Source organism: Cellvibrio sp. GW822-FHT04B05, from assembly GCF_058800985.1.
The window spans coordinates 634,386-692,056 of record NZ_JBXAMU010000001.1 but is presented as its reverse complement, the minus strand read 5'-3'; the positions used below and the strand labels follow the sequence as shown (position 1 = coordinate 692,056).

The 57,671-nt window shown below is 46.7% G+C and carries 44 protein-coding genes and 1 other RNA gene (2 of these 45 cut by a window edge); 26 read left to right on the top strand and 19 right to left on the bottom strand.

What is annotated here, in order from left to right:
• The 3 genes from AC1RJL_RS02785 to AC1RJL_RS02775 form a co-directional block, all read right to left on the bottom strand.
• A protein-coding gene (locus AC1RJL_RS02785; protein ID WP_492911226.1) for a peptide MFS transporter crosses the window boundary here: on the bottom strand, window positions 1-1,106 show its 5' portion. Its footprint begins 670 nt before the window's first position; 1,106 of the gene's 1,776 nt are visible here — the first part of the coding sequence; the start codon lies at window positions 1,104-1,106; the stop codon falls past the left edge of the window.
• Between the two features lie 99 nt (window positions 1,107-1,205).
• Window positions 1,206-2,003 carry a TIGR01458 family HAD-type hydrolase gene (locus AC1RJL_RS02780; RefSeq protein WP_492911225.1) on the bottom strand — a complete coding sequence of 266 codons (798 nt, stop codon included), beginning with the start codon at window positions 2,001-2,003 and terminating at the stop codon, window positions 1,206-1,208.
• A 41-nt stretch (window positions 2,004-2,044) separates the two neighbouring features.
• On the bottom strand, window positions 2,045-2,941 hold the full coding sequence (locus AC1RJL_RS02775) for a LysR family transcriptional regulator (protein WP_492911224.1): 897 nt from the start codon (window positions 2,939-2,941) through the stop codon (window positions 2,045-2,047).
• Window positions 2,942-3,064: 123 nt separating this feature from the next.
• Here AC1RJL_RS02775 and AC1RJL_RS02770 point away from each other — a divergent pair, with 123 nt between their 5' ends.
• Window positions 3,065-3,676 (top strand): NAD(P)-dependent oxidoreductase, encoded by a 612-nt coding sequence (locus AC1RJL_RS02770; RefSeq protein ID WP_492911223.1) that lies wholly within the window; start codon window positions 3,065-3,067, stop codon window positions 3,674-3,676.
• Between the two features lie 84 nt (window positions 3,677-3,760).
• On the opposite strand, the gene AC1RJL_RS02765 is transcribed toward AC1RJL_RS02770, so the two are convergent.
• Window positions 3,761-4,330 carry a TetR/AcrR family transcriptional regulator gene (locus AC1RJL_RS02765; protein ID WP_492911222.1) on the bottom strand — a complete coding sequence of 190 codons (570 nt, stop codon included), beginning with the start codon at window positions 4,328-4,330 and terminating at the stop codon, window positions 3,761-3,763.
• A 126-nt stretch (window positions 4,331-4,456) separates the two neighbouring features.
• Between AC1RJL_RS02765 and fabF the strand changes: the two genes are divergently transcribed.
• Together fabF and hisC are read left to right on the top strand one after the other, a co-directional pair.
• The gene (gene fabF, locus AC1RJL_RS02760; protein ID WP_492911221.1) at window positions 4,457-5,731 is read left to right on the top strand and encodes a beta-ketoacyl-ACP synthase II; all 1,275 of its coding nucleotides are present in this window, start codon (window positions 4,457-4,459) and stop codon (window positions 5,729-5,731) included.
• Between the two features lie 61 nt (window positions 5,732-5,792).
• Window positions 5,793-6,845, top strand: a complete 1,053-nt coding sequence (gene hisC / locus AC1RJL_RS02755; protein ID WP_492911220.1) for a histidinol-phosphate transaminase — start codon at window positions 5,793-5,795, stop codon at window positions 6,843-6,845.
• A gap of 81 nt (window positions 6,846-6,926) precedes the next feature.
• On the opposite strand, the gene AC1RJL_RS02750 is transcribed toward hisC, so the two are convergent.
• Entirely contained in the window at window positions 6,927-7,580 is a 654-nt protein-coding gene (locus tag AC1RJL_RS02750; protein WP_492911219.1) for an STAS domain-containing protein, read from the bottom strand.
• Between the two features lie 455 nt (window positions 7,581-8,035).
• Between AC1RJL_RS02750 and AC1RJL_RS02745 the strand changes: the two genes are divergently transcribed.
• The gene (locus tag AC1RJL_RS02745) at window positions 8,036-10,354 is read left to right on the top strand and encodes a putative bifunctional diguanylate cyclase/phosphodiesterase (protein WP_492911218.1); all 2,319 of its coding nucleotides are present in this window, start codon (window positions 8,036-8,038) and stop codon (window positions 10,352-10,354) included.
• Window positions 10,355-10,382: 28 nt separating this feature from the next.
• On the opposite strand, the gene rimK is transcribed toward AC1RJL_RS02745, so the two are convergent.
• Both rimK and AC1RJL_RS02735 read right to left on the bottom strand, forming a co-directional pair.
• Window positions 10,383-11,288 carry a 30S ribosomal protein S6--L-glutamate ligase gene (rimK, locus tag AC1RJL_RS02740; RefSeq protein WP_492911217.1) on the bottom strand — a complete coding sequence of 302 codons (906 nt, stop codon included), beginning with the start codon at window positions 11,286-11,288 and terminating at the stop codon, window positions 10,383-10,385.
• Window positions 11,289-11,322: 34 nt separating this feature from the next.
• Window positions 11,323-11,787: an ATP-dependent zinc protease family protein gene (locus AC1RJL_RS02735; RefSeq protein ID WP_492911216.1), complete on the bottom strand. Its 465-nt coding sequence runs from the start codon at window positions 11,785-11,787 to the stop codon at window positions 11,323-11,325.
• A 17-nt stretch (window positions 11,788-11,804) separates the two neighbouring features.
• Between AC1RJL_RS02735 and AC1RJL_RS02730 the strand changes: the two genes are divergently transcribed.
• Both AC1RJL_RS02730 and AC1RJL_RS02725 read left to right on the top strand, forming a co-directional pair.
• Window positions 11,805-12,251 (top strand): PA3496 family putative envelope integrity protein, encoded by a 447-nt coding sequence (locus AC1RJL_RS02730; RefSeq protein ID WP_492911215.1) that lies wholly within the window; start codon window positions 11,805-11,807, stop codon window positions 12,249-12,251.
• A gap of 371 nt (window positions 12,252-12,622) precedes the next feature.
• Window positions 12,623-13,927: a GGDEF domain-containing protein gene (locus tag AC1RJL_RS02725; protein WP_492911214.1), complete on the top strand. Its 1,305-nt coding sequence runs from the start codon at window positions 12,623-12,625 to the stop codon at window positions 13,925-13,927.
• Here AC1RJL_RS02725 and AC1RJL_RS02720 read toward each other — a convergent pair.
• Window positions 13,914-14,831, bottom strand: coding sequence for a VanZ family protein (locus tag AC1RJL_RS02720; RefSeq protein ID WP_492911213.1), 918 nt, complete (start codon window positions 14,829-14,831; stop codon window positions 13,914-13,916). The genes AC1RJL_RS02725 and AC1RJL_RS02720 overlap by 14 nt on opposite strands.
• A gap of 191 nt (window positions 14,832-15,022) precedes the next feature.
• Here AC1RJL_RS02720 and AC1RJL_RS02715 point away from each other — a divergent pair, with 191 nt between their 5' ends.
• The gene (locus tag AC1RJL_RS02715; RefSeq protein WP_492911212.1) at window positions 15,023-15,793 is read left to right on the top strand and encodes a DUF6748 domain-containing protein; all 771 of its coding nucleotides are present in this window, start codon (window positions 15,023-15,025) and stop codon (window positions 15,791-15,793) included.
• A gap of 109 nt (window positions 15,794-15,902) precedes the next feature.
• Here the strand turns inward: AC1RJL_RS02715 and AC1RJL_RS02710 are convergent, their stop codons facing one another.
• Both AC1RJL_RS02710 and AC1RJL_RS02705 read right to left on the bottom strand, forming a co-directional pair.
• Entirely contained in the window at window positions 15,903-17,270 is a 1,368-nt protein-coding gene (locus AC1RJL_RS02710; RefSeq protein ID WP_492911211.1) for a deoxyguanosinetriphosphate triphosphohydrolase, read from the bottom strand.
• A 21-nt stretch (window positions 17,271-17,291) separates the two neighbouring features.
• Window positions 17,292-18,581 carry a Fic family protein gene (locus tag AC1RJL_RS02705; RefSeq protein ID WP_492911210.1) on the bottom strand — a complete coding sequence of 430 codons (1,290 nt, stop codon included), beginning with the start codon at window positions 18,579-18,581 and terminating at the stop codon, window positions 17,292-17,294.
• A 435-nt stretch (window positions 18,582-19,016) separates the two neighbouring features.
• Between AC1RJL_RS02705 and atzF the strand changes: the two genes are divergently transcribed.
• From atzF to ssrA, 11 genes are all read left to right on the top strand, one after another.
• On the top strand, window positions 19,017-20,819 hold the full coding sequence (gene atzF / locus AC1RJL_RS02700; RefSeq protein WP_492911209.1) for an allophanate hydrolase: 1,803 nt from the start codon (window positions 19,017-19,019) through the stop codon (window positions 20,817-20,819).
• A gap of 107 nt (window positions 20,820-20,926) precedes the next feature.
• Window positions 20,927-24,547, top strand: coding sequence for an urea carboxylase (gene uca, locus AC1RJL_RS02695; protein ID WP_492911208.1), 3,621 nt, complete (start codon window positions 20,927-20,929; stop codon window positions 24,545-24,547).
• A 112-nt stretch (window positions 24,548-24,659) separates the two neighbouring features.
• Window positions 24,660-25,373 (top strand): GntR family transcriptional regulator, encoded by a 714-nt coding sequence (locus AC1RJL_RS02690; RefSeq protein WP_492911207.1) that lies wholly within the window; start codon window positions 24,660-24,662, stop codon window positions 25,371-25,373.
• A 200-nt stretch (window positions 25,374-25,573) separates the two neighbouring features.
• The gene (gene urtA / locus AC1RJL_RS02685; protein WP_492911206.1) at window positions 25,574-26,869 is read left to right on the top strand and encodes an urea ABC transporter substrate-binding protein; all 1,296 of its coding nucleotides are present in this window, start codon (window positions 25,574-25,576) and stop codon (window positions 26,867-26,869) included.
• A gap of 177 nt (window positions 26,870-27,046) precedes the next feature.
• Window positions 27,047-28,729, top strand: a complete 1,683-nt coding sequence (gene urtB / locus AC1RJL_RS02680; RefSeq protein ID WP_492911205.1) for an urea ABC transporter permease subunit UrtB — start codon at window positions 27,047-27,049, stop codon at window positions 28,727-28,729.
• A 156-nt stretch (window positions 28,730-28,885) separates the two neighbouring features.
• Complete coding sequence (urtC, locus tag AC1RJL_RS02675) at window positions 28,886-30,031, top strand: urea ABC transporter permease subunit UrtC (RefSeq protein WP_492911204.1); 1,146 nt, start codon at window positions 28,886-28,888, stop codon at window positions 30,029-30,031.
• Entirely contained in the window at window positions 30,031-30,843 is an 813-nt protein-coding gene (gene urtD / locus AC1RJL_RS02670; protein ID WP_492911203.1) for an urea ABC transporter ATP-binding protein UrtD, read from the top strand. The genes urtC and urtD overlap by 1 nt, the downstream gene beginning before the upstream one ends.
• A 75-nt stretch (window positions 30,844-30,918) precedes the next feature.
• Window positions 30,919-31,614: an urea ABC transporter ATP-binding subunit UrtE gene (urtE, locus tag AC1RJL_RS02665; protein ID WP_492911202.1), complete on the top strand. Its 696-nt coding sequence runs from the start codon at window positions 30,919-30,921 to the stop codon at window positions 31,612-31,614.
• A 260-nt stretch (window positions 31,615-31,874) separates the two neighbouring features.
• Complete coding sequence (locus AC1RJL_RS02660; RefSeq protein ID WP_492911201.1) at window positions 31,875-33,335, top strand: MFS transporter; 1,461 nt, start codon at window positions 31,875-31,877, stop codon at window positions 33,333-33,335.
• Window positions 33,336-33,394: 59 nt separating this feature from the next.
• Window positions 33,395-34,414: a glycoside hydrolase family 43 protein gene (locus AC1RJL_RS02655; protein ID WP_492911200.1), complete on the top strand. Its 1,020-nt coding sequence runs from the start codon at window positions 33,395-33,397 to the stop codon at window positions 34,412-34,414.
• An 82-nt stretch (window positions 34,415-34,496) separates the two neighbouring features.
• Window positions 34,497-34,885, top strand: a transfer-messenger RNA (tmRNA) gene (gene ssrA / locus AC1RJL_RS02650).
• 590 nt (window positions 34,886-35,475) lie between these two features.
• On the opposite strand, the gene AC1RJL_RS02645 is transcribed toward ssrA, so the two are convergent.
• Complete coding sequence (locus tag AC1RJL_RS02645) at window positions 35,476-36,894, bottom strand: homospermidine synthase (RefSeq protein ID WP_492911199.1); 1,419 nt, start codon at window positions 36,892-36,894, stop codon at window positions 35,476-35,478.
• Window positions 36,895-37,145: 251 nt separating this feature from the next.
• On the opposite strand from AC1RJL_RS02645, the gene AC1RJL_RS02640 reads away from it, so the two are divergent.
• The gene (locus AC1RJL_RS02640) at window positions 37,146-38,447 is read left to right on the top strand and encodes an NAD(P)/FAD-dependent oxidoreductase (protein WP_492911198.1); all 1,302 of its coding nucleotides are present in this window, start codon (window positions 37,146-37,148) and stop codon (window positions 38,445-38,447) included.
• Between the two features lie 116 nt (window positions 38,448-38,563).
• Here the strand turns inward: AC1RJL_RS02640 and AC1RJL_RS02635 are convergent, their stop codons facing one another.
• Window positions 38,564-40,750: a putative bifunctional diguanylate cyclase/phosphodiesterase gene (locus tag AC1RJL_RS02635; protein WP_492911197.1), complete on the bottom strand. Its 2,187-nt coding sequence runs from the start codon at window positions 40,748-40,750 to the stop codon at window positions 38,564-38,566.
• Window positions 40,751-41,049: 299 nt separating this feature from the next.
• On the opposite strand from AC1RJL_RS02635, the gene AC1RJL_RS02630 reads away from it, so the two are divergent.
• Window positions 41,050-41,955, top strand: coding sequence for a DUF72 domain-containing protein (locus AC1RJL_RS02630; protein ID WP_492911196.1), 906 nt, complete (start codon window positions 41,050-41,052; stop codon window positions 41,953-41,955).
• 18 nt (window positions 41,956-41,973) lie between these two features.
• Here AC1RJL_RS02630 and malQ read toward each other — a convergent pair whose 3' ends face one another.
• The 5 genes from malQ to AC1RJL_RS02605 form a co-directional block, all read right to left on the bottom strand.
• Window positions 41,974-43,491, bottom strand: a complete 1,518-nt coding sequence (gene malQ / locus AC1RJL_RS02625; protein ID WP_492911195.1) for a 4-alpha-glucanotransferase — start codon at window positions 43,489-43,491, stop codon at window positions 41,974-41,976.
• Between the two features lie 228 nt (window positions 43,492-43,719).
• The gene (gene cysW / locus AC1RJL_RS02620) at window positions 43,720-44,559 is read right to left on the bottom strand and encodes a sulfate ABC transporter permease subunit CysW (protein WP_492911194.1); all 840 of its coding nucleotides are present in this window, start codon (window positions 44,557-44,559) and stop codon (window positions 43,720-43,722) included.
• A 2-nt stretch (window positions 44,560-44,561) separates the two neighbouring features.
• Window positions 44,562-45,392 carry a sulfate ABC transporter permease subunit CysT gene (cysT, locus tag AC1RJL_RS02615; RefSeq protein WP_492911193.1) on the bottom strand — a complete coding sequence of 277 codons (831 nt, stop codon included), beginning with the start codon at window positions 45,390-45,392 and terminating at the stop codon, window positions 44,562-44,564.
• 79 nt (window positions 45,393-45,471) lie between these two features.
• On the bottom strand, window positions 45,472-46,485 hold the full coding sequence (cysP, locus tag AC1RJL_RS02610) for a thiosulfate ABC transporter substrate-binding protein CysP (RefSeq protein WP_492911192.1): 1,014 nt from the start codon (window positions 46,483-46,485) through the stop codon (window positions 45,472-45,474).
• Window positions 46,486-46,593: 108 nt separating this feature from the next.
• Entirely contained in the window at window positions 46,594-48,939 is a 2,346-nt protein-coding gene (locus AC1RJL_RS02605; RefSeq protein ID WP_492911191.1) for a hybrid sensor histidine kinase/response regulator, read from the bottom strand.
• A gap of 334 nt (window positions 48,940-49,273) precedes the next feature.
• Here AC1RJL_RS02605 and AC1RJL_RS02600 point away from each other — a divergent pair, with 334 nt between their 5' ends.
• From AC1RJL_RS02600 to AC1RJL_RS02575, 6 genes are all read left to right on the top strand, one after another.
• Window positions 49,274-49,894 (top strand): YigZ family protein, encoded by a 621-nt coding sequence (locus tag AC1RJL_RS02600; RefSeq protein WP_492911190.1) that lies wholly within the window; start codon window positions 49,274-49,276, stop codon window positions 49,892-49,894.
• 101 nt (window positions 49,895-49,995) lie between these two features.
• Window positions 49,996-50,847, top strand: a complete 852-nt coding sequence (locus AC1RJL_RS02595; RefSeq protein WP_492911189.1) for a YciI family protein — start codon at window positions 49,996-49,998, stop codon at window positions 50,845-50,847.
• Between the two features lie 283 nt (window positions 50,848-51,130).
• Window positions 51,131-51,682, top strand: a complete 552-nt coding sequence (locus tag AC1RJL_RS02590) for a TetR/AcrR family transcriptional regulator (RefSeq protein ID WP_492911188.1) — start codon at window positions 51,131-51,133, stop codon at window positions 51,680-51,682.
• Window positions 51,683-51,701: 19 nt separating this feature from the next.
• Window positions 51,702-52,841 carry an efflux RND transporter periplasmic adaptor subunit gene (locus AC1RJL_RS02585; RefSeq protein WP_492911187.1) on the top strand — a complete coding sequence of 380 codons (1,140 nt, stop codon included), beginning with the start codon at window positions 51,702-51,704 and terminating at the stop codon, window positions 52,839-52,841.
• A complete protein-coding gene (locus tag AC1RJL_RS02580) occupies window positions 52,838-55,909 on the top strand; it encodes an efflux RND transporter permease subunit (protein WP_492911186.1) in 3,072 nt (1,023 codons plus the stop codon). Before AC1RJL_RS02585 ends, AC1RJL_RS02580 begins: the two co-directional genes overlap by 4 nt.
• 62 nt (window positions 55,910-55,971) lie before the next feature.
• On the top strand, window positions 55,972-57,258 hold the full coding sequence (locus AC1RJL_RS02575) for a DUF445 domain-containing protein (RefSeq protein ID WP_492911185.1): 1,287 nt from the start codon (window positions 55,972-55,974) through the stop codon (window positions 57,256-57,258).
• A gap of 35 nt (window positions 57,259-57,293) precedes the next feature.
• On the opposite strand, the gene AC1RJL_RS02570 is transcribed toward AC1RJL_RS02575, so the two are convergent.
• Together AC1RJL_RS02570 and AC1RJL_RS02565 are read right to left on the bottom strand one after the other, a co-directional pair.
• Window positions 57,294-57,578 (bottom strand): hypothetical protein, encoded by a 285-nt coding sequence (locus tag AC1RJL_RS02570; protein WP_492911184.1) that lies wholly within the window; start codon window positions 57,576-57,578, stop codon window positions 57,294-57,296.
• A gap of 51 nt (window positions 57,579-57,629) precedes the next feature.
• Window positions 57,630-57,671 carry the 3' portion of an ATP-binding protein gene (locus AC1RJL_RS02565; RefSeq protein WP_492911183.1) on the bottom strand. Its footprint extends 3,033 nt past the window's final position, so 42 of the gene's 3,075 nt are visible here — the last part of the coding sequence; its start codon lies off the right edge, out of view — the gene reads right to left on this strand; it ends in the stop codon at window positions 57,630-57,632.

Below are 57,671 nucleotides of genomic sequence, written 5' to 3'. Positions count from 1 at the left end.
AATTCCACACTGCGGTGACGGGCAAATCCGTAAACAATAAATACCAGCAATGAGAGTAATGCGGCGTAGAGCCAGTATTCCGTTGCAGTATCTGAGATCTGGAACACGCGATTTTGAGTAAGCACACTGCCGATGCCGACAAAAATAACTATCGCGGTCAAAGCAAATAGTGATTTTTTAGATTGCCAAGGGTTGGGGTGAATCATCGCGTAGGCGAGTATGCCGACAATTCCCAACAGCAAGAAAATATTTTGCGTGATATGCACAACCGGTTCACTTTGCACCAGCCACCAAATTAACGGCAGTGCAGCAATGCTGGCGATATAAATCCACCACTCCTGTTTAATGCCCGCGAGTTTTGTTGTCAGCCATTCCGGATTCGGTGAGTCTGCGTAACCTTTTAAATAGCGCTGGCCCAATAAAAAGGTAATCAAACCCAGGATCATACCAATACCGGCCAAACCGAATCCATATTTCCAACCGTAGGTTTCACCCAGCCAGCCGCAAACCAATGTCGCCACTAACGCGCCAACATTAATTCCCATATAGAAGAGGGTAAAACCGGAATCGCGACGCGGATCGTTTTCAGGATAAAGCTTGCCGACAATGACTGAAATATTCGGTTTTAAAAAACCAACGCCAATAACAATAAATGCAATCGCGGTATAAAACACATTGAGCGCGGCGGTATCCTGTTTGGTAACTTCTTTCGCCAGCACAGTTCCCGCTGCTAATACTTCACCCGTTGCCAGACTCAATGACTCAGTCAACACAGTACCTGCCGGGTAATACACTGCTTGCTGCCCTTCCACTGCCATTAAAAAATGGCCGATGACCAATAAAACACCGCCGAATAAAACGGCGCGGCGTGAGCCTAAATAACGATCCGCAATCAACCCGCCAATGACCGGCAAGGCATACACCAACCCGGCATAGGCACCGAGAATATCCAGGCCATGATTATCGGAAAATAAATGGTATTTGGTGAGGTATAACAGCAGGATAAATTTCATGCCGTAAAATGAAAATCGCTCCCACATTTCGGTGGCAAAACAAACATACAAGCCCTTGGGATGGCCGAGGAAGTCACTATTAGTATTATTCATAATTGATCTATTTTTTATTTATTGAGAAGGAAAAAGTGCCCAAAGAGTATCCTACTACTCCGGTTCGATAAATCCATTCATAACTCAAATTGGCATGCATTAGCGCAACACGCTTGACAGTGCTGCTGGTAAATCAGCAATCGATTCCAACACCGCATCGGGTGTCACCAGCGATTGTTCAAAATACGCCTGGCGAAATTTTCCGGTGCGCACCAAACATCCTTTAAGCCCGATCAATTGCGCACCGCCAACATCGCTGTCGATATCATCGCCAACCATAAGTGCATCCTGCACTTCCACTCCAGCCGAATCCAATACGCGCTGGTAAAAATCGCGATTGGGTTTTCCCATTATGCGCGCTGGTTTACTGCTCACGTATTCGAGGCCGGAAACAAAAAAACCAATATCTGCTTTTAATCCATCACTGGTCTGCCAAAAACGTCCTTTGTGCAATGCAATTAATTCCGCTCCATTGTGTATTACATTAAATAATTGATTGATCAACTGTAAATCCCAGCGCTCACCTATATCACCCAACACAATATAGTCGGGGCGCTCTTCATCCCAGGTATATTCTTTGAAATCCGGTTTTATCGACTCTGCAACCAACGGCCAAATGCGCAGGGGATGATCGGTATTTTTCTGCAGATTGTGCAATTCCAATTTTGCCGCGATGGGCGCGCTGATTAACTCATCGGAATCCAGTTGAAAACCCATCGTGCGTAATTGAGCGACTAATTCATGTTGTGATTTGGTTGTGGTGTTGGTGATAAAACGCAGCGCAATCCCGCGCTCACGTAATTGCGCGATGCTCGCAATTGCACCGGGCAATGCCTGATTGCCAACGTAAAGCGTTCCATCAAGATCGAGCAAGATTAACTGCGGAAAATGCAGCATTGGTGTTCTCCTTCGAGATGGCGGCGTTTAAATCCAACATGTCAACTATAGCGTTGTTTCAACGCTTCAATAAAAACACTCACTTTTTGCGATCGCTGTATCAATGCGGGAAACACCGCGTAAATTCCACCACCAGGTAACGACCATTCAGGCAATAAACGCACCAGCCTGCCTTCAGCGATATCTTTTCTTACTGAATAGTCCGGCAGTACTGCAATTCCAGCGCCGGCAAACACCGCAGCTTGAACCGCAAGCGATGTATTCATCATGATCGATGCATAAAATCGCAGCGTTACCGAAGCAAAATTATTTCGCGTAAATGTCCAATGCAATGGATTGGAAAGTACGCTTAAACCCACAAAGGGATGCACTTCCAATTGTTCCGGCGACTCCGGTAAATCACCTGCAAAAAAATCCGGCGACGCCACCAACCATTCATCAAATGGAGCGATCAAAGCGGCCTTGTGGCTTGAATCGGCGAGACGACCGATGCGGATTGACACATCAATCCCTTCGGCAACCATATCGACGCGCTGATCGCTGGCGATAATCTCGATACGCAAATCGGGATACTGCTTGCTGAGTTGTGCCGCCAACGGGGCAATAACCGAGGCGCCGTAATCAATCGATGTGGCAATTCGTAATTTGCCGCGCAACTGGCGGGTGCTGCTGTTGGCTTGGGCGATGGCAATTTCGGTGTCTTGCAGGATTTTTTGACAGGCCTCATAAAACCGGGTTCCCGCTTCGGTGAGGTGCAAACGGCGAGTGGTGCGCACCAGCAGATTGCTGCCAATCTCCGCTTCCAGCTTTTGCATATGTGCGCTGACCATGGTTTTAGCCAAACCAAGGCGCTTGGCGGCGGCGGTAATCGAGCCGGTTTCCACCACGGCTACAAACACCACCAGCCGGTTAAGGTTGATATCAAACAGGTTAGCCATAGCTTATTGTCCACTTTAGATGAACTCAGAATAAAAATAAGACCATCTTATCAGCACAATAAACCCGTCGCATACTGGCCTCACTGAAACCAAATCACATTTCACCAACGCGAGGAATAGATCATGAAAATTGCATTAATCGGGGCTAGCGGTTTTATCGGCCAACATATTTTGACGGAAGCAACCAATCGCAAACATCAGGTTACCGCCCTGGTACGCGATACCAGCAAAGTGGCTGCGCATCCGCAAGTCACCAGCAAAGCATTGGATGTTCACAATGCAGCACACGTCACAGCCGCGCTGGCGGGACATGAGGCCGCAATTATTTCCCTGCATCACGATGGACTCGACCTGCAAGCTTTGATCAATGCTGTAAAAGCCTCGGATGTACCGCGCTTGATCGTCGTCGGTGGCGCAGGTAGTTTGGAAGTTGCACCGGGCGTGCAGGTTGTTGATACCCCGGAATTCCCCGCTGAGTGGAAGCCAATTGCGTTGGCGGCACGTGAGTTTTTGAATTTATTGCGTGCAGAGAAAACCTTGGATTGGACCTATCTTTCACCTTCCGCCTTTATCGAACCCGGTGAACGCACCGGTAAATTCCGCTTGGGCAAAGACCAATTATTAGTGAACGAACAAGGCGAGAGCCGGATTTCGAATCAGGATTTTGCGATGGCATTGATCGATGAACTGGAAAGCCCGGCGCATTCGCAACAGCGGTTTACTGTTGGTTACTAAGGTTTAGTTAGCACAAAGATGTAAATGGTCCAGAGGCAGATTCGATAGTCTCTTTTTCATGATTCTCGAATCTGCCGATAAGTTTTAATGCAGCTTTTTATTCACCAACCGCAATATTTCTTCCGACAGTTTTGGATCATCCACTGCGCGGGCAATAACTTGTGCACCGACTAAAGTAGCCAGTGTTAGTAGCGCTTGCTCACGTTTGGCAGCGTCGGTTTTAGTGGCCGGTAATAAATTCATCATAGCGCTGAGCAGGCGATTAAAACTCTGGGTAAACGCCTGTTTAATTACCGGCGATTGACGCGCCGCATCTGCCCCAAGCGCGGCCATCAAGCAACCGCTGCCGGGATTATCGCGATGCTCGGTCGATAAATAGCGCGCAATAAACGCTTTGTATTTCGATCCCCTTGCTGTCGCTCGCGACGCCTGCCCTTGCTCCAGCAGTTCATCCACTGCATAAGCGCAGGTCTGCGCCATTAAATCTTCTTTTGATGTGAAATGGCCGTAAAAACCACCATGGGTTAGGCCTATCTTTTTCATTAGATCGGCGATACCTATACCGTCAAAACCTTTCTCGCGAAATAATTGCGCCGCGGTATGCAAAATTTTTCCGCGATTTTCTGCTGCTTGCTCTCTGCTTACTCTCATCATTCCACCTGCCAGTCGATCTGTACAAATGTCATCTGCCTATGACACAAATAGTGTTTGACAGTATACATGATACTCATCATATAATTTTATACATTATGATCATCATGTATAAAACCGGAGCAACCAATGAGCGCGCAGACACGTATTGTTATCACCGGCATGGGCATAGCCTCGCCGCTTGGTTGCGGCATCGAACCTGTATGGCAGCGACTGCTGGCGGGGAAATCCGGCCTGCGTCGCTTGCCGGATGAGATGGTCGGGGACTTGCCCGCTAAAGTCGGCGGCGTAATTCCTTCAATCGAAGAAGATGCCGAAGCGGGATTGAATCCGGACATAATCGTCAGCGCCAAAGACCAACGCAAAATGGATCGCTTTATTTTGCTCGCGCTCGCCGCCACCGATGAAGCCCTGCAGCAAGCGCAGTGGCAGCCGGCAACGAACGAACAGCAAGAGCGCACAGCGACGGTTATCGCCTCGGGTGTCGGTGGCTTTCCGGCGATTGCCGATGCCGTACGCACCGCTGATGAACGCGGCACGCGCAAATTATCGCCCTTCACCATTCCCTCGTTCCTGGTCAATCTCGCGGCAGGACATGCCTCGATTAAATACGGTTTTAAAGGCCCCTTGGGGGCTCCCGTGACTGCCTGCGCCGCGGGAGTACAGGCGATTGGCGATGCAGCGCGGATGATCCGCGCAGGCGAGGTCGATATTGCAATTTGTGGCGGTGCCGAAGCGTGTATCCACACTGTGAGCCTCGGCGGTTTTGCGGCGGCGCGAGCTTTATCATCCAGTTTTAATGATGAACCGATCCGAGCATCGCGCCCGTTTGATCGCGACCGCGATGGTTTTGTGATGGGTGAAGGTGCGGGGATTTTGGTGATTGAATCGCTCAACCATGCGCTCGCTCGCGGCGCACAACCGATTGCCGAAATTGTCGGCTACGGCACCAGTGCCGATGCTTATCATTTGACATCAGGACCAGAGGACGGTGACGGGGCAAAACGCGCGATGGAACTCGCCATCAAACAAGCCGGCATAAAACCCGAGCAAATTCAGCACCTGAATGCCCACGCAACCTCAACTCCGGTTGGCGACAAAGGTGAACTTGCGGCAATCAAGCGAGTGTTTGGCAATGAAGGGAAAGTCGCTGTCACTTCGACCAAATCCGCCACCGGCCATTTACTCGGTGCCGCCGGTGGTATTGAGACAATTTTTACCGCACTGGCATTGCGCGACCAAATCATCCCGCCAACATTAAATCTGGAAAATCCCGATGAAGCGGCAACAGGCGTGGATATCGTCAACGGCGAAGCACGTCCCACCGCTATTGAGTACGCCATTTCCAATGGCTTTGGATTTGGCGGAGTCAACGCAAGTATTTTGTTAAAACGCTGGGTGTGAGCCGCGCGCCTCAACGCGTATACTGCGCATTCTTTTTTGCTGCAACAGTTGAGGAGCAAGCATGTCGAAGTTTTGGAGTCAGGTGGTGCGTGAACTGGAGCCTTATGTGCCCGGTGAGCAGCCGCAAATAGAGGGTTTAATCAAGTTGAACACTAACGAGAGCCCCTACCCGCCCTCGCCGAAAGTGATCGACCTGATGACCCATGACGCCATCGACCGCTTGCGTCTCTATCCCGACCCCAACTCCAAAAAACTGAAAAACACTATCGCCGGATATTACGGAGTGACAGCGGAACAAGTGTTTGTCGGCAATGGCTCAGATGAAGTCCTGGGGCTATTATTTATGGCATTTTTCCAACAGGCAAAACCTTTGCTGTTCCCCGATATCAGCTACAGTTTTTATCCGGTTTACTGCAAATTATTCGGCATCAAGGCGCAAACTATTCCGCTGCGCGATGACTACACCATTAATTTCGCGGATTACGCGCGCGCCAATGGCGGCATTATTTTTCCCAACCCCAACGCACCTACGGCGATTGGAATACCGCTGGCGGAAATTGAAACCTTGTTGCAAAGCAACACTGAATCCGTTGTTGTGGTCGATGAAGCTTACGTGGATTTTGGTGCGCAAACGGCGATCAAGTTAGTCGATAAATATCCCAACCTTTTGGTGGTGCAAACACTGTCCAAATCCCGCTCACTTGCGGGCATGCGCGTTGGTTTTGCGGTCGGCCACAAAGACTTGATTGATGCGTTGGATCGGGTTAAAAACTCATTCAATTCTTACCCTCTGGATCGACTGGCTGAAGCGGCAACTGTTGTTGCATTTGAAGATGATGTCTATTTCAAAAGCTGTCGCGATAAAATTATCGCCACGCGCGAGTGGACTGTAAACGAATTGGAAAAACTCGGCTTTAATATATTGCCATCGCAAGCGAACTTTGTGTTCGCCGAACCCGTCGGTAAAAACGCAGCCGAGGTTGCGCAGTATCTGCGTGATCACAACATTCTGGTGCGCTATTTTAATAAACCGCGCATCAATCAATTCCTGCGTATTACCATCGGCACCGATGAGCAAATGCAAGCAATGATCAATGCACTAAAAGCCTTGTAATTTGCATTAAAGAACAGCCAATAAAAAAGCCCGGAAATTCGGGCTTTTCTATTGATGCTCCACTCGTATCCAACGCAGGCGTTATTTCACGTCGGAGATTTGGGTATTCTCGATCACAAAATATTTATCCATGCCGCTCCACTGCAACAGCTGGGCGACATCTTTATTGCAATTACACAATTTGATCGCGTCCCGCGCTGAGCCTTTGCGCTCTTTAAATAGCAATAACATTCCCAATCCGGTCAAACTTAACGCCGGTGTTTCATTAAGATTAAATTCAAATTCTTTGATGTTGGCCGCTTGGGGATCATTCAATAAACGTGTCCACTCTTTGCGTAAATCGTTATCAATATTGCCATGCACACTCACGCGCAAGCCGCGACCATTATTAATCGATACCCAATCCATACTGGCAGAATCAGAAAAGGTAATCGCATTGGAAGCAGTAGCTTTTTTCGGTTGGGCGTTTTTTGCCGAATGATGGTTTTTGCTGCCTGGCTTAATGGGCACCTGCCCTTTGGGCATAGAAACGGAAGCTCTGGCGACAACTTCGGCAGGCCTGGGTGGGGATTTATCGTCCCAGCCCTTGGGGACTACATCATCCCAACTGCTTTCCACTTTGCCATCACCAACGACGTCATCAATCACACGACCACTCATCCGCTTGCTACGCGCCAGCTCGTCATCGGCGCGAACAACTTTGCGTTCACCCACGAAAGGAACATAATGGCGCATTTAAGGCTCCTGACTATTATGATTGATAGTTAATGTGATTTTAGTTCAGCGCCCGACAAAAGCGAGTGCTAGCCCCTTTAAACTCAAGCCCCTGAGCAGTGCGCGCGTTTTTTTTACTCATGCTTATGAAAACATATTATTGGCACACATTTCATCTTTTGACCACAATGCCGCCCCATTTGGGAATTTTGGAAACATAAAGGTATCGGCCATGGTTAACGTCCCCGCCAGTTTTTGAGATCTACGCAGTTTCCCTGTTTAATTATCATAAAAAGAATCGCCAATAAGCTTTTTTGTTGTAAAGTGCTGATTCGATGTAGAAATTTGGGAAATGCAGGCCCCGGAAGAGTGGCCAGAGAGTAGGTTTTTAGTGATAGTGGTCCACCGCCGTTAATGGGGAAGACTCCGAGGTAAGGTGCACTAAATGGCGAGACGATTACCCAAATTGAGCGATTATGCAAAACAGTGAAGCGGGGCAGTCCAAGAATACTGCCATAGAATTAATCAAAAGGTTCCAGCAACTTTTTACCGATTTAAATCATAAACAAATTGCCGAGCGGCTGGTGAAATTGGTTATTGCCAAGAAGACCATCAGCCGCGCGGTGTTAATTGTTGAACGCGACAGCCATCTTTATGTAGAGGCCATTGCTTCCTCCGGTTCCGACGAACCTATCGTCAACGGCGTTGCCACCTCGCTCAGCCGACTGAATTATTTACCACACCACTATATCCATCAGGTTTTCGATTCAGGCCGCGCCTGTACGCTTGACCAGCAGACAATTAGCAAACTCGGTGCACTCTTTATCCAGAAAGGCACCCACTCCTGTTTTTTACATCCCATTCAGGAGAAAAACAAAACTATCGCCGTGTTTTACATGGAGTCTGCCCAGGAATTGCCGCTGCTACAAAAAGCCGTGAGCGAGCTGGATACCGTCTGGACGTTTAGTTCACTGTTGGTGCGACAAGTTATCGATATGTGGCACCACGAGGAGCAGGCCGAACGCTTCCGCCTTGCCGAACAAGCACTTTGGGCCAGCGAAACTTACCTCAATGCAATCTTGCGTTATTCCCCGGCGTTAATCTCGGTTAAAGATTTGGATGGCAATGTCGTTCTTGCCAGTGAACACTTCAAGCAAATGGCGAATATCGACGAGTCGGGATTTGTCGGTAAAAACGTGTTTGATGTCTACCCCAAAGACGTTGCCCAATCAATGTGGGAAATTGATGCCGCTGCCAAAACCAAACAGCAGACCTATGAGGTTGAGCTGGATTTAATGCACAAAGATGGCAGCCAACACACCTATTTGATGGTGAAGTTTCCGCTGCGCAGTAAAGAAAATAATGTGTTTGGTGTGTGTACCATCGGTACCGATATTTCCGAGCGCAAACTCGCGGAAAACGCCTTGCGTGAACAACAATCGCGCCTTAATTACATGGCCTTCCACGATTCGCTTACTTCACTGCCCAACCGCTCGCTTTTTTACGACCGCATCTATCACGGCCTTGCACGCGCGCGTCGTGCCAATTCCAAAGTAGCGTTGATGCTGCTCGATATCGACCGCTTTAAAAATATCAATGACAGCCTCGGTCACGACGCCGGTGATATTTTATTGAAAGCCATCGCCATGCGCCTCAACGAAGGTGTGCGCGATATGGATACAGTGGCGCGGTTGGGCGGCGATGAATTTGTGGTGGTGCTTGAAGGCATTCACGATCTCGATGACGTCGTGTTCGTAGCCAATAAATTGCTCACTACGCTTTCGCGCCCGATGGAAATTAGCGGCCATAATATCACCACCACTGTCAGTATCGGCGTCAGCCTTTTCCCGGAGGATGGCGCAGACACCGATGAACTGCTGAAAAATGCCGATATTGCCATGTACAAGGCGAAAGAAGCCGGCAAAAACAATTGCCAGTTTTACACCAAAGGCATGAATGCGACTGCGGTAAATTATTTGCTGCTGGAAAACGATTTGCGCCGCGCGGTAGAGCAACAACAACTGGTGCTGTACTACCAGCCGCAAGTAGATTTAAAAACCGGCGAGATGATGGGTGTGGAAGCCCTGGTGCGCTGGCAGCATCCTGACCGCGGCCTGGTATCACCCGCGCACTTTATTCCCCTGGCAGAAGAGACAGGTTTGATTGTGCCGATTGGCGAGTGGGTGCTGCGCGAAGCTTGTCGCCAACAGAAGTTGTGGCTGGATGCCGGCAAGTTTGTGGGCAAGATTGCGGTGAACTTGTCACCGCGCCAATTCCGCCAGAAAAACTTCCCCGGCAAAGTAGAAGCAATCCTCAACGAGACGGGTCTGGAAGCAAAATACCTGGAACTGGAAATCACCGAGAGCTGCGCCATGGAGCACGCCGGTGAAACTATCAACCAGCTTAACCAATTGAACCAGATGGGTATGTTCCTCGCCATCGACGACTTTGGTACCGGCTATTCATCGCTCGCGTATTTGCAGCGCTTCCCGATCCAGAAACTCAAGATCGACCGCAGCTTTATCAACGATATCCATGATGATGACAACGATGCAGCTATCGCCAAATCGATCATTGGCCTCGCGCACAATATGCAGATGCGGGTAGTCGCAGAAGGAGTCGAAACCGAAGGGCAAGCTGAATGGCTGCGGGATAAGGGTTGCGATCAGGCGCAGGGGTTCCTCTACGCCAAACCTATGACTGCCAAGCAGTTGGAGAACCACTTCCGCAATGGCCGGTTCTATTTTGACGGCACCGTCATTAATCTGGAGCCGCATTTGAAATTGGGGGCCTAAGCGCCCCCCTTGTTAATCCGCCCTGCAATCAACCTTTGCCGCGAGTCTTATTGGCGTTGGGGCGCGCATTCTCTTCCACAAACTCTACAATCGCATCGGCGATATCCTTATGGGTCGCACCTTCGATTCCTTCCAATCCGGGAGATGAATTCACCTCCATCACCAAGGGTCCACGGCTGGAGCGCAACAGATCTACACCAGCAACTTGCAGCCCCATGGTCTGCGCCGCTTTGATTGCTGTGCGCCGTTCATTGGGCGTCAGCTTGGTCACCTTGGCGGTGCCACCGCGATGCAGGTTGGAGCGGAATTCGCCCTCCTGCGCGGTGCGCTGCATAGCTGCAACCACTTTCTCGCCGATCACAAAACAACGTACGTCGCTGCCATTGGCTTCTTTAATAAATTCCTGCACCAAAAATTCGGCACGCAATACCCGGAACGCCTCGATCACACTCTCCGCCGCCTTCTGGGTTTCCGCGAGAATAATGCCGCGCCCCTGGGTGCCCTCACACAACTTCAACACGACTGGCGGGCCACCAACCAGTTTGATCAACTCTTTGGCGTCATGCACGTTGTAGGCGAAACTGGTTTTAGGCAGACCTATGCCTTTGCGCGATAGCAACTGTAACGCGCGCAATTTATCGCGTGAACGCCCCAGGGCGATAGACTCTGTCAAGCAGTAAACGCCCATCATTTCAAACTGGCGAATCACTGCCAGACCGTAGTGGGTGACCGATGCACCGATACGCGGAATTACCGCATCAAAATCCTCCAACTGCTCACCCATATACCAAATAGCCGGGCTGGCAGAGGCGATATCGATATAACATTTAAGGATGTCGATAACCCGTACTTCATGGCCGCGCTTGCTGCATGCTTCCACCAGACGACGGGTGGAATAGAGGCGACGATTGCGCGACAGAATAGCGATTTTCATAAAAAATCCGGTTGGATAAAGGAAATTATGTTGGTTACATTGATGCCATGGCTGGCTGGTTTTTGTTGCCGCCCAGTAAAAAGGATTTGCTGCTGTCGACCCAAAACCCCTGCTTGAGGGCGCTGCGGCCAAGCAGCATCCGGAAACGCATGTTTTCCCGGTCAGTCAACGTTACCTCGATAGTCATGCTAATCCCATTGATGAGAATGCAAGTTTCGATCACCACACGCTCTTCCGAATGGCCACCGGAGTCCGTCACCATGCGTACATCCTTCACCGGGGTTTCGCACTCTATGCAGGTCAGGCTGTCTTTTTGCAATGGATGCAGGCCAAACTTTACCCACGGCTTGCCATCTTTCTCAAAAGGCGTAACGTAATACGCGTGGAGCGCGCTGGTTTTAGCGCCAGTATCGACTTTGGCCTTGATCGCGGGAATACCCAAATCTGGCAGCCCCACCCACTCACGCCATCCGATCACTTCAGGTTGTTTTTTTGTCACTGTCTGGAGTCCTCGTTTTGTTGAACCTGCAACTTGAATTTGTCGACCTTGGCCCTGAACTGGAGTACAAAGCGCGATCCACTGGACAGGCGCGCTTTGTACTCCAGTTCAGGGCCAAGGTAAAAAGAAAAATTTTATCGGTGTGCGACGATTTTTCTTTTTTTTTTAAATGGGCTATGGTAAATAGCGCGGGTCAAATTCGCCCCTTTGGGGAAAACGACGCCACACCCTCTCTCTGTCAATGTTGGAGTAGTCTTATGTCAGTTGATGTAGAGTCACAAGATACTGATCTGATGAGTGATGTTAGCATCGAAACCGATGATGAAGAGGCAACGCCAAAGCTAACGGGCAAAGAAGCCAGCCAGCACACTTTGGAAATGCGCCGCAAAATCGAAGATCGATTGGAACGTCGCCGTATTAAAGATCAACTGGGATACGACGACCTTTCCGATCTGGATTTTTAATTTAAAAAGTCGTCCCGGTAATTTGAAAAATCATCCCGGTAACAAACCTGAATATCAGGTATTCGGCCAATACCCACAACAATATTGTTAGCCGCCAGAGTACCGGCGGCTGATTTTTCCTCATTTTTGCCCACCGTTTCATAACTTTACCAATCCTCGGCTACCACGCTATTGCTGTACCAACAATTAGCTTCTATGATCAGTTCCAGTCGCTTGGATGAACATAATTATTAACTACTTTTCAGGCAAACACTCCAGGGCGGGTTTTCGACACAACACCCGGAATCCCCCAAGATCGCAATCCCATAAACACAGCGAAAATAAGAATAGTTGTTGGATGCAAAATGTATCCGCCGCTGGAGCCCAGATGTATGCAACAAACACCTCCCAACCATTTGTATTTTGAAATTATCCTTGGCCTGCTGGTCATCCTCACTATTTTTGCGATAGCCGGGGAAGAGCAAATCCTCGAAAAGCATTTGGTGATCAATCAAAACTCCGGCCTCGCACTGAATACTTACGATGACCGGGAAAGCGGCGGAACCTCCAGTATTCATCTGGAAGATGAAAAGAATATGCGCTGGCATTGTATATTGCGCGATAGCTACTCCTACCCCTACTGCGGCTTTGAAGTGCTGTTCGATAAAGAGCGCACCAACGGCATTGACTTGGGACACTACAACAAAATTCGTCTCTGGCTGGATTACAATGGCCCCAGCCAAACCGTGCGCATTTCGCTGCGCAACTTCGATCCGCTTTACAGCAAAAAAGAAATCCTGCAAAGCACAAAATACAATCAGATTGAATTTAATGTCAGCCTGCTAAATGGTGTGGCGGAATTTTCGCTTAAGGATTTTTTTGTCGCCAACTGGTGGGTATTGGAAAATAAAATTCCGCCGCAATTAAGCCATCCGCAGTTTGACAATATCACTATTTTTGAAGTGCAAACCGGCTCGGGAAAACCGCTGGGCAAACATCAATTCCGTTTACACCGGGTTGAATTTATCGGCCAGGCGTTAAGCACCGCCGATTGGTATCTCGCTATTATGGTGGCGTGGCTCGGCATTATTCTATGCTTCCTTGCCTATCGCATTATCAAACTAAAAGATGAGGTGGTGATTCAACGCAAACGCGAATCGGAACTGATTGAAATTAATGAAGTTCTGGATATGCGCAGTAAAGCGTTGGAATTGCAGGCCAAAACCGATCCACTTACCGGTGCGTTTAATCGCCTTGGCATTGAAGAGGCCATTAGCTTAGGTTTACAAGAATGGTTCCAATATCGCAAACCGTTGTCGCTGGTGATGATTGATATCGACCATTTCAAACAAGTGAATGATCAACATGGTCATGATATTGGCGATCTGGTATTAAGTAATCTTTCCAACATGGTGCAACAACACACGCGCACCCAGGATTTATTTGCCCGCTGGGGTGGAGAAGAGTTTGTATTAGTGTGCCGCGATACCGATCTTGAAAGTGCGCGTGCTATTGCCGATAAACTGCGCGAGCTTATCGCCAACCAAACCCTGCATAAAAATATTACGATTACGGCCAGCTTTGGTGTCGCCACGTTAAAAACCAATGAAAATCTGGAGCAGCTTTTTAAAGCAGCTGACACAGCGCTTTATGAGGCAAAAACATCCGGACGCAATCGCGTTGTTACTGCAGCCTGACATTATCCCAATAAAACTTGCGCGGCTTGGATAGCTGTACTGCATACACAGTAATATTACTGATTTCATCCATCAGCATAGTCCTGCCGCGTGGCGCCGTGCGAACATCCCCCAAACTAATCGCCAACTGGTTCCAGCCCGGCATTAACACGATAGAACGATTAAATCGGTCATCAAACTGATTGGCTCCACGATCGTGTTGCAAATCAGAAATCCTGATAACTAAAGCCAAAGGTTCATTATCCGGATTATAAAAATCCATCACCATCGACGCATAACTTTCCCAGTCGCCATAGGGTCTCAAAAGACTTATTCCCGCATATTTGTCGATGCTCAATTCAACCTGCAAAGACAAATTGCCATGCGTATGAAGCACTGGACTTTGAACCGCCTTTACCTGCGCCTTATTGAGTTGCAGCTGCTGTAACTCGTAATGGGATTCGAAGCTATTGATGCGCGGAAATTGGTAGCGCATTACAAGATTTGCGATACCCGAATCAACAACCAGCCACAACGCGGGTGCTATAAACAATAAACTGATAACGCGCAGTATCCATATCTGCCTGGTGGGTTTTTGCCCCCAAAATAGCCCTATCCAAACGCCAAATAAATTATGCAAAACATCATCGACACTGGCACTACGTCCAACAAACTGTTGAATAAACTCGATTGAGCATCCCAGTAAAACCGCAATCAAGGTCACGAGCAACCACTGCCGCCAATATGGCAATGGTTTAAACGCCTGAATCAATAGCATCACTACAGCAAAAAAAATAATATGGCCGAAATTCCAGATGTTTTGTAGCACAAGCGACGAAAACATATCGGGACCACCGATAAAAAAGAACGGCACCACGATCAACACCAGCAGCCCGGACAACCAGGAAGGCAAACTTGCTTTCAAAGAAAACTCCATCACAAAATGATCAAACAAAAACAATTTATTACAAAACGCTGGCGCGCCGTTTGGCAATCGCTAATGACTAACAACTAACAAGGTTTAGTATAAGGATTGCACTCGCTGGTACAGGGATGCATTCACCTCTATATGCTTACCACATAGATTCTTCATATCTAATAACAGGACTTACTATTATGAACAACATAATTTCTTTCACTCGCTCCACTCTAACAGGCTGCGCGATATTACTGGCATTCTGCACAGGTTTATTTAGCCTGAGCGCCCAGGCGCAAACCATTATCAGCCCTGAGCCAACTGGCACTACTTACATCGTCAAACCTGATTATCGCAAATGCGCATTTCCATTGTGTGGCGGCTGGTTTTTAACACCGGTTAACCAATATTCATTACATCTTGAAACAGAAGACGAAGCCTATCAAAACGCTGCATTATTGCCCAACAGCATTTATGTGTCCTACATTAATTACAAGCGTCTCGGTTTAACCAAAGAGCAAATCGCAGAACTTGAAAGTGCGATTCGCAGTGAACAAGCATTACTGCGCGGCACGGTGGTCAATTCTCCGGCCTCAGGCAAAATTATTACACGTACCAAAACATTGACTGTAAATGGAGCTTGGGTAGGCGCTAATAAGAATATCGCCGTTGGTCCTTATCTAAAAATCTCCAGCACCGGAATTGTATGCATTACCACACCCTGCCCTTACTTCAGCGCCGCATTGATTAACAGCGATTACAACAGCCAGTTCCATGACCTGTCACTGGAAAAAGCGGCATTGGATCGCGAGCAGGAAGCACAAGCCTGGCAAGCCATTTCTACTAATGGTTTAGTGATAACAGGCACTACCTATGTCACCACCGGCTTTGATGAAACCGGAGCAGAACCTGGCAAAGGGGTGGGCATAGCAGCTACCAAAGTATTTTTTGCCTTTCCTGCTAAAAAATAATCCATAAAATAAAAATCCCCGCCTCAATTTGAAGCGGGGACTTTTAAACCATCGATTTATTAAGATTGCATAGAATTAACACAGCAACATCAATATCCAGAAGAATAAATTAATATTGTGAATAACCCATTCCATTAAATTGCTTGGCAAGATTAGTCGCATAGTTATCGGTCATACCGCTGATGTAATCGATCACGGCCATCAACGCCATATATTTATAGTTGTCTTCGCGCTTGCTCACTGCAGGGTGGAAATTATTTTCGCCGATTAATGCCATCACACGATTATCTTTGTAAGTCATTTGCGCTACATCACCAAGCGAAGCATAGACTGCCGAACAAATAGTATTAAGCAAGGTTCCTATTACGGTGTAAGCACCAATTTCCAATTCAACCCGACGCGAATGATTAAAAATTTTACGCTTGGCTAAATCCTTTGCCGCTTGCACTGCATTTTTTACCTTAGGATCACAGAGGGAAATCAAATCGCCCTGCACTTCGCCGCGCAAAAAAGCATCCTGATATTTAATAAATGCCGCTGTACCTGCATTGATGAATGCGTCAATAACTTTACCTCGCACCAGGGCGGGCTTGCGCCCATCATTCACTTTTTTTAGCAACCGCTCCAATTCAGGTAATTGTGCAGAGTCTGCAATTACCGGATGCAGCAATTCATAAATTTCGCTCCAGTTTAGAATCCCCATTTCCAAACCATCTTCAAGATCAATAATGCCATAACAAAAATCGTCCGCCGCTTCCATTAAATACACCAGCGGATGGCGGCAATACCAATTATTGCCCAACTCAATCAAACCGGTTTTTTGTGCGATCTCATGAAAGTGATCCAACTCCGATTGGAAGATTCCATACTTATTATCTTTGGGTCGATTACCCAACACGGTTGGCGATGAAGTCCAGGGATATTTAATCGAAGACGCCAGTGTTGCATAAGTCAAACGCATGCCATCGTGAAACTGGTGATACTCCGATGTAGTCAGCACGCGCAAGCCCTGCGCATTACCTTCAAACACACGGATATCATCTTGCTCAGACGGTGATAAATCTTTTAAAAATTCCGCACCTTCTTTTTGAAACCAGTTACGAATGGCATCTTCACCGGTATGACCAAATGGAGGGTTGCCAATATCGTGTGCCAAACAAGTGGCCTGAACTATATCGCCAATATCAGTCGGCCAAATATGCACAGGCAAATCACCTTTATCTTTCAGCGCCTGCCCCACGCGAATCCCCAAGGTGCGGCCAACGCATGCCACTTCCAAACTGTGCGTCATGCGATTATGGATATGATCGTTCGTCGCGAGCGGATGCACTTGCGTTTTGCGCGCAAGGCGACGAAATGCACCGGAGAAAATAATTTTGTCGTGATCCGAATGGAAAGGCGAGCGCCCTTCCTCGTGTTTTGCCGTGCGCTTACCCAACCGGTCAGCACAGAGCAATTGGTTCCAATTCATGGTCATATATAAATCCCTAACAGTTTTTTAGGAAATCCAGTTTTTCTGAATATCTTGTTTATCACACAATGAATAAATCCATTCCTTACCGTCTTTTTGTTTGTCAAAAAAATTGAGATCGACCAAGCCATTTAAGACGGCTGCAGCGGTGTTATAAGAACAGCTCAATTTCTCTTCAATATATCTCGCAGTAAAAATTGTATTCGGGCTGCTCTTTGCAACTTGAAAAACAATCTTTTGTTTTTCGCTAAGTTTTCCATAAATGCCCGAATTAAATAGCCACTTATTAAAAGATTCAATATTATCAACAGTTTTTTGACAGTGTGATTTAAACGCAGCAACAGCACGCATAATCACAGAGCATTGATACTCGATAAAATAGGTCATATCCATTTCGTCAGTTTCTGTATACAAATAAGACTTACCATACTGCGTAGCAGCTTCTTTCAACAAATTGCTAATTGATATGTAGCGGAACGCACCGTAATCCTTTTTAAACATAAACCAATAAAACAATGCGCGTGCAACTCTACCATTCCCATCATTGAACGGATGCTCATAGCCTATTGCAAAATGAACACAAATAGCCTTTATCAGTGAATGGATATAACTTTGACTTTCTATTTCATCATGATCGGTATTCATCCAGTCGCATAGTGATTGCAAACGGTTGTCAAGTCCAACAGCTGGAGGTGGTTGATGTACGATATTTCCATCTCGATCTTCAACAACCACATTGTCAGTCAACCGAAAAACACCGGGAGCGTACTTTTCATTATCTATGCCTGCTACACCAATAGAATGTAACTCTCTTATTAGATCAGTAGTTAAAGGTAATGACCGTTTATCCCATATAAACTGCATCATTTTAAAATTGCCAGCAATCATTCTTTCGTCAATGCTGCGCGGTTCACGTTTTCTCTTGATCATATCTTTTGCAATCAAGGTGGTTGTAGCCGAACCTTCCAATTGACTACTACTGATGGGCTCATCTTCAAATAGGTCTTCCAGCACATAGGAGAGGTTCTGCTCCTCACCTATTTTTCTATTTGCCCATTCCAAAGCAGCGGTAGTAGTAGATTGATCGACCAAGGTTTTGGTTTTTTGAATAAGTGAAGTTTCAATATATTTACAAACACTCTTTTGGTCACCTAAGCCAATCAAATACTGCGATTCTTTAAACCTTCGCGCATCCTTAGTCAAAGCCCAAGCTAAATCTACCTTCAGATGTTTTGGCACCCGATGACGGAATTCATCAAAGTGAAGGTATCGGCCTTTGTCATCTACCGGATGCCAGAAAGCTAAATAATCCATCATGTCAGGCTCATGATTTTCACTAACATATAGCCAAGGATTATTTGGTAACTTATGCGGAGGAGGCCGCTTGATCATTTCAATTCATCTCAAAAACTAAAAATATTGAGATGAACTATAGTGGAAATACTTTCATATCTCAATATTCATGAAAATTGAGATATGAAAACGAGAACTACCCGCACCAAGTTAGCCCGTCAGAAGAATTTAGACGCACACATTCAGCGCATAAAACTTCCCCCAAAGCCTCATCCAAATCCCGCTTAACCTTATTTTCTTACGTCATTTAACTCATTGAATAAAAAGGATTTTATGCATTCCATTTAACTGTGCTGGGCACGCAAATTTCTGTTGGCATAGTTTCTGCTGAATACAAACTTGTATCCAAGATTGTATTTAAGCCCAAGGTTATTTTAAGAACGGTATGCAGGAACGATAATGACGCAGTCGCCAGATTTTGTAACAACCGGTTGGACCATCAACGAATGGTTGAACGCTTATCGCAGCAAAGGACTGACCGCGCGTAATGTATTGCAATTATTGCGCGCGCAACTTAAAGCAGATGATACCGCCTGGATGTATATCGTCTCTGCCGCTGAATTGGATGCGCAATTAGATGCACTGGAAATCCTGGGCGATTCAGTCAGCCTTCCGCTTTACGGTGTGCCTTTCGCAGTGAAAGACAATATCGATGTTGCAGGTATTCCCACTACCGCCGCGTGCCCTGCATTCACTTACATACCCGAAGCCGATGCCACCGCAATAGCGCGGCTCAAACAAGCCGGAGCAATTGTGCTCGGCAAAACCAATCTCGACCAATTTGCCACTGGCTTGGTCGGTACACGTTCACCCTACGGTGCCGTGCCCAATTCATTTAAAGCAGATTACGTTTCCGGCGGTTCCAGCTCCGGCTCCGCCACCACAGTCGCGCAAGGGCTAATACCGTTTAGCTTGGGAACGGACACCGCCGGTTCTGGCCGCGTACCTGCCGGCTTCAACAATATTGTTGGATTAAAACCCACTAAAGGTCGCTTCAGCACCAAAGGTGTTGTGCCGGCATGCCGCAGCCTGGATTGCATTTCGATTTTTGCGCTCACCGTTGATGATGCAGAAACAGTTGCAACTGTAATGGAAGGATTTGATGCGGCCGACGGTTATTCACGCATTGCACCTGCCGCCGCGAATTATTTCTCTAACAAGCCACGTTTTGGTATTCCCTCTGCGCCGGATTGGTTTGGTGATGCACAAGCCGAAGCTGCCTGGTTGGAAACATTGGAAAACATTTCTGCCTTCGGTGCCGAATTAGTCACTATTGATTTCACTCCAATGTTTACGCTCGCGCAATTATTGTATGGCGGCCCATGGGTTGCAGAACGCCACGCCGCTATCGCCGATTTTATGCAAGATCATGCCGATGATATGAATGATATTGTGCGAGGTATTATTGAAAAGGCAGTTCATTTTTCTGCAACAGATGCGTATCGCGCTGAATATCGCCGTGCCGATCTTGCACGTGAAATCAAAACATTAATGAGCAATGTTGATGCACTGTTGGTTCCCACTTCACCGCGTCATCCAAGCATTGCCGAAGTCGCAGCTGATCCTATTGGTATTAATAGCCAACTCGGCACCTATACCAATTTTGTCAACCTCGCCGATTGCTCTGCGCTCGCATTACCCGCTGCTATGCGCGCCGATGGCTTGCCATTTGGTATCACCTTAATCGCCCCAGCATGGCAAGACGCAGCACTCGCAGCATTCGGAAAAAAATGGCACAGCAGCGTGCATTTGCCGCTTGGTGCAACCAACAAACCGACACCGGCATTAACGATTAAAAACACGCCGCCGCAAGGTTATGTTCGCTTGGCAGTTGTTGGTGCCCATTTGACCGGCATGCCACTCAATGTGCAGTTGCAAGAGCGCAATGCACTTTTTGTTGAGAGCACCTACACCGCAAACAATTACCGTTTAGTTGCCTTACCGAATACCACGCCACCAAAACCTGGTTTGATTCGCTCAGCAGAAGGAGCAGAAATTATTGTGGAATTGTGGGATGTGCCAGTGCAGCACTTCGGCAGTTTTGTCGCACTGATTCCCGCTCCACTCGGTATGGGTACTTTGAGTTTGCACGATGGACGCGAAGTAAAAGGTTTTATTTGCGAGGGCGCAGCTGTGAATGGCGCAACCGATATTACGCATTTAGGTGGATGGCGGGCTTATATAAAGTCGCTGCAAAGATGATGCGTAGGTTGGGCAGCCATGCCCAACAAAAACAACAAATGTTAATCCTGAGTGTTGGGCATGGCTGCCCAACCTACGCAAACCAGAATTACAGCCGGAGAAGAATCATGTTAAAGACCGTACTTATTGCCAACCGTGGGGAAATCGCGGTGCGCATTGCCAAGACCCTGAAAAAAATGGGCATCGAATCGGTTGCAGTTTATTCCGATGCAGATCGCAATTCAGCGCATGTCACTGCCTGTGATAAAGCAATTTGCCTTGGTGGTAATACGGCCGCAGAAAGTTATTTGAAGGCAGATTTAATCCTCGCTGCCGCAAAGGAAACCGGCGCGCAAGCAATTATTCCCGGTTACGGATTCCTCTCGGAAAACGCCAAATTTTGCGAGCAGTGTGAAGCAGAAGGTATCGCGTTTTGCGGTCCTACTCCTGCACAAATTCGCGAATTCGGTTTGAAGCACACTTCACGTGAAATTGCCGAAAAAGCCGGAGTGCCGCTTACTCCCGGAACCGGCTTATTGAGTTCGGTTGATGAAGCAGTCACATCCGCAGCCGAACTCGGTTATCCGGTCATGTTAAAAAGCACTGCCGGTGGTGGTGGCATAGGTTTAACACGTTGCAACAACGAAGCTGAATTAATCGCTGCGTATGAAAGCGTAAAACGTTTAGGGCAAAACTTTTTCAGCGATAGCGGTGTATTTCTCGAACGTTTTGTCGATAACGCACGTCACGTTGAAGTACAAATTTTTGGCGATGGCAATGGCAATGTACTTGCACTGGGCGAGCGCGATTGTTCACTGCAACGCCGCAACCAAAAAGTAGTAGAAGAAACGCCCGCACCAAATTTACCGGCTGCCACACGCGATAAATTATTAGCTGCCTCAAAAAGTTTGGGTGAAGCAGTCAATTATCGCTCGGCGGGAACCATTGAATATATCTACGATGGCGCACGCGATGCTTTTTACTTTTTAGAAGTAAACACCCGTTTGCAAGTTGAACATCCCATCACTGAAGCTTGCACCGGTGTAGATTTGGTCGAGTGGATGATTCTTACCGCCGCTGGCACGCCGCCGAAACTGGATATCGATATCACTCCAAAAGGCGCCGCCATCGAAGTGCGTTTGTATGCCGAAGATCCGGTGCGCGATTTCCAACCGTCACCGGGGGTATTGACTGATGTGGTATTTTCAGAATCTGCACGTATCGACACCTGGGTTTCAACCGGCACTGAAGTATCACCTTATTACGATCCAATGATCGCGAAAATTATTGTGTACGGCAAAGATCGCGCTGATGCAATTAGTAAAATGAGTACAGCACTGAATGAAACCCGTGCAGCAGGTATTGCGACCAATCTGGATTATTTGCGCCAGATTATAAACTCGGATTTTTTTGGCAGCGGCGATGTTGCCACCAACAAATTAGCCGGTTTTGAATATCAAGCGCCGGTGGTTGAAGTATTACATCCCGGCACCTATACCAGCGTGCAGGATTATCCCGGTCGCGTCGGTTTGTGGAGCATTGGTGTTCCACCTTCAGGTCCAATGGATGACTATGCGTTTCGTTTGGCTAACCGCATCGTCGGCAATCATGAAAGCGCTGCCGCGCTTGAATACACTATTATCGGACCGAAATTAAAATTCCATCGCGACGCAACTATTGCACTCACCGGTGCTACATCACCGGCAAAAATCGATGGCGAATTAATTCCTTTCTGGCAACCGGTAGCCATTAAAGCCGGACAAATTCTTGAAATTGGAAAAGCCGATCAAGGTTGTCGCGGTTACCTTGCCGTACGCAACGGTTTTGATGTGCCGGTTTATTTAGGCAGTCGCTCTACATTTGCACTGGGTCAATTTGGTGGCCATGCCGGTCGCACATTGCGCGCAACGGATATGTTACCGATTAGTAATCCGGCAATTGTCGCTTGCACGACTCCGGCCCCGGTTTATGACGCGGCAGCTGCACCCGCTGAATTGATTCCTACCTATCCTAATGAATGGGAAATCGGTGTGCTTTACGGCCCACACGGCGCGCCGGATTTTTTCAAAGCCGAAGCGATTGACATGTTTTTCTCCACAGCGTGGGAAGTGCATTACAATTCCAACCGTTTAGGCATCCGCTTGAACGGACCAAAACCAACCTGGACTCGCAGCGATGGCGGCGAAGCCGGTTTGCATCCATCCAATATTCACGATACTGAATACGCAATTGGCTCAATTAATTTCACCGGCGATATGCCCGTGATCCTCACCAAAGACGGCCCCAGCCTCGGCGGATTTGTTTGCCCGGTGACCATCGTAAAAGCTGAATTATGGAAAGTAGGCCAGGTAAAACCCGGCGATAAAATTCGCTTTAAACGTTTGAGTTTTGATACAGCCCTGGCGCTGGAGTTGTCGATTGATCGCGCGATTGAAAACCTGAGTGTACAGCCGGCTGTCCTGCCTATCCCGATTGTTAAACCGGAAAATACGATTTCCGAATGTATCCTTGCTGCACTTCTACCACAGGGCAACCGTCCATTGGTGAGTTATCGCCAGGCGGGTGATAAATATATTTTATTGGAGTACGGCGACAACATTCTTGAATTGAGTTTGCGTCTGCGTGTGTATGCATTGATGGAAGCATTAAAAGCATCACCGATTGAAGGTGTAATTGAATTATCACCCGGGGTGCGCTCACTGCAAATTAATTACGACAGCCGCGTTATTCACCAACAGCAATTAATCAATCAGTTATTGGTCATCGAAGAAACACTGGGCGATGCTCGCAACACCAAAGTGCCCAGCCGTATTGTGCATCTGCCGATGGCATTTGAAGATTCAGCAACGTTGGATGCAGTTGCCCGCTACCGCCAATCCGTGCGCGACACCGCGCCATGGCTGCCAAGCAACACCGAATTTATGCGTCGCATTAACGGCCTGGATTCAGTTGATCAAGTCAAACAAATTCTATTTGAAACCAGCTACATGGTGTTAGGTTTGGGTGATGTATATCTCGGTGCACCTTGCGCAGTACCGGTTGATCCACGCCATCGTTTACTCACGTCCAAATACAATCCGGCACGCACTTACACCGCTGAAGGCACTGTGGGAATCGGCGGCGTCTACATGTGTATTTACGGTATGGATTCTCCAGGCGGCTACCAATTGGTCGGTCGCACATTACCTATCTGGAATAAATTCCTGAAAAACCCGGTATTCAAAGATGGCGAGCCATGGCTGCTGAAATTCTTTGATCGCGTGCGTTATTACGAAGTTACCGAAGAAGAACTCACTGCACAACGCGAAGCATTCCGCGAAGGCCGTTTGAGCCTGCGCATTGAAGAAGATTATTTCAGTCTCGCGGAGCACGAACAATTCCTGCAAGACAACGCCGCCAGCATTGCCGAATTTAAAACCAAACAACAAGCCGCTTTCACCAAAGAAGTTGCGCTGTGGCAAGCCGACGAAGAAAAACAAGTCGATGCTGCATTGCAAGTCAAAGTATCGACTGGTCCGATTGAAGTGGATGGTCATCCAATCACTGCCGATATCAGCGGCAATATTTGGAAATTATTGGTTGAGCCAGGCCAATTGGTAGAAATCGACCAACCGTTATTAATTGTTGAGGCGATGAAAATGGAGTTTTCTGTCTATGCAGATCGCGCAGCAAAAGTCAGCGCAGTGCACTGCGCGCCCGGCAAGCAGGTGAATGCGGGGGATTTGTTGCTGGTGCTTGAGGAAAATTAAAACACGGACGTAGGTTGGTGGTGAGCGGAGCGAACCCCAACATGACAATATTCAACATTAACGCGTTGATTGTGTTGGGGTTCGTTCCTCACCACCAACCTACGGTAAAAAAATGAAATTAATCAAAAACGACAAAAGCAAAAAGAAAACCGATGAACCGCGCACCAATTTAACGGAGCGCATTTATCAAACGATCAAAGACGATATTTTTTCATTCCGTTTATTGCCAGGCGACAGGTTCAGTGAAAACGAAATTGCCGAACGTGTGGCGGCCAGCAGGACGCCGGTACGCGAAGCACTGGCGCGGTTACAGAGAGAAGGTTTTGTCGATGTTTCTTTTCGCAGCGGCTGGCAAGTAAAGCCGTTTGATTTTAAACAATTTGAGCAGCTTTACGATGTGCGCATCGTACTCGAATTGGCAGCAGTAAAAAGATTGTGTGAGATAGAGCCGGCACCGGCGCTGGAAGATTTAAAACGTATCTGGTTAGTAAAACCGGAAGATCGTTTGGAAGACGGCCCAAGTGTGTGTGCACTGGACGAGCGCTTTCATGAACAATTGATTGAGGCCACCGGCAATATGGAAATGGCACGTATTCATCATGATATTACCGAGCGGTTGCGAATTATTCGCCGCATTGACTTTACCCAGCGAAACCGCATCGAAGCGACCTATGATGAACACGCAAAAATATTGCGCACGATTATGGAACGACGCGCCGAGGACGTTAAAAGTTATTTAAAAACGCACATTGAGGCCAGCAAAGCAGAGGTGCGCAAAATTACGCTGCACATGCTCTACGAAGCCCAACAGCAGAATCCGGATTAATTCATAAGCCTTGAATTGTTTTTTTAAAACCAGAGTGACAACACAACACATACATGAAGCACATGCGCTGTGATTAAGGAAGAAAAACCTGTCACCCACTATTAGCGTTAAAGGTGTTACCGAAAAAAATGGGAGCTTATAAGAAACTAGCATCCCGCACCAAACCACTGAGTCATTAATACCATCCAGGAGAAAGACCCATGAAGCTGAAGAAAATAGCAAAACATGTCGGGGCACTCGGTATCGCCTGCGGCTTGACTATCGCCTCGTTTAGCGCAGCTGCCGCTGACACTATCAAAGTGGGTGTACTTCACTCACTGTCCGGCACTATGGCGATTTCAGAAACTACTCTGAAAGATACCATGTTGATGTTGATTGAAGAGCAAAACAAAAAAGGCGGTTTGCTCGGTAAAAAACTCGAAGCCGTCGTTGTTGACCCGGCTTCTAACTGGCCATTGTTTGCGGAAAAAACCCGTGAGCTGTTAACCAAAGACAAAGTTGCAGCAATCTTCGGTTGCTGGACCTCGGTTTCACGTAAGTCAGTATTACCGGTTATTGAAGAATTAAACGGTGTACTCTTTTATCCAGTGCAATACGAAGGTGAAGAATCTTCACGCAACGTGTTCTACACCGGTGCCGCACCAAACCAACAAGCTATTCCCGCTGTTGATTACCTTATGAAAGAAATGAAAGTGAAGCGTTGGGTATTGGCCGGTACCGACTATGTATACCCACGCACCACCAACAAAATTCTTGAAGCGTATTTAAAATCAAAAGGCGTTAAGCAAGAAGACATCATGATCAACTACACCCCATTCGGTCATTCCGATTGGCAAAACATTGTATCTGATATCAAACGCTTTGGTTCAGCCGGTAAAAAAACTGCTGTGGTTTCTACCATCAATGGCGATGCCAACGTTCCTTTCTATCGTGAACTCGGCAACCAAAAAGTCACTGCTGAAGATATTCCGGTTGTTGCTTTCTCTGTAGGTGAAGAAGAACTGTCCGGTATCGATACCAAACCATTGGTTGGTCACCTCGCTGCATGGAATTATTTCATGAGCGAAGACAATCCTGCTAACGCGGCGTTCATTAAGCAATGGAAAGCCTTTATCAAAAACCCGAAGCGGGTAACCAACGACCCAATGGAAGCACACTACATTGGCTTCAACATGTGGGTTAAAGCAGTTGAGAAAGCAGGCACTACTGATACTGACAAAGTAGTTGATGCAATCATCGGTGTTGAAGCGCCTAACCTGACTGGCGGCATAAGCAAAATGTTGCCGAACCACCACATCACCAAACCAGTATTGATTGGCGAAATTCAAGCTGATGGCCAGTTCCTCACTGTATCCCAAACTGATGGTTTGGTTCCAGGTGATGCATGGTCTGACTACCTCGAAGGTTCAAAAGATCTGGAATCAGATTGGATTAAATTGAAGTGCGGTAACTACAACACCAAAACCAAAAAATGTTTAGGTGCTGCAGCGCAGTAATGTTAAAAACCTTTCCTCCCGGGTTGTATCCGGGAGGAACTGAAAAATATAAACCTTGTTGTCGAAGAAAATGAGTAAGAGAACACTGTAACAACTAACACTCGTACAAATTAAAAGCTTCACATAAAAACTAAAAATTCTGACCTATATTTTATTTGCTTTAACAGAGACAAGACTATGCGAAACCTACCAAAGCTGCTTGGCACATGGCTAGTGCAATTGATACTGCTATTATCAATTTGCTTTTCAGCAACGGTTTTTTCGCAAGAGACCGATTTTTCAGATCAGACCGGCCAATTCCAGGAAAGCGCTCCTGAAAAGATTTCAGCAACGCAACCCGAATTCGACACCCTCGTCAAAGCCCTCACCCAAGGTAGCTTGCCCAAGCGCGCGCAAACAGCCAAAAAATTGGCCAAGCTTAACGACGAGCGTGTAACCTATATTTTTGCTGCGCTACAACAAGGCTCACTCTACGCCACCAAGGATGATGATCCACTAGTTGCCATTGCCGGCAGTGGCAACACATTTACTAATGCGATCAGCGGCGAACAAATTACCACTGCAACCGATGAACTCAAGCGCGTCCCCATCAACAATACGATGCGAACCCAATTGCGCACCTTGTTGGCCGCCTTAAATCTGAATGACAAAAATGCCACCGTGCGTTTGGATGCAGTCAATCGCATGATCGCCGATGGCGTTGATGAAGATATTATCGTTCTATTACAAGAGCGGCAAAAAACAGAACCCGATGAAGATGTGCGTATTGCGATTACCGCAGCAGTAGCATTAATGAATTTACAAAGCAGTGAAGTGCAAGTTCGTTTGGATGCAGTGCAGATTCTGCGTGGCAGCTTGCAACAGGAAGTACGTACCGCATTAACGGGTGTGGCCGAAAATGACGCTGATGAAAAAGTAAAACTGCAAGCCAAACTGGCATTGGATTCTATTGAAGATCGTATTGCCGCTTTCCGTTTGGCGGAAAATATTTTCTTCGGCCTGAGTCTGGGTTCAGTATTGCTACTGTCAGCCATCGGCCTTTCGATCACCTTCGGTGTAATGGGCGTCATTAATATGGCCCACGGTGAACTCATGATGATCGGCGCCTATGTCACCTGGGTGGTACAACAATTATTTCCCAACCAAATTGCCTACAGTTTGATGATCGCCATTCCCACTGCCTTTATCGTCGCCGGTCTGGTAGGCATCGCCATTGAACGCGGCGTGATTCGCTTTTTGTATGGTAGGCCACTGGAAACACTGCTCGCCACATTTGGTATCAGTTTGATTTTGCAGCAAGCGGCGCGCAGTATTTTTTCTCCGCTCAACCGCGCAGTAGAGTTACCAGAGTGGATGAGCGGATCGTTAGTAATTAATCCGGTTTTCTCAATCACCTACAACCGCTTATATATTTTTATCTTCGGTCTCCTGGTGTTTTTTGCCCTACTCGCCATCCTAAAAAAAACCACACTCGGATTAAAGGTCCGCGCTGTTTCGCAAAACCGTGCTATGGCACGCGCAGTCGGCGTGCGCGCCAGCTGGGTGGATGCGATGACCTTTGGTTTAGGTTCGGGTATCGCCGGTATCGCTGGTGTTGCGCTCTCACAACTCACCAACGTCGGTCCCAACCTTGGGCAAGCTTACATTATCGATTCCTTTATGGTGGTGGTATTTGGTGGTGTCGGTAATCTGTGGGGCACGCTGGTTGGCGCAATGGGGCTCGGCATTATCAATAAATTTTTGGAGCCGTATGCCGGCGCGGTGCTCGCAAAAGTTTTGGTGCTGGTTTTGTTGATTTTATTTATCCAGAAGCGACCGAAGGGAATTTTTCCACAGAAGGGTCGAGCTGCTGCGGATTAATTGCTCACGTAGGTTGGCGGTGAGGAACGAACCCCAACACTAAAAATTAACAGAACGTACATTATTTAATTTTGGTTGTTCGGAAATATGGCCATGTTGGGGTTCGCAAGCTCACCACCAACCTACAACAGAAAGACTTGATAAAGAGAGAATCAAATGTTAACCCAACGTTTATTACTCAGTGATCGCGGCGGCATGATTGTGCTGGGATTGGTACTGCTCGCCATGGTACTGGTGCCGATATGCAATATCCTGATCCCGGAAAGTTCAGCGCTGCACATTTCGACTTTCACGGTCACGCTGCTGGGAAAATTTTTGTGTTACGCATTACTGGCACTGGCAGTTGATTTAATTTGGGGCTACTGCGGAATTTTGTCGCTTGGTCACGGCGCATTTTTCGCACTTGGCGGTTATGCAATGGGCATGTACCTGATGCGCCAAATTGGCCCACGGGGTCAATACGGTGATCCATTACTGCCCGACTTTATGGTGTTCCTGAATTGGAAAGAATTGCCCTGGTACTGGCAGGGATTTGATATGTTTTGGTTCGCGATATTGATGGTGATTATTATTCCCGGTTTGCTCGCATTTGTTTTTGGCTGGCTGGCTTTCCGCTCCCGCGTAACCGGTGTGTATTTTTCAATTATCACCCAGGCATTGACCTACGCATTGCTGCTCGCATTTTTCCGTAATGAAATGGGTTTTGGTGGCAATAATGGTTTGACCGATTTTAAAGATATCCTCGGTTTCCCTATTGCTGCTAACGGTACACGCATCTCGTTGTTTTTAGCATCGGGCTTTATGTTGATCATTGCTTACATTGCCTGCCGCTACATTGTGACTTCACGTATGGGAAAAATTATTGTCTCCATCCGCGATGCAGAGAGCCGTACGCGTTTTTGCGGTTACAAGGTAGAGAGTTATAAACTTTGGCTATTTGTTTTTTCTGCAGTGCTGGCGGGAATAGCCGGTGCGCTCTACGTGCCGCAAGTCGGCATTATTAACCCCGGCGAATTTTCGCCACTTAATTCGATTGAACTGGTTGTCTGGGTGGCGACGGGTGGCCGCGGTACTTTGTTCGGTGCAATTGTCGGCGCTTTTACTGTCAACTACGGCAAGACTGTTTTCACTTCTTACTCGCCGGAAACCTGGTTGTTTGCACTGGGCGCGCTGTTTGTGATTGTGACGCTGGTGCTACCGAAAGGCTTGGTAGGTTTGTTTAATCGCAATAAAAAAGCTGCCATTAAAAAAGAGGCGAGCAACACCACCGAAAGTACCCTTGCCACCAAGGAGCCAGTGTAATGAATATTTTTGCCCGCGACCGCCGCAGCATTGGACAAAAAGATCCTAATTTCGGTGCGCCACTGGATACTACGCACGGTCCAATCTTATATGTGGAGGGCATTACCGTAAGCTTTGATGGCTTCCGCGCGCTTAACAATTTGAATTTGTATATTGATGAAGGCGAATTGCGCTGCATTATCGGCCCGAATGGTGCCGGCAAAACCACCATGATGGATGTCATCACCGGTAAAACCAAACCCGATGGAGGCAGTGTTTATTTCGGCCAACAGATTAATTTGCTGGAGCTGTCCGAACATCAAATCGCACGCGGCGGTATTGGCCGCAAGTTCCAAAAGCCCACCATTTTTGAAGCACTGAGCGTTTACGAAAACCTGGAACTGGCAACAGCGGCTGACAAACGCGTATGGTGGACACTCACCAAAAAATTAAACAGCGCGCAGCTGTATCGCATTGATGAAGTGCTGATCCAAATTGGTTTGACAGAGCACAGATACAAAAACGCCGGCTCACTCTCCCACGGGCAAAAACAGTGGCTGGAGATCGGCATGCTGCTGATGCAAAACCCACGCGTGCTGTTGGTAGATGAACCCGTCGCCGGCATGACCGGTGAAGAGACAGAAAAAACTGCGGAGTTATTGCTATCACTCGCAGGCGAACATTCAGTAATTGTAGTGGAACACGATATGAAATTCGTCCGTTCGATTGCGCGCAAGGTAACCGTATTGCATCAAGGCTCGGTATTAACCGAGGGTACTATGGATCAAGTACAAAATGATCCAAAAGTGATTGAGGTTTATCTGGGCGAGTAGCTCTAAGTGAATAATTCATTGGTAAATAGCCCCGTGGTGAATAGCAATCGCGAAAAGAATGTGGATGAGTAAACCATGCTGAACATTAAAAACATTAATCAATATTACGGCCAAAGCCATATCCTGTGGGATTTGTCACTCGACCTAAAAGAAGGCACCTGTGGCTGTTTGATTGGCCGCAACGGTGTGGGCAAAACCACCCTGCTAAAATGCATCACAGGTTTACTACCGGTGCGCGATGGTGCCATCCAATTTAACGGTTATGAAATCAATAAACTCTCTACCGAAAACCGCGCCCGTGGGGGTATCGGTTTTGTACCCCAGGGCCGCGAAATTTTTCCACTCCTGACGGTGGAAGAGAATCTGAAAATCTCTTTGGGCGCACGCAAAGATAAATCGCGTTTTATTCCCGGATTGATTTACGAACTCTTCCCCGTACTAAAGGAAATGAAACACAGGCGCGGTGGTGATTTATCCGGCGGGCAACAGCAGCAGTTGGCGATTGGCCGCGCCTTGGTACTCGACCCCAAGTTATTAATTCTTGATGAACCCACCGAAGGTATCCAGCCAAACGTAGTGCGCGATATCGGCGATGTCATCCGCAAGCTCAACCGCGAATTGGGTTTGACTGTACTGCTCGTCGAACAAAAACTGCCCTTCGCCCGCCGTGTGGCTGATGACTTTTTTATTATGGAAAAAGGCAGCGTTGTTGCCACCGGGCCCATTGCCGATTTGAAAGATGATCTGGTGCAGCGGTATTTGAGTGTTTAAACCCGCCATACCGCAGTGCCGGCAATTGAGTTGGCATTGCGCTTTGATAACCTCCCTTTGCCGTTCACATCCGCCATACCACCATAAGTTTTGTTAAGACCCCTCCCATAGTTATATACACCTTGACTATAAGATTGCTTTGCGCGATCCTAACGCCGACTTGTACACGAGTTCCCAATATCTGCGGTACAGGGTGATTGATCGGCACGGACTGCTATGCTGATTGGACAACCCCATTACACCTATAAGAAGTCACAACAATGAATCAAACCACGCATAAACTCTCCGTCGTAGAGAAAGTCGGCTATAGCCTGGGCGACCTCGCCGCCAACCTGGTATTTCAGACATTTGTTACCTTTATTGCCTATTACTACACCGATGTTTACGGCTTGGCTCCCGATAAAGCTCAATGGGTAATCGGCACCTGTGGTTTACTTGGCGGCGTGTTTTTAGCCCCAATTATTGGTATTTTGGCCGATCGAACCCGGACCCGTTGGGGTAGCTACCGCCCCTGGATATTGTTCTCATCTGTACCTTTTGCAGTTTTGATTTTCCTAACCTTCAGCACTCCCAATCTCGGTGAATCAGGCAAGATTATTTATGCCTTCACCACACTACTGCTGCTTATGTCTCTTTACACAGCCAACAACCTGCCCTACTCAGCGTTGAGTGGTGTCCTGACAGGAAATATGGCTGAACGCAACAGCCTATCCAGTTATCGTTTTGTGGCGGTGATGGTTGCACAATTTATTATTCAAGCCTTGTTGCGTCCACTGGTATTAGTATTGGGCGATGGTGATGAGGCTGTCGGTTTCGAAAAAGTGATGCAGTTTTTTGCTATCGCCAGTGTCATTTGCTTCGTGATCACCTTCCTGACGACCAAAGAAAGAATGCAACCGGAAAAATCCGATAACTCTATCAAGCAGGATATTGCAGACTTGCTGCACAACTGGCCTTGGACAGTGATGTTAGTTTCTGTGGTGCTGTTGTTTGTCACACTTGCACTGAAGGGGGGAGCTTACGTTTACTACTTTAAATACTATGCCGATACCCAGGCCCTGACACAATTCTTCGACACTATTGGCTTCACTCAAATGATTGCCAATATTCAAAACGTTTGGCCAAATTTCAAATGGCCTACGGAACCTGATGCATCTGCCTTTGGATTATTTAATGGCGCAGGCATATTGATGATGATCGTCGGAATTGGTTTGTCCAAACCTCTGGCTGACCGTTTCGGTAAACGCAATACATTTGGAATAGGATTATTTATTTCCACCCTCTTTATTTTGATATTTTTTGTCATCCCGAAAGACGCTATAGGTTTAATGTTCACTTCACAAATCCTGCACGGTTTTACTTATGGCATAACCATCCCATTGCTATGGGCAATGATTGCCGATGTAGCTGATTTCTCCGAATGGAAAAATTTCCGCCGCGCCACAGCCATTATCTTTTCAGCCATGATTTTGGGTTTAAAAGGTGGCTTGACGATTGGTTCGAGTGTTCTTGTAGGTTTGCTCGCCAGTTATGGCTATCAACGTGGATTAGCACTTCAAGCTGATGAAACAATCGCAGGAATTAAACTTATTGTCAGCCTGTACGCTTCAATTCCTTTTTTTGCGATCTGTGTGTTGATGTTCTTTTATCCAATCAACAAAAAGCTGGAGTCTCAAATCGAAGCTGATTTGAATGAGCGTCGCAAAGCGGCAGGCAAATAATTTTCCCAGCGAAAGATTATTGAATTCGCTATTTTTGAAATTGAGAGTGAGACGTTGTTATGGCTGCTGAAGAAACCCTGGCCCCCGAAGTCATCGCCGATTTAAAGGCACGCGCGATTTCCCAACCGCTGGTTGAACACATTTACACCGCCGATCCATCGGCGCATGTTTTCAATGGCAAGATTTATATTTATCCCTCACACGATATCGAAGCGGGCATTCCGTTTAACGACAACGGCGATCATTTCGGGATGGAGGACTATCACGTAATTTCGCTGGACTCGCCCGACAGCCCTGCTGTCGACAATGGCGTTGCCCTGCATGTAAAAGATGTCGCTTGGGCCAAGCGTCAAATGTGGGCACCGGATGCAGCGCACAAAGACGGCAAATATTATTTATATTTCCCGGCAAAACGCGCCGACAATATTTTCCAGATCGGCGTCGCTGTGGGCGATTCCCCCATCGGCCCGTTCACTGCCGAACCCGAGGCGATCAGAGGCAGTTACTCTATCGACCCGGCGGTATTTGAAGACAATGATAGCGAGTACTATATGTACTACGGCGGAATTTGGGGCGGCCAGTTGCAGAATTATCGCAACAACCAATATGACGCAAACCGTGGCGAACCCGCCGACAACGAGCCAGCACTCGGCCCAATCGTCGCACGCCTTACCGCCGATATGAAAGAGTTCGCCGAAGCGCCACGTGAAATCCGGATCCTCGATGAAAACGGCCAACCGCTGTTGGCGGGCGACCACGACCGTCGCTTCTTTGAAGCCTCATGGGTACACAAATACAACGGCCAGTACTATTTCTCCTACTCCACCGGCAACACCCACTTTTTGTGTTACGCCACCGGCGATAATCCCTATGGGCCATTTACCTACCAAGGGCAAATCCTCACCCCGGTAATCGGCTGGACCACCCATCACTCAATTGCGGAATATCAGGGCCAGTGGTACCTGTTTTATCATGATTCGGTGTTATCAAAGGGCATCACCCACTTGCGTTCCGTGAAAATGGCCCCACTTACTCACAAGGCGGATGGCAGCATTGAAACGATTGATCCCTACCGCTAAGCGGGGATTGATAGTAGAATGCCGCCACTCGCTGGTTTGACGACGGGAAGTTCGCAAGAACAGCCCATCAAGTTCAGCGATTGGGGTCGATTTGGATTCGACGCTGGTGACAAAGTCTTAGGTGCATGTCGTGAGGGTAGCCAATCACGTAAATCCAAAGCTGCAAACTTACAGTTGCCAATGATGACAACTACGGTGCCCAATTAGCTGCGTAAGCAGCTTTTGAAAGCACTACCTAGTGGTTCGCCGCTAGCGGTCTTTAACAAGGTGCCAGTACCGCGTTAACGCCCGTCATATAGAACTGGATCGCAGTGAAGCCTGCCTGGGGTGGATCAGCTAAACCTTATCAGGATCGCGTTTTACGTCCCGCCCGCTGGGCTGTAATTCGTTAAATCAATAGGCGGTTCTAAACATGTAGAGCCGAGGATGGAGTGCTGGCGGACGGGGGTTCAAATCCCCCCGGCTCCACCAACTTCAAAACTAAAGACGTCCCAGGACGTCTTTTTTTATGCCTGAAATTTAGCTAATTCAAGAAGTTAGTGGCCATCATATCTCCCCGCGCATCCTGCTCTAAACCGACACTATGATAAAGCCTACTGGACATCAGGACAAAAAGCATAAAAAACGCATTTCTGCGGGTTTTTAGACGTTCTGGGCCTAATCCTATTAAATTTACGATTATTCAGTCAGCTCTAATGCACACTAAAACAATATGAGGAAAAATTCTGGCAATAGCCGAACCGGTTAAATTTATCCATTAAATAACTGTATTGATGCCAATCAATGATTGTAGATCTACAAACTATTTCCAGGATGTTTCTCGCAAAGCTGATAGGCGTAGTTCGTTATTAAATATGATTAGGGATAATGAGCAATTTGCAGAAAACACCTTACTTGATGCAACAGCACAGCCACATAAATACTTATCCAGAAACTACAAAGCCTGATTAAAAATTTTGAGGAATTGCTAATCGGGTTTTAGCGATACTTTATCTTATTTACTTATCTCTTTCCTAACAACGCAAATCAACAATGAAGTTTTAATCCAATATTCAAACACACTAACTAACGAAAAAATTTTTGAACTGCCAAGGATCATCCACATCTATATTTTCATCAAATAAGTCACATCGTTTTTTTATGGGGCTCCAATCACTATAGACACCTACTACATGCCCTAAATAGGGAGTTGCTATTTTCAGTATGAGTTCGTGATCGAGATCATCAGGCTCCACGGCTCCAGATGCAGGATTGTGTAGTGCCCACACCATACCACCCAAAATGCCTGCCACAACCTGCAAACTCGTTGCAGTGTTATAAGGTGCTGCCTCTCTTGCCTGTTCAATGGAAAGACGTGATCCGAACCAATAAGCACCCATTTTGTTGCCTAGTAACAGGACGCCGAGTTCATCCATTCCCTCAACGATATCATCACGCATTATTCGGTTATCGCTTTGTTGCTGCCAGTTTTTACCCGCAAATTCATGGAGAGAAAGTATGGCATCGTCGCATGGATGATAGGCATAATGGACAGTAGGACGATAAATAACTTCGCTGCCTTCATGCAATGTCAAATGATCAGCAATCGAAATTGATTCTCCATGTGTAATAAGGAAGCCATGGTAAGGCCCCTCCAAGGGAGTCCAACTACGAACTTTGGTACCTGCACCGGGTTGATTTAAATAGATTGCTGCCTTTGATCCGTAATTGTGAGTCTTGGCGCCGTCCGGTAATTGTTTTTCATGTGTACCCCATCCAAGTTCGCTGGGCTGAAGACCCTCGGAAATAAAACCCTCGACTGACCAGGTATTTACAAATTCGTCTCTTTTTTTCCGTTGACTCGATACTTGAGTGTCACGTTCGGAGATATGAATTACTTTAATTCCAAGTTTCTTGGCCAGCATTGCCCAATTATTTTCACCGCCGGTTTCATACACAGCAATTCCATTAGCCAATGCCATATTGATCAATGCTTGTTTTACAAAAATAGAAGCCATACCGGGATTCGCGCCCTGGGTCACAACCGCTGTCGGTCCCACAGGTTTTTCTTTTCGAAAAGAGAGAAAATCTTCGCGCAATTTATAATTGGTGCGTTCTGCCAAAGGGGTTTTCGGATCGGTATAGCTGCCAGGCCAAGGTTCAATACAGGTGTCCAAATATAAAACATTTCGCTCCCAACAGTAATTCACAAGGGCAATGCTGGAAACATTCACCGACAAATTAAGTAAGAAATCGTGCTCACCTAAATACTCATCCAATAGCGAAACATAATTATTTTCGTCTATAGCCTTTATTAGAAAATTTACGCCTAAATCAGCGGCAACACCGTCGATATCATTCGACGCCGAGATTATTGTGATAGCAGCTTTCTCAATTTCAATATGGCGTAATAGCAGGGGTAAGGTCGCCTGTCCAATACTTCCAAAACCCAAAATAACCAGATTGCCTTTTAATGAAGCATGAAGGACTGAATCATTCATAAGCTCTTCCCGTCGCGGCTATTAATCAACATATGGCTTCCGTAGTATCCAAACCGTCTGATGACAGTGAATGAAAAATCAAAGCTACGTTTTTACCACAATAAATTTATGGATTTATGAATAACATGACTGTTCGTTGTCATACAGAACAGATTTGCGTGGGATATAACACAGACCCATTCAAAAGATAATGTGAATAATTACTCAGAGAGTAATTAAGGAATCAAATCCCCACTATTCAGGCTAATTCTATGCTCTTAGATCAGGAACTCAGCGTAATTGAAAAATCGTACTACGAAGCAAGCGTATTGCGTCCTGATGTATCCTCGTCACTCGCTGACCGTATAGATACGGACATTTGCGTTATTGGTGCTGGATACGCAGGTTTGTCTGCGGCAATTGAATTGCGCAAACGCGGCTATAGCGTTACCGTTTTGGAGGCACAACGTATTGGCTGGGGGGCATCAGGTAGAAATGGCGGCGAGGTTATTGTCGGCTTTGGTGCAGACGGCGAAGCGGCCATTGAAAAGCAATGCTCTCCGGAAGATGCGCGTAGAGCGTGGAATATTTCGGTAGACGCCCTTGATCTATTACAGGAGCGAATTCTCCAACACGGTATCGAATGTGAATACACTCCCGGCTATATGAATTTGGCGGTCAATTCCCGAAAAACAAAAATGCTGCGCGCTTGGTATGAAAACGTAACTCAAAAATACAGTTACCCTTTACAGTGGATTGGTCCTAATGAAATCAATAGTTGGATTGAAAGTTCACGATTTAAATCAGGAGTCTATGACGCCAGATCTGGTCATCTGCATCCGTTGAAATATTGCCTTGGTCTCGCCAAAGCTGCGCGAGAAATGGGAGTAGCAATTTATGAAAATTCAGCGGTTTATAAAATTGAACGACGCACCAATCCAATCATCAAAACTGGGCAAGGAGAGGTACGCTGTCGGACTTTAGTTTTAGCAGGAAATGTTTATATAAGCGAGTATGGGCATATTGCACCTGAGTTAGTCGAGCGAATAGTTCCAGTTGGAACTTATATTGTAGCAACAGAGCCTATGCAGGAATCGCGAGCAAAAACCCTTATTCGCCACCGTGCTGCAGTATCGGATAATAATTATGTGCTCGATTATTTCAGAGTGAGTAACGACAATCGCTTTATATTTGGCGCTGGGGAAAACTATTCAGCAACCACCCCAAAGGATTTAATTGTACGGATGCGCAATCGAATGCTGGCGGTTTTTCCACAACTTGAGGATTTATCCATTCGGTATTCGTGGGGTGGTTTCGTCGATCTGACGAGAAACAAAGCCCCCAATTTTGGCCGTCTTGGAGATAATATTTATTACTTGCAGGGTTTTTCCGGGCATGGTGTGGCACTAACCGGAATGGCCGGAAGACTAGTCGCGGAGGCAATCGCAGGCGAGTCTGAAAAATTTGATATATTTGGCCGTTTGAAACATCAAAAATTTCCAGGGGGAGAAATCACCCGAAAGCCATTGTTACTATTAGGAATGTGGTACTACCGCTTAAAAGATTTGTTATAGCCATTGTTGAGGCACAGGGTGTACCCAGTAATCAGCATGTCATTATCTCTCACCTCAATAAAATTATTTAACAGTTACTTCCAACCGCTACTCTGGCGAAACATCACCATGTTAATTTAGCGTTTTGACAATATAAAAGACGTACATTCATCTTCAGGAAGCGGTTTACTAAAGTAGAAGCCCTGAATTTGATCACAGTGTTTCATCCTCAATAAAGCCAGCTGGGTATCACTTTCAACACCTTCAGCGATTACCAGTAAGTGGAGGCTATGTGCCATAGCAATGATGGCCCTCACTATGGCAAGAGCCTCAGAGCTGGAGGTCATGTCTGCAATAAATGATTTATCAATCTTAAGCTTATCGAGAGGAAAGCGCTTTAAATGGCTTAGATTAGAATAACCAGTACCAAAATCATCAATACTTAATCCAACACCAAGCGCCTTAAATTCACGCATAATAGCAATGCTTTTCTCCGGGTCCCCCATTGACATACTCTCTGTCAATTCAAACTCCAGCAGCCCAGGATCAATGTTAGCCTCCTCGATGGAGCGGCGTACAAACGAAATAATATTTTGCTGCAAAAATTGTAAGCCAGATAAATTGATAGCAATTGATATGTCAGTCAAACCAATGCTTTTCCAAGAATTTATCTGTTGGCATGCAGTATTTATTATCCATTCACCAATGGGTATGATTAGACCGGTTTGTTCAGCCACAGGGATAAATTGGGCAGGAGAAACAATCCCCCTCTGAGGATGTCGCCAGCGAATCAATGCTTCCACCCCGACAATTCGTCCAGTAAGTAAATCAACTTTTGGCTGATAATGCAGCATCATTTCATTACGCTCTATTGCTACTCTTAACTGGCTTTCGAGCACGAATCGCTCATTCGCCTGTACGCGCATGTCAGATACATATTGCTGAATGTTCGCGCGCCCCAAATGCTTCGCTCTATACATTGCAGCAGTCGCTGCATTCAATAGTGCATCGGCATTCGTACCATCTTCTGGATAGCAGCAAAAACCGATACTTGCAGCGACAGTAACTTCCTGAGAACCAATTAAAATTGGATTAGAAATATGCTCAAGTATTCTTAACAAGATTTTTGGTGGAAAGATATCATTCTCTATATCTTCAAGCACCAACACAAACTCATCCCCGCCAATTCGAGCGGCGGTATCGCTTTGACGCAGCCAGGTTCGCATATTTTTTGAAATTGTTTTTAATATTTCATCCCCCACGCTATTACCAAACCTATCATTAATTTGTTTAAAATGATCCAACCCCAAAAACACAATTACTGCTTTTTGCTGTTGCCGTTGCCAGCGAAAAACCCCTTGATTCAACCGATCCATGAGCAACGTACGATTGGGCAACCCGGTTAAGAAATCGGTAGTAGCAAGCCTCACCAGCTCATGCTCCGTGCGTTTGCGCTCGCTAATATCCCTGGCAATTACTTGCACAGCTCGCCTACTCCCAACCATAAAGGGAATACTACTCGCCTCAACTGAAATGCGAGCCCCATCCAAGCGGATCCACTCGAGTTCAAGCGCAGGATTATCATTTCCTTCATTTGCACATCTAATTCGCTCCCTGACTACATCTAAATATTCAGGCGGGACAACAGAAAGTATGGGACGATCAAGTAACTCATGCTCGCTATTAGCATTCAGGAGTCGAAGGGCTGCCGCATTAGCAAATTTTATAATTCCTTCTTCCTGAATAAAAAAGGCATCAGGTGATTGCTCGATTAGATGGCGATAACGTTCTTCCCTTTCTCGCAACGATGACAATAGTTCTTGGGTGGTGAAGGCCAATTGTCGCTGCTGAATCAGTTCTTCTGCAATCGCCGCCAAGTCATGCAGTACTGACAATTCTGTATCCGTAAGGTGACGCGGGATGTGATCAATAGAACATAAGGTTCCGAATGCATGACCATCTACAGAACGTAAAGGAATTCCTGCATAAAAGCGTATTTTAGGAAATCCGGAAACAAGAGGGTTATCAATAAATCTGCCGTCTTCTAATGTGTCGGTTACTATAAACGCGTCCTGCCCTAATAGCGCGTGGCCACAAAATGAAATATCTCGAGGCGTTTCAGCAACATCAAGTCCAATTTTCGATTTGAACCATTGCCTGTTTTCATCAACTAACGAGATCAAAGCGATAGGTACTTTCAAAGTATGTGCTACAAGCCTTGTTATTCGATCAAAGATTTCTTCAGGAGAGGTATCCAAAATACGGGCAGCATGCAGGGCGGCAATACGTTCATTTTCACCGGGAGGAAAAGACGGGGTTTTCACTAGTATTCCTCAATAGAAGTTCAAAGTCTTTAAAGAATAGACCATGGCGTAAAGATAGCATTAATGAGTTTAGCGTTGCGCGGTAACATGCGCCGAATAATTTTTCGATTAAGTCTGCTGGGAGGAGGAGCTGTGCTAGCAAGTTGTGTCGATTACGGTGGCGAAAATATGGGTACAGCGAGATAAATGAGATGGCGATAAGATATGGAATCCTTTCTAACCTCAATAGGTCAATAAACCATTGACCACTTTGTTGAGTAGTTTAATCATATGGATGTAAAAGTGAAGGAGACCGAACTATGAGCAAATTCCATATTGGTATCTCAGGGTGGCGTTATGCGCCATGGCGAAATAATTTTTATCCAAAGGGATTGGTACAAAAAAAGGAGTTGTATTTTGCATCGCGGTCGGTGAATAGCATTGAGATCAATGGATCTTTTTATGCATTACAAACGCCGGAGCGGTATGCCAGTTGGTATGCGGATACGCCGGATATCTTTATGTTTAGCGTCAAAGCCCCGCGTTATATTACCCATATTCGCCGCTTAAATGATGTTGAGGAACCTATCGCCAATTTTTTTGCTTCAGGCATCTTTGAATTGAAGGAAAAACTGGGGGCAATTTTGTGGCAATTTCCACCCAGCTTTAAATTTAATGAAGAACAGTTTCATGAATTTTTAACGTTACTTCCTGCTACCTTTTCCGATGCAGAAATGAGTACACGCAAATATCACCTCGATTTTAAATTACCTGACAATACCAAACGCACTGCAAAACTTCGTCATGCCGTGGAAATCCGCAATGAGACTTTTATTAACGACACTTTTATTGAGCTGCTGCGAAAATACCACATCGCCTTTGTAATCGCTGACACGGCCGGCCGTTGGCCTTATGCGGAAGACATTACCAGTGATTTTGTGTATATGCGCTTACATGGCGATACTGAGTTGTATAACAGTGGCTACTCCAAAGAGGCGATTGAACGTTGGTATAAGCGGATTAAATCCTGGAGCAAAGGTGTACAACCGCGGGATGCCAAACTGATAGCAAAAAGGAGCAAGCTTAATGAATCGCTTGACGTTTTTTGCTATTTCGATAATACCGATAAATTGTGGGCACCGCAGGATGCGCGTCAGTTATCCAGCTTATTGGGAATTGATAAAGAATTACGGCATGCGGACGACCTACTCAACAATATTGCGTGATTGAGCAGGTCGATAATTCTATTCGGTGCAGCGTTGATAGGTTATCAGCCTTTTCTTAATTGTCTCCGCCAAACCGGTATCCACTTGATTCCAACTAAAACGCCAGCGCCAATTTTTGTCGGGCGTGCCGGGCATATTCATCCGGCTATTGCTATCGAGTGCCAGGAAATCCTGCATGGGGATAATCGCCAGTTTCGCTACGGATGCCAACGCCATATCAATCAAAAACCACGGCATTGAATCCTCTGCATGAAAATCATAATCCTCAAATCGTTTGCGCTCTTCATCGCTTAACTCATTAAACCAGCCAACTGTCGTATCGTTATCGTGGGTGCCGGTGTAGACAATGTTATGTTCCGTATGATGATGGAGCTGGAGTGGATTATCATCGCTCTCAAATGCGAAGTGCAGCACCAACATTCCCGGAAGATTAAATTTCAACCGTAAACATTCAATTTCTTGCGTTATGGTGCCCAAGTTTTCTGCCACCAATTTCAAATCCGGATAACGATCAAAGCAGGCTTGCAGTAATGCATCACCGGGTGTATTAATCCATTTTCCTTCCCGTGCGTCTGGTTTATCACCGGGGATTTCATAGACCGAATGAAAACCGCGAAAGTGATCGATACGAATAAGATCAAATAATTTTTTTTGCGTACCAAATCGGGCTAACCACCATTGAAAACCGTCCTTCTCCATAACATCCCATTTGTAATGAGGGTTCCCCCAGCGCTGGCCGGATTCTGAAAAAGTATCAGGGGGCACGCCTGCTACGGTAAGCGCCTGACCACTTTCATCCAGTGAAAAATACTTCGGTTCGGCCCAGACATCTGCACTGTTATGCCCAACAAAAATGGGGATATCACCCAAAATAGAAATCCCTTTTTGATTGGCATAATGTTTTAAATCAAGCCATTGGCTGAAGAAGGAAAATTGCTCGAAGTACACGCAATGAATATCGTCCTGCAACTCGCTTTTCTGCTGCTCAAGTGCAGCGGGGTCGCGTTTACGCAATTCAACTGGCCAATCCACCCAGCTGCTGCCATCGAACTTATTCCTTAACGCGGAAAACAATGCAAAATCGTTTAACCAGGACGCTTCTGCTGCACAGAAGTTGTCAAATTGCTTTCGTGTTGCCACGCCGGAATCAGCGTTAATATATTGATAAAATGAATGCATACAATTGCGGCGCAATGCTGCCAATCCCTGTCGATTTTTCTCTTGCAACTGAACACAACCTTGATCAATCCAGCCACGCTTTACCAGGTCGTCAACACTGATCAAATCCGGGTTGCCCGCATGTACTGAATAAGATTGATAGGGTGACAAATTATCTTCCGTTGGAACTAACGGCAATACTTGCCATATCCGCAAACCTGCGGCCGCAATAAAATCGATAAAATTAACAGCCTCTTTGCCTAAAGTACCAAAGGCATGTGGTCGATCATCACCCCAACAAGTTTCCGAATCAGGTAGCGATGTGGGATGTAACAAAATACCTGCTGTACGGTTTTCAAATACATTAAATGATGGCATATGTAGTCCTTACAATCCTGAAACTCAGGATTTCAATAAAAATGTACTTTTAGGCGAGCAACCGCTGCTAACAGGGCATTGCCCGCCCCCTGTAAGAAGCAAAGCAAATTAGAAGCCAAGGTATGGAACAGCCAGGCAGGAAAATAATGGAGGCGGGATGGAGCAAGCGAATGCAGTTAAATAACGTAATTTTTAAAGGACAATTTGCACTACAGTAGCGGATGCTAATTAATGGATAGAACCCGATAATTTCCTGTTTTGAAAATACTCAAAAATTGTTTTTAGGATTAAGGTCAGTAAAGCAATAGATGCCAGCAGTAAGGCTGCGGTAAACGCGCCGACACTGTTGTAGTCCTGTTGCAGCAATTGCACATGTAAAGGCAAGGTGTTGGTGTGACCGCGAATTGCACCCGAGACTACCGCTACTGAGCCGAATTCCCCCACCGCGCGCGCAGTAGTTAACACAGTACCGTAAAGCAATGCCCATTTGATATTGGGCAAGGTCACGCGTAAAAACATCCGTAAGCCGCTCGCGCCTAATACCATCGCGGCCTCCTCTTCCTCGGAACCTTGCGCTTCCATTAACGGAATCAATTCGCGTGCCACATAAGGGCTAGTGACAAAAATAGTGACTAACACAATGACCGGCCAGGCAAAAATAACCTGGATGCCCTGACTATCCAGCCAACCGCCAAGCCAACTTTGGTTGCCGTACAGCAATAAATAACACAGCCCTGCAACCACAGGTGAAATTGCATAGGGCGCATCAATAAATGCGATTAATAATTTTCTGCCGGCAAATTGGAATTTGGTAACGCACCACGCAATCAAGGTGCCGAATACTAAATTTACCGGGACGGTTAACAGTGCAACCCAGAGGGTCAGGCGAATTGCAGCGAGCATATCTTTGTCGAGCAAGTTGCTGGTAAACAATTCCCAACCGCCGCGAAACGCGGAGACAAAAATCAGCGTAAGCGGCAATATCAGCAGCAGGAATACAAAAAATAGTCCCAAGCCGATTAAAACTTTGCCAAGATTTTTTGGTTTTTGCGCGATATACGTCTGCATAGTCAACCCCTGGTATGCCGCTTGCCGTAATAATTTTGCAGCAGCTGAACTGCCAGCAGCAGCAGCAGCGAGGTAATTAAAATCAACATCGCCACTGCCGCTGCTGCGGGATAATTATATTCACCGATATAGGTAAAGATCATCAGCGACACGACTTCTGTCTCGTAGGGCATATTGCCCGCGATAAAAATTACCGCACCAAATTCACCCAGGCTGCGCACAAAAGATAGAGCCACGCCAATCATTAATGCAGGAGTGATATGCGGCAGGATAATACGCAAGAAAATCTGCCGTTTGTTTGCACCGAGTGTTTCAGCGGCCTCTTCAAATTCCGGTGATAGATCTTCCAGTACGGGTTGTAATGTACGTACAACAAACGGAATACTGGTAAACACCATCGCCAAAATGATGCCTAAGAAAGTGTAGGAAATTTTGATATCAAAGGGCACCAACAACTGACCTACCCAACCATTTTGGGCAAACAACGCAGAGAGAGTTAAACCGGCAACGGCAGTGGGGAGGGCGAAAGGTAAATCGATCAAGGTATCAACCAGTTTCTTACCGGGGAATTGGTAGCGCACCAGAATCCAGGCGAGTAGCAAACCGAGGAATAAATTCAAAACTGTTGCTATGCCTGCGGCCATAAAGGTGACGCGAAAACTCGACAGCAGACGCGGATCGGTAATGTAAAAAACAAATTCATCCCAGCTAATCTGTAAGGACTGCAATACCAGGGTAATTGCGGGCAGCAAAACCACAAGGCTTAAATAAAATACGCCCAGTCCAAGACTGAGCGTAAATCCGGGGAGTACACGTAAGGATTTCTTTGTCACAAGCACTTAATCATAATTTTGATTGTCACAACCAATGGTTAAAGCCGCCACTTATGAGCAGCCCCTAACAATCAGCCAATTATTTTTTGGCTTGACGCAACAATTGATCGAGGATGCCACCGGTGGCAAAGTGCTTGTCATTAATATCTTTCCATGAACCAAATACCGATTCGACGGAAACCAGTTGCAACTCGGGGAATTGCTTGGTGTAAGCGGCCTTTACCTTATCATCATGGATGCGATAAAAGAAGCTGGCCAATACATCTTGTGCCGCAGGTGAATATAAATAATTCAGATATTCGGTCGCTACTTTTTCAGTACCCTTGGCTTTTACCACTGATTCCACTACGGCCACAGGAAACTCTGCCAATACACTGATCCTGGGTACAACAGTCTCGTATTTGTCAGTGCCGTACTCTTTGCGAATCAAATTTACTTCTGATTCAAAGGTCAGGAGCACATCACCTTGGGCACGATCTACAAAAGAAGTGGTAGCACCGCGACCGCCAGTATCAAACACCACTACATTGCCCAACACTTTGCTGACGAAATCCTTTATTTTTTTCTCATCGCCATTGAATGCATTGTTAGCGTAGATCCAGGCAGCGAGATATGTGTAGCGCGCATTGCCCGACGTTTTTGGGTTGGGGAATACCAGCTTCACATCAGCGCGGGCAAGATCATCCCAGTCTTTAATATTTTTGGGATTGCCTTTACGCACTAAAAAAGCGGTAGTGGAATAGAATGGTGAGGCATTGTTGGGGAATTTATTTCGCCAATCAGGGCTGACAAACTTTCCTTTCTGGTGCAGCACATCAATATCAGTAGATTGGTTGAAGGTAACTACATCGGCTTTTAAGCCTTGCAGGATTGCGGCAGCTTGCGCAGAGGATCCGGCATGGGATTGTTGTATGCTGATATCTTCACCGGTTTTTTCCTTCCAATACTGCTGGAATTTTGGATTGATGGTGACAAACAGTTCACGCGATACATCGTATGATGTATTCAGGATTTCCTGTGCAGCAGTAGCAGAAAATGCCAAAGATAAACCCAGTGATGCAGCAAAGAATTTTATCAATTTGTTCACGGCCACGCTTAGCTCCTCAAATGTTGTGGTAAACAGTGGGCACAGTTAATCATATTCTACAGGCAGGATTTAGATTATTAATGCCTATGCTTATTACGAGCGTACCACTTCTTTTTACTCAATTTCTGTTAGCAGTTTCTTAACGATTTCAATATCCATTGGCTTGGTCATGTGATGATCAAAACCGGCATCCCTTGATTCAGCACGATCATGCTCAGCCCCCCAACCGGTTAAGGCAACAAGAACGATATGCTCAATTCCGTGCTCTTTTTTAACAGCTGCAGCAACTTCATTACCATTCATTCCCGGCATGCCTATATCAAGAAAAGCAATATCCGGTATAAAACGTTGTGCAGCATGGAAAGCTTCAATCCCGTCGTGGGCAACGCAGGTTTCATGCCCCATTAATTGGAATAATTTAACGAGGGATTCAGCCGCATCGACATTATCATCGGCTACTAAAATGCGTAGGATTCTGTTGCATGCTGTATGCGCCAGCGGCACGTCCAAGCCCGTTCCTGGCTGATCTGCCTCGCTACAAATAATAGCGGGTAAACGCACAGTAAATGTACTGCCTTTACCAACGCCCTCGCTTTGCACAGTTACAGTTCCGCCATGCATAGCAACAAGTCGGTCAACCAGTGAAAGGCCGATGCCCAACCCACCCTGCGCCCTGCTCATGTTGAGCCCGACCTGCGTAAACATCGCAAAGATTGTCGGCAAGGATTCAGCAGGAATTCCTATGCCATTATCAGTAACTGCGATAACCAGATCGCTCTTGCACAGTCGTACTGAGAGAGTGATGCGTCCGCCGGTCGGCGTGTACTTGGCTGCATTGGTCAGGAGGTTGCCGAGCACTTGCGATAAACGCATCTGGTCAGCATCAAGAAAAATTGCTTGCTCCGGTGCATCGACAGTTAATACATGCTGGTTGACATTAATAATCGGCATGCTGGTTTCAATCGCATGCCCAACAATCTTACTCAAGGCAACGCGCTCTTTTTTAAGCTCCAATTTGCCATTGCTGATGCGTGCAATATCCAAAAGATCGTCAATCAGGTGAACCATCTGATCCACTTGTCGTTGCATCATATCGCGCACTTTGCTAAATGCTGCCGGGTCATCACCAATCAATCGAAGCATTTCCAAACCATTGCGAATCGGTGCTAGCGGATTGCGCAGTTCGTGCGCGAGAATTGCAAGGAATTCGGTTTTGTGTTGGTTGGATTGTGAAAGCTCGGTGGCAAGTTTCCGTAAACCATCTTCGGCGCGATTACGCTCGGTGCTATCGATACCGTGTACCAAAACCCCGTAGATCTTTTCATCGGCATTTTTTAGCGGTAAATAGACAAAATCCAATACACGCTCTTCTTGCGGACCATCTACCTGTCGCTGCAGCATTACATGCACATCTTTTCCGACAAACGAATTTCCGGTTCGGTATACGTCATCCAAAATCCGTACATATCCCTGCTCGACTATTTCCGGCAAACCTTCACCAATCGGTTTTCCCACTACATCCCGCTCGCCGATAAGCTGGTAATAGTTTTCGTTTACGTTTTCAAATATATGTTGCGGGCCATGCAAGGTACACATAAAAGCCGGTGCTTTCTGGAAAATATCAGTCATTTGCGCATGCGCTGCCTGGACCTGCCTGAGCAAATGCTCGCGCTCAAGCTCAGACATTTTTTGCGCACTGATATCTTTAAACAAGATGGCCACAAAAGGACTGCCATCGCTACCAACGCGAAATGCATAAACATCAAACCAACGATTCATACTGGGCGCATCCAGCACAAATCGTATTGGCTCACCCGTCATTGCAACACTGCCATACCGTTCGTACCAATACGGCTCAAGATTGGGAACCAGCTCATTAGCCGTTTTCCCTATTACATCATGTAACCCGGTTTGCGCTTCGAACACCGCGTTCGCTTGCAGAAAGCGATAATCGAACGGCCGCCCCTGTCCATCAAACAGCATTTCGATAGTACAGAAACCTTCATCGATTGAATTGAATAGTGTTCTATAGCGCTCTTCACTGGCCCGGATTTTCTCTTCCACTTCGGCAGCATTGTATAAATCGATAAACACTTTAATCTTCGAGCGCAACACAATAGGTGAGACAGGGAGTACGACATACTCAACCGAACCGAGCGCGTAGACTTCATCCATTGGAAAATCTGTCGTGGGAGAACGATCGAGAAAAATAATCGGTGTCGATGGTGAAGGTGTGCCCGTACGGATGAATTGCGCAAACTCCAATGCACTTGTTATCGGTGCCTGTAGATTAAAAATGATAACGGCAAAATCGGTCGCGAGAATATTGTAGCGGGCAGCATCGTATGAATGCGCATGCACAAGATTCAGATTCAATGGTGCTAGCGCAGTGCGAAGGAATGAAAGCCCGGTCGATTCCGAATCAATCAGCAGGATATCGATCAATGGAGATGCACTCATTCTGCATGCTCCTTGAGACGCAGCGGGCCGTATTGCATGGCATGTTGTATGGACAATTGCTGAACTACCGCAAGGAATGAATAGTAGTAAGCCTGGGACATTGGGGAACCGAGACTATATTGACAAAACCAGTGCCGGTCAAGAAAGACAAGTTCAGGTAAATCACTAAGATTTTAAAATGTTTTTGCTACAATCCAGATAAAATAATCGCTACCATCGACGCATTCAAACGCCGATTAAATGCCAACAAAACCTGCTTCGGGATAACCAATATGCGCTAACGCACAGACAGGCTTCCGAAAAAATCATCCAGCACTCCAAGGTTTATTTTACCATGCGTAGCTACACTATCCTCGCCGCTGCTGTCGAAGCCATTACGGAGGAAAAAAACAGCGACTTTTTAACTTTTCTGCATCCCGTTACATCGCGCGAAGAAGCGATGGCATATGTTGATCATTATCGACAACGTTATACCGACGCCAACCATGTGTGTTGGGCTTATGTGATCGGCAATACGCGGCAGCCAAAAACCCAGGCGTTCAGCGATGCAGGTGAACCTTCAGGCACTGCAGGAAAACCAATGCTGCATGTATTAACCGAGCGCGCTCTGGGCAATTCTCTCGCTGTAGTGGTGCGCTATTTTGGCGGCATCAAATTAGGGGCGGGAGGTTTGGTACGGGCCTACTCCGGAGCAGTTTCAGCGGCGGTGAATTGTGCGGAGCTGACACAAGTAGTACCGAGTATCGATATTAAAATTACCGTCGGGTTTGCCCACGAAGCCAAAATCCGTCATCTGGCAAATCAATACCAAGGCAATATATTACAGGTTGATTATGCAGCGGGCGTAACTTTGGCTATCAGCCTGCCCGCAACCCAGGCATCAATATTTGCACAACAAGCCGTTAATGAAACGGCTGGCAGCGCGATAGTGCAAATCAAAAATGATACTGGATAAATATTTTTCTCCATTGTCGATTTAGTGGAAGCAGGTTCGACTATTGGGTAGCAGCAACAAAAAATCCACCCAAAACAATGGTCTATACAGGAGATATAAACATGAAAGTCATGGTAATGGTTAAAGCATCACCCAGTTCCGAAGCAGGCAAAATGCCGAGTGAAGCGCTGTTGACGGCGATGGGTAAATTCAATGAAGAATTAGTGAATGCCGGCATTATGGAATCCGGTGATGGACTAAAACCGAGCAGCCAAGGTGTGCGAGTGAGATTCAGCGGCAGCAAACGTGTAGTGACCACCGGCCCGTTCACCGAAACCAATGAAATTATTGCCGGCTATTGGATTTGGAATGTGAACTCACTGGAGGAAGCGATCGAGTGGGTAAAAAAATGTCCTAACCCGATGGAAGAAGATTCCGATATCGAAATCCGTACTTTTTACACCATGGAAGATTTTGCCGAGATAGATCCGGATGGCAAAGAAGCCGCGCATGAAGAGGCTATGCGCCAGACTATCGCTATGCGTAAAGCCAAGGTGAATAATTATTTATTCTTCTCCGGCCGTTGCGAAGAAGCATTGAATTTTTATCAGGAACATTTGAGCGCGCGCGTTAATTTTATGCTGCGCTTTAATGAAAGCCCCGATCCGGTTCCCGAAGGTATGCTGCAAGAAGGGTTTGAAAATAAAATCATGCATGCTGACTTTACTCTCGGCGATGCCAATATTTACGCTTCCGATGGCTGCGACGATGCCACCAGTTTTAGCGGATTCAGCCTGTCATTAACCGTACAAACAGCAGCGGAAGCACATAAGGCATTTAATGCACTGGCGATAGGCGGCAAGGTTAATATGCCGCTGGCAAAAACATTCTGGTCACCGCTCTACGGTCAGGTTACCGATCAATTTGGTATTGCCTGGATGGTAATGTTGCCGGGAGAAGGTGCTCCGCAATAAAACATACAGCCCCATAAGTTTCAGAAAAAATAGCCCTCATCGGAAATCGACCAGAAGATCATCATATTGCTGATCACCGGTTTGCGATGACGGCGTCAATTCCACATAGCCACCATAGCCTCTGTTGCCTGCTCGGTAATCCGCCATACCAGATTCTTTCAACCATAACTTTCCCCTCAAAAAGCTTATTTCCCCCACTCAAAATAAATTTGGTATTTTTACCAAATTTTGGTATTTTTACCTAAATTTTTAAATGGCCACTTTTTATCAAGGGTAGAACCCGGTGAAAACCAAAGAAAAAATACTGAATGCCGCCCTGGAGGTACTCTTGCAGGAGGGATTCCCCGCGCTTACACAGACCCGCGTTGCTGAAGTCGCGGGCATCAGACAGGGCCTGCTTACCTATCACTTCCCCAAGCGCATGGACCTGCTTACCGCCGTGGTCGATGAAAGCAAAAGGCGCATGGCGGAATCGCGCTTTGGCCCCATCACTGTGCCGCTAACGCTCGCGTCGTTAAAAGAATTAATGATTCACTTTGCTACAAACAAAACCTTTCCACGCCTGATGCTGGCACTCACGGTAGCGGCCGATGATGATCCATCGCTCACCACCTGGTTCGTTGAAACTGACATGGATACGCGACAAAAAATGCGCGAGCTGATTAAGCAGGCGGGGTGGCAAGTTGACGAGAGTGTGCTCCACACAATGCGTGCCATCGTCATAGGCGCAGCGCTAATTAATTTACAACAAAACACTGCCGAGTCCGAAGCGCGGGTGCGGCTGGTGATTGACTCTGCATTCCAATACCTCACCGATAACCTGAAACCACTTTAAATTTTCCGGAATAATCCACATGTTTTTATCAAATTACGACCAGCAGGATGAATGCAAGTGCAAGTATCTTGTCCTGAATATTATTGTGGTCATCGGTTTGCTACTGATGACTGCTGCACCTTTCGTTTTTGCTGCAAACGCAGAAAAGAACGGAGATAAAGCACCGCGCACCCAAATCACCACCGCAGTAGCCAAAACGGCGGATTGGACGGTATCCATTCCCGCCCAAGGCGAAGTATTGCCATGGGAAGTTGCGATTATCAGTGCAAAAACCAATGGCATAGGTGCTACAGAAATCACGGTAGTGGAAGGCGATAGCGTTCGTAAAGGTCAAGTGCTGGCGCACTTTGATGATCGTTTACTGAAAGCAGAATTAGCACAGGCAAAAGCGAATCTCGCGCTCGCGGAATCCAACCTGCAACTTGCAGCCAACAATTTAAAACGTTTCGAACAACTCAAAATAAAACAAACGTTGAGCGAACAAGAATTTGAACAAGTCTCTACCCAGGCCGCCAGCGCAACGGCAACGCGCGATCAAGCAGCGGCGGCCGTGACCCTCGCTCAAATCAAACTGACTGATGCCACCGTCATCGCACCTGATGATGGAAAAATTCTTGAACGCAACATTGAATCAGGCAAAGTGCCGGGCTCCGGCGAAGCACTGTTTCGTTTGTTACGCCAACACAAACTCGAATGGGTTGTGCAGATTGATGCAGCCGATCTCGACCGCGTAAAACCCGCGATGCTGGCACAAATCAATCTGGCGAACAACAAAACCCTGACAGGAAAAATCCGCAGTGTTTCGCCGCAACTCACCAGCAGTTCACGCTTGGCAAAAGTCCGCGTAGTGTTGGATGGAGCACCGGATGTGGCAGTAAACACTTATGCTGCCGGAAAAATTATGGTTGGCAATGCGCAAGCGATCATGCTGCCTGCAGATACATTGGTGATTAAAGACGGTAAAACATGGATCTTTCGCGTAAAAAACAATACCGCAGAACAAGTGCTCGTTACCCTGGGTCGCCGGTTGGGGCAAGAAATTGAAATTCTGTCAGGTATTAACGTGGGCGACGTTGTGGTATTGGAAGGTGCAGGTTTTTTAAATGACGGCGATAAAATCGCGGTGAAATCTGCAAAAACCAGCGGAGCCAACCAATGAATTTTGCAACCTGGTCACTGCGCAATCCCAGCGCTGCCATACTGATTTTTATTTTATTGACCTTCGCGGGATTATGGGGATTCCATAAACTCAACGTACAAGATTTCCCCGATATGGATTTGCCGATGGTTAATATTTCATTGAACCAACCGGGTGCTGCTCCCGCACAACTCGAAACGGAAGTTGCGCGCAAAGCGGAAGATGCACTCGCGAATTTACAATTGCTGCGCCATACACACACAACTATTTCGCGCGGCAATGTGTCAATGGTGGTTGAGTTTGATCTGGAAAAAAACCTGTCCGATGCCGTCGCTGATGTTAAAGATGCACTCGATACTATTCGCAGCGATTTGCCGCCGGATTTACTCGAGCCACAAGTCAGCAAAGTCGAACTGGGTGCAGATAACCCCACCGTTACCTATGCGGTATCCGCACCTCACTTATCGGAGGAAGAACTGTCCTGGTACGTGGATAACACACTCGGCAAAAAAATCATGTCAGTGCGCGGCGTTGGGAAATTCACCCGGCTCGGCGGTGTTAGCCGCGAAATACAAGTACTGGTTGATCCGTTAAAGCTGAACGCTCTTGGTGTTACTGCTACGGATTTATCGAAAACGATTAAAGAAATACAACAGGAAAATTCCGGAGGTCGTAGCCAACTGGGTGGATCAGAGCAAGGTGTGCGCACCATCAACACCATGAAAACCGTCGGTGAATTGGAACAGTTGCCAATTTCATTAGCGAATGGTCAAACACTGCGTTTAGGACAAGTGGCGCAAGTGATCGACACCAATGCCGAACGCACGCAATCTGCGTTGCTCGACGGCGAAGCCGCCATAGGCTTTCAGGTTTTGCGCTCCAAAGGTTTTGATGAAACGCGATTGGCTGCTGATATCGATGTAGTGTTAAAAGAATTAGCCGCCCAAAATCCTGACGTGTCCTTCCATTTGATTCGCTCCAGTGTGCCAAAAATTCTGGAGCAATACGAAGGCTCGATGAATATGCTTTACGAAGGTGCAATTCTCGCCGTACTCGTGATCTTTTTCTTTTTACGCGATTGGCGCGCAACCTTGATCGGTGCTATTGCATTACCCCTATCAATTATCCCAACTTTTGCATTCATGTCCTGGGCAGGATTTTCCATCAACACCATTACCTTATTGGCAATGGCCGTGGTCGTCGGTGTTTTAGTCGATGACGCTATCGTGGAAGTTGAAAATATCGCGCGGCACCAACGCATGGGAAAATCCATCAAACAGGCTACGATTGATGCAGTGAATGAAATTGCACTGGCAGTTATCGCTACAACAGCAACATTGGTCGTCGTGTTTTTGCCTACTGCAATGATGAGTGGCATTCCCGGCCTGGTATTCAAACAATTTGGCTGGACACTGGTTATCGCTGTACTTATTTCACTATTGGTTGCACGTATTATCACGCCCATGACGGCGGTGTTTTTACTGAAACCCATTGATCATGAGGAAAAGGAAGGCAAATTTTTACCGCTTTATCTCAAAGCAGCAAATTGGTGTTTGTTGCATCGCAAAACAACGCTTGCTGCAGGGACAATATTTTTTATTCTTTCAATCAGCCTCGTTGCATTTTTACCGGCGGGTTTTATCCCTGCATCCGATGAAGGGATGACTTACGTCCAGATTGAAACACCACCGGGCAGTAGCCTTGTTACAACCCGGCAAAAAGCAGAAGAAGTCCGCAATGCAATTAAACATCTACCCGGTGTTGCGCAGATATTTACCACTGTCGGTACTGCGACAGCAAACGGTGGCGGCGGTAGCATGTCACCGGGCGAAGTGCGCAAAGCAACTTTGATGGTAGTATTCGCAAAATCGCGCCCTAAACAAACTGAAATTGAAAAAAATATTCGTGCAGAGTTGGAATCAATTGCAGGCATTAAATATTCCGCCGGGGCCGGTGGCCCAGGGGAGAAGTTTCAAATTTTACTGACCGGCGATGATTCGCTCGCACTGGCGACCAGCGCTCGCGCCATTGAAAAAGAAATTCGCAATTTGGGCTACTTAAGCGGAGTGACATCCACTGCCAGTTTGGAGCAGCAGGAAATACAAGTAATCCCCGATAGTATTCAGGCCAGTGAGCGCGGTGTTTCAACCCAGGCGATTGGCGAGACATTGCGCATTGCCCTGGCGGGTGACTACGATCATATTTTACCGAAGCTAAATCTGGATCAACGCCAACTGGGTATTCGGGTAATGCTACCGCCAGAAATGCGCACTGATGTCGATACCATCGCGAATTTGCGGGTTCGTTCCAATGACGGATTGATACCGTTAAAAAGTGTGGCAACAATCGAGTTGCGCAGTGCGCCTTCACAAATTTTGCGCATTGATCGCCAACAACAAGTTTCAATCTCAGCTGACCTCGGCGGTCATTCGTTAGGTACCGCACTGGACGATGCGAAAAAATTACCTGGCATGCAATCACTACCGTCATCCGTTCGTTTTATGGAAGGCGGCGACGCAGAAATTATGGTGGATTTGTTCATGGGTTTTATTATCGCCCTGATTACCGGTGTCTTCTGCGTGTACGCAGTACTCGTGCTATTGTTTAAAGACTGGCTGCAACCCATTACGATTTTATCTGCCGTTCCATTATCCGTTGGCGGTGCATTTGTGGCGCTACTGCTTGCCGGCGCGGAATTAGGTTTACCCGCTTTGATTGGCTTGGTCATGCTGCTGGGAATTGTGACAAAAAACTCTATATTACTGGTAGATTTCGCCATCATTTCCTTGCAGCAACCGCATGAATCCAAAAATGCCGCGATTCTTGAAGCATCGGGAAAACGTGCACGCCCGGTACTCATGACGAGCGTGGCGATGATTGCAGGGATGCTGCCGCTGGCACTGGGATTTGGTGGCGATGCCAGCTTCCGCCAGCCAATGGCGATTGCCGTTATCGGCGGATTAATTACCTCAACGGCATTGAGCTTATTGGTTGTACCGGTTGTCTTCTCTTATATGACCGGATTTGAATCGCGCCTGAAAAAACGATTTAAATCATTTGGGAGCCACTCAATCACTGCGATTGAATAATCTTTAGTTTTTGAGGGGCACGACATAATCATCATAGTTGCTGTGCATAGAGTGAATCCTCAATGACGAAAGAAATTGAATTAAAAAAAACCAAACGCCTTGCGTTATATTTCCTGGCGTTTGCTGTCCTCACTTTTATTACCACATTATTTTTACCTGTCGAACGCTGGTGGATAGGTTTGATTCGCGCTATTTCAGAGGCGGCAATGGTAGGCGCGTTAGCCGATTGGTTTGCAGTAGTGGCACTCTTTAAACGGGTGCCCATTCCCATCGTTTCCGCCCATACTGAAATCATTCCCAAGAATAAAGAAAAAATTGCCGACAACCTCGCGATTTTTGTGCGCGATAAATTTCTGGATGTAGATTCAATTGTCGCACTGATTAAAAAACATAACCCCGCACAAAAAGCGGCAGATTGGTTGAGTTCTGCTGAGAATGCAAAAAAGATGGGCACTTATCTGGTGAAGGTCACCGCCGGTATGCTCGATTTTATTGAAGACCGCGCCGTACACAAATTCATGACCAAAGCCATTCACACGATGCTGGATAAAATTGATTTATCCCAATCAGCAGGAATGCTGTTGGAGGTATTAACCAAAGATAATCGTCATCAGGCCTTACTTAACGAAGGTATTAATCAATTTGCATCGATTTTAGCTGAGGAAGAAACCCAAGCCTTTATCGCTGAGGGAATTGTTGATTGGCTTAAAGAAGAACATCCGGTTGCTGAAAAAATTATACCTTCGGGCTGGGTTGGACGAACCGGCGCCGACATTGCAGTTAAAGCAGCCAGCCGCTTATTGAATGAAATTAATGAAAATCCAGAGCATCAATTGCGAATTAAATTTGATGCTTACACTAAAGATTTTATCCTGCGCTTGAAAAGCGACCCCGAGTTTTTTGAAAAAGCGGAAGAGATTAAACGCTATTTAAAAAATGATGAGGCTTTCAATACTTACATGAGTGAGCTCTGGCGCGATTTAAAAGACTGGCTCAAACGCGATTGTGCAGATGAAAATTCCGTGCTGCATCAAAAAATCAGCGATGCCGGTCAATGGTTAGGAAAAACCTTGGCGGAAGATGCAAGTTTGCGCCAATCGCTCAACCAGCATATGGAAGATGCTGCAACCAAAATGGCCCCGGACTTCGCGAAATTCCTGACAACCCATATCCGCGATACCGTAAAAAGTTGGGACAGCAAGGAAATGTCGCGCCAGATTGAATTGAACATCGGTAAAGACCTGCAATACATTCGCATCAACGGAACGATTGTGGGTGGGTGTATTGGCTGCTTGTTATATGTGATTGCTCATGCGCAGGAACTTTGGCATTTTTTCCTGACCATTTGATAGCGTGATGCCTGAATTGTAAATATAGATGTCTATCAGGTCCCTTTTTTAAAATGAGTAAACCGCCACCAAAGCAATGCGGCAGCCAGGGCGGGCACAGCAAAATTAAGGAAAAAAACAGGTAGCTCTTCCATAAGGGTGTAGCCCGCTTGTTCAACACCCACCCACATATTGACCGCCGCCACAATAAACCAGAGCGGGATAAATACCTGCACACCCCGTTTCATTGGCGCAAGCCCGGGGCCGGCAAAAGCGCGCGCGACCAACAGACAAAAAAACAATAATACAAAACCAGCGGTTAATACCATGATTGTATGCATAAAGCCTCCGAAGACACGATTTTTGTCAATGCAACAATGATAGAATAAAAATCACCCAGAGGGTTTTATTAATAAGCAACGGCTTACCAACTC

Coding starts and splice junctions, on each gene's coding strand:
- uca (WP_492911208.1), top strand. CDS start 20,927: ATGTTAAAGACCGTACTTATTGCCAACCGTGGGGAAATCGCGGTGCGC.
- fabF (WP_492911221.1), top strand. CDS start 4,457: ATGAGCGCGCAGACACGTATTGTTATCACCGGCATGGGCATAGCCTCG.
- AC1RJL_RS02645 (WP_492911199.1), bottom strand. CDS start 36,894: ATGAATGATTCAGTCCTTCATGCTTCATTAAAAGGCAATCTGGTTATT.
- AC1RJL_RS02585 (WP_492911187.1), top strand. CDS start 51,702: ATGTTTTTATCAAATTACGACCAGCAGGATGAATGCAAGTGCAAGTAT.
- AC1RJL_RS02660 (WP_492911201.1), top strand. CDS start 31,875: ATGAATCAAACCACGCATAAACTCTCCGTCGTAGAGAAAGTCGGCTAT.
- rimK (WP_492911217.1), bottom strand. CDS start 11,288: ATGAAAATCGCTATTCTGTCGCGCAATCGTCGCCTCTATTCCACCCGT.
- AC1RJL_RS02690 (WP_492911207.1), top strand. CDS start 24,660: ATGAAATTAATCAAAAACGACAAAAGCAAAAAGAAAACCGATGAACCG.
- AC1RJL_RS02595 (WP_492911189.1), top strand. CDS start 49,996: ATGAAAGTCATGGTAATGGTTAAAGCATCACCCAGTTCCGAAGCAGGC.
- AC1RJL_RS02705 (WP_492911210.1), bottom strand. CDS start 18,581: ATGATGGATTATTTAGCTTTCTGGCATCCGGTAGATGACAAAGGCCGA.
- urtD (WP_492911203.1), top strand. CDS start 30,031: ATGAATATTTTTGCCCGCGACCGCCGCAGCATTGGACAAAAAGATCCT.
- AC1RJL_RS02655 (WP_492911200.1), top strand. CDS start 33,395: ATGGCTGCTGAAGAAACCCTGGCCCCCGAAGTCATCGCCGATTTAAAG.
- AC1RJL_RS02775 (WP_492911224.1), bottom strand. CDS start 2,941: ATGGCTAACCTGTTTGATATCAACCTTAACCGGCTGGTGGTGTTTGTA.
- urtE (WP_492911202.1), top strand. CDS start 30,919: ATGCTGAACATTAAAAACATTAATCAATATTACGGCCAAAGCCATATC.
- AC1RJL_RS02710 (WP_492911211.1), bottom strand. CDS start 17,270: ATGACCATGAATTGGAACCAATTGCTCTGTGCTGACCGGTTGGGTAAG.
- urtB (WP_492911205.1), top strand. CDS start 27,047: ATGCGAAACCTACCAAAGCTGCTTGGCACATGGCTAGTGCAATTGATA.
- AC1RJL_RS02605 (WP_492911191.1), bottom strand. CDS start 48,939: ATGAGTGCATCTCCATTGATCGATATCCTGCTGATTGATTCGGAATCG.
- AC1RJL_RS02600 (WP_492911190.1), top strand. CDS start 49,274: ATGCGTAGCTACACTATCCTCGCCGCTGCTGTCGAAGCCATTACGGAG.
- urtC (WP_492911204.1), top strand. CDS start 28,886: ATGTTAACCCAACGTTTATTACTCAGTGATCGCGGCGGCATGATTGTG.
- AC1RJL_RS02715 (WP_492911212.1), top strand. CDS start 15,023: ATGAACAACATAATTTCTTTCACTCGCTCCACTCTAACAGGCTGCGCG.
- atzF (WP_492911209.1), top strand. CDS start 19,017: ATGACGCAGTCGCCAGATTTTGTAACAACCGGTTGGACCATCAACGAA.
- AC1RJL_RS02780 (WP_492911225.1), bottom strand. CDS start 2,003: ATGCTGCATTTTCCGCAGTTAATCTTGCTCGATCTTGATGGAACGCTT.
- AC1RJL_RS02630 (WP_492911196.1), top strand. CDS start 41,050: ATGAGCAAATTCCATATTGGTATCTCAGGGTGGCGTTATGCGCCATGG.
- AC1RJL_RS02575 (WP_492911185.1), top strand. CDS start 55,972: ATGACGAAAGAAATTGAATTAAAAAAAACCAAACGCCTTGCGTTATAT.
- AC1RJL_RS02580 (WP_492911186.1), top strand. CDS start 52,838: ATGAATTTTGCAACCTGGTCACTGCGCAATCCCAGCGCTGCCATACTG.
- hisC (WP_492911220.1), top strand. CDS start 5,793: ATGTCGAAGTTTTGGAGTCAGGTGGTGCGTGAACTGGAGCCTTATGTG.
- AC1RJL_RS02750 (WP_492911219.1), bottom strand. CDS start 7,580: ATGCGCCATTATGTTCCTTTCGTGGGTGAACGCAAAGTTGTTCGCGCC.
- AC1RJL_RS02770 (WP_492911223.1), top strand. CDS start 3,065: ATGAAAATTGCATTAATCGGGGCTAGCGGTTTTATCGGCCAACATATT.
- AC1RJL_RS02640 (WP_492911198.1), top strand. CDS start 37,146: ATGCTCTTAGATCAGGAACTCAGCGTAATTGAAAAATCGTACTACGAA.
- AC1RJL_RS02745 (WP_492911218.1), top strand. CDS start 8,036: ATGCAAAACAGTGAAGCGGGGCAGTCCAAGAATACTGCCATAGAATTA.
- AC1RJL_RS02725 (WP_492911214.1), top strand. CDS start 12,623: ATGCAACAAACACCTCCCAACCATTTGTATTTTGAAATTATCCTTGGC.
- malQ (WP_492911195.1), bottom strand. CDS start 43,491: ATGCCATCATTTAATGTATTTGAAAACCGTACAGCAGGTATTTTGTTA.
- AC1RJL_RS02570 (WP_492911184.1), bottom strand. CDS start 57,578: ATGCATACAATCATGGTATTAACCGCTGGTTTTGTATTATTGTTTTTT.
- urtA (WP_492911206.1), top strand. CDS start 25,574: ATGAAGCTGAAGAAAATAGCAAAACATGTCGGGGCACTCGGTATCGCC.
- AC1RJL_RS02765 (WP_492911222.1), bottom strand. CDS start 4,330: ATGATGAGAGTAAGCAGAGAGCAAGCAGCAGAAAATCGCGGAAAAATT.
- cysW (WP_492911194.1), bottom strand. CDS start 44,559: ATGCAGACGTATATCGCGCAAAAACCAAAAAATCTTGGCAAAGTTTTA.